At 73.9% G+C, this 56,672-nt stretch carries 50 protein-coding genes, 1 tRNA gene and 1 riboswitch (2 of these 52 only partly in view); of the genes, 36 read left to right on the forward strand and 15 right to left on the reverse strand.

Going from position 1 to position 56,672, the window contains the following annotated elements:
• Window positions 1-603: the 5' end (the start) of a tetratricopeptide repeat protein gene (locus tag ACZ60W_RS11930; RefSeq protein WP_469755205.1), read on the reverse strand. Its footprint begins 789 nt before the window's first position; 603 of the gene's 1,392 nt are visible here — the first part of the coding sequence; it begins with the start codon at window positions 601-603; its stop codon lies off the left edge, out of view.
• A gap of 99 nt (window positions 604-702) precedes the next feature.
• Here ACZ60W_RS11930 and ACZ60W_RS11935 point away from each other — a divergent pair, with 99 nt between their 5' ends.
• Window positions 703-2,070 (forward strand): FAD-binding oxidoreductase, encoded by a 1,368-nt coding sequence (locus ACZ60W_RS11935; protein ID WP_469755206.1) that lies wholly within the window; start codon window positions 703-705, stop codon window positions 2,068-2,070.
• A 67-nt stretch (window positions 2,071-2,137) separates the two neighbouring features.
• On the opposite strand, the gene ACZ60W_RS11940 is transcribed toward ACZ60W_RS11935, so the two are convergent.
• Window positions 2,138-2,629: an SsgA family sporulation/cell division regulator gene (locus ACZ60W_RS11940; RefSeq protein ID WP_469755207.1), complete on the reverse strand. Its 492-nt coding sequence runs from the start codon at window positions 2,627-2,629 to the stop codon at window positions 2,138-2,140.
• Window positions 2,630-2,928: 299 nt separating this feature from the next.
• Between ACZ60W_RS11940 and ACZ60W_RS11945 the strand changes: the two genes are divergently transcribed.
• Both ACZ60W_RS11945 and ACZ60W_RS11950 read left to right on the forward strand, forming a co-directional pair.
• Entirely contained in the window at window positions 2,929-4,467 is a 1,539-nt protein-coding gene (locus ACZ60W_RS11945; RefSeq protein WP_469755208.1) for an RDD family protein, read from the forward strand.
• A gap of 195 nt (window positions 4,468-4,662) precedes the next feature.
• Window positions 4,663-5,442: an RDD family protein gene (locus ACZ60W_RS11950; RefSeq protein ID WP_469755209.1), complete on the forward strand. Its 780-nt coding sequence runs from the start codon at window positions 4,663-4,665 to the stop codon at window positions 5,440-5,442.
• 31 nt (window positions 5,443-5,473) lie between these two features.
• On the opposite strand, the gene ACZ60W_RS11955 is transcribed toward ACZ60W_RS11950, so the two are convergent.
• A complete protein-coding gene (locus ACZ60W_RS11955) occupies window positions 5,474-5,749 on the reverse strand; it encodes a hypothetical protein (RefSeq protein ID WP_469755210.1) in 276 nt (91 codons plus the stop codon).
• Window positions 5,750-6,079: 330 nt separating this feature from the next.
• Here ACZ60W_RS11955 and ACZ60W_RS11960 point away from each other — a divergent pair, with 330 nt between their 5' ends.
• The gene (locus tag ACZ60W_RS11960) at window positions 6,080-8,488 is read left to right on the forward strand and encodes an immune inhibitor A domain-containing protein (RefSeq protein ID WP_469755211.1); all 2,409 of its coding nucleotides are present in this window, start codon (window positions 6,080-6,082) and stop codon (window positions 8,486-8,488) included.
• A 122-nt stretch (window positions 8,489-8,610) separates the two neighbouring features.
• The gene (locus ACZ60W_RS11965) at window positions 8,611-8,934 is read left to right on the forward strand and encodes a hypothetical protein (protein ID WP_366304940.1); all 324 of its coding nucleotides are present in this window, start codon (window positions 8,611-8,613) and stop codon (window positions 8,932-8,934) included.
• 10 nt (window positions 8,935-8,944) lie between these two features.
• Here ACZ60W_RS11965 and ACZ60W_RS11970 read toward each other — a convergent pair whose 3' ends face one another.
• On the reverse strand, window positions 8,945-9,544 hold the full coding sequence (locus ACZ60W_RS11970; RefSeq protein WP_469755212.1) for an isochorismatase family protein: 600 nt from the start codon (window positions 9,542-9,544) through the stop codon (window positions 8,945-8,947).
• Between the two features lie 118 nt (window positions 9,545-9,662).
• Window positions 9,663-10,991, reverse strand: a complete 1,329-nt coding sequence (locus tag ACZ60W_RS11975; RefSeq protein ID WP_469755213.1) for a nicotinate phosphoribosyltransferase — start codon at window positions 10,989-10,991, stop codon at window positions 9,663-9,665.
• Between the two features lie 112 nt (window positions 10,992-11,103).
• Here ACZ60W_RS11975 and clpS point away from each other — a divergent pair, with 112 nt between their 5' ends.
• The 4 genes from clpS to ACZ60W_RS11995 all read left to right on the forward strand — a co-directional run bounded on the left by clpS (window position 11,104) and on the right by ACZ60W_RS11995 (window position 14,253).
• A complete protein-coding gene (gene clpS, locus ACZ60W_RS11980) occupies window positions 11,104-11,409 on the forward strand; it encodes an ATP-dependent Clp protease adapter ClpS (RefSeq protein ID WP_469755214.1) in 306 nt (101 codons plus the stop codon).
• A complete protein-coding gene (locus ACZ60W_RS11985; protein WP_469755215.1) occupies window positions 11,409-11,993 on the forward strand; it encodes a DUF2017 domain-containing protein in 585 nt (194 codons plus the stop codon). The genes clpS and ACZ60W_RS11985 overlap by 1 nt, the downstream gene beginning before the upstream one ends.
• A gap of 321 nt (window positions 11,994-12,314) precedes the next feature.
• Window positions 12,315-13,751 (forward strand): amino acid permease, encoded by a 1,437-nt coding sequence (locus ACZ60W_RS11990; protein WP_469755216.1) that lies wholly within the window; start codon window positions 12,315-12,317, stop codon window positions 13,749-13,751.
• Between the two features lie 76 nt (window positions 13,752-13,827).
• On the forward strand, window positions 13,828-14,253 hold the full coding sequence (locus ACZ60W_RS11995; RefSeq protein ID WP_469755217.1) for a M67 family metallopeptidase: 426 nt from the start codon (window positions 13,828-13,830) through the stop codon (window positions 14,251-14,253).
• Here ACZ60W_RS11995 and ACZ60W_RS12000 read toward each other — a convergent pair.
• A complete protein-coding gene (locus ACZ60W_RS12000; RefSeq protein WP_469755218.1) occupies window positions 14,244-15,197 on the reverse strand; it encodes a GlxA family transcriptional regulator in 954 nt (317 codons plus the stop codon). The genes ACZ60W_RS11995 and ACZ60W_RS12000 overlap by 10 nt on opposite strands.
• A 72-nt stretch (window positions 15,198-15,269) precedes the next feature.
• Here ACZ60W_RS12000 and ACZ60W_RS12005 point away from each other — a divergent pair, with 72 nt between their 5' ends.
• The 7 genes from ACZ60W_RS12005 (at window position 15,270) to ACZ60W_RS12035 (ending at window position 20,391) form a co-directional block, all read left to right on the forward strand.
• The gene (locus tag ACZ60W_RS12005) at window positions 15,270-15,908 is read left to right on the forward strand and encodes an HD domain-containing protein (RefSeq protein ID WP_469755219.1); all 639 of its coding nucleotides are present in this window, start codon (window positions 15,270-15,272) and stop codon (window positions 15,906-15,908) included.
• A riboswitch (cobalamin riboswitch) is annotated at window positions 15,901-16,034 on the forward strand. (Overlaps the previous gene by 8 nt.)
• A 41-nt stretch (window positions 16,035-16,075) precedes the next feature.
• Window positions 16,076-17,047, forward strand: a complete 972-nt coding sequence (locus tag ACZ60W_RS12010; RefSeq protein WP_469755220.1) for an ABC transporter substrate-binding protein — start codon at window positions 16,076-16,078, stop codon at window positions 17,045-17,047.
• Window positions 17,044-18,123: a FecCD family ABC transporter permease gene (locus ACZ60W_RS12015; RefSeq protein ID WP_469755221.1), complete on the forward strand. Its 1,080-nt coding sequence runs from the start codon at window positions 17,044-17,046 to the stop codon at window positions 18,121-18,123. Before ACZ60W_RS12010 ends, ACZ60W_RS12015 begins: the two co-directional genes overlap by 4 nt.
• Entirely contained in the window at window positions 18,120-18,905 is a 786-nt protein-coding gene (locus ACZ60W_RS12020; RefSeq protein WP_469755222.1) for an ABC transporter ATP-binding protein, read from the forward strand. Before ACZ60W_RS12015 ends, ACZ60W_RS12020 begins: the two co-directional genes overlap by 4 nt.
• 44 nt (window positions 18,906-18,949) lie before the next feature.
• Window positions 18,950-19,066 carry a putative leader peptide gene (locus ACZ60W_RS12025; RefSeq protein WP_317852193.1) on the forward strand — a complete coding sequence of 39 codons (117 nt, stop codon included), beginning with the start codon at window positions 18,950-18,952 and terminating at the stop codon, window positions 19,064-19,066.
• Between the two features lie 90 nt (window positions 19,067-19,156).
• The gene (locus ACZ60W_RS12030) at window positions 19,157-19,435 is read left to right on the forward strand and encodes a MoaD/ThiS family protein (protein WP_366304964.1); all 279 of its coding nucleotides are present in this window, start codon (window positions 19,157-19,159) and stop codon (window positions 19,433-19,435) included.
• Window positions 19,436-19,440: 5 nt separating this feature from the next.
• Window positions 19,441-20,391, forward strand: coding sequence for a PLP-dependent cysteine synthase family protein (locus tag ACZ60W_RS12035; RefSeq protein WP_469755223.1), 951 nt, complete (start codon window positions 19,441-19,443; stop codon window positions 20,389-20,391).
• Between the two features lie 22 nt (window positions 20,392-20,413).
• Here the strand turns inward: ACZ60W_RS12035 and ACZ60W_RS12040 are convergent, their stop codons facing one another.
• Entirely contained in the window at window positions 20,414-20,914 is a 501-nt protein-coding gene (locus ACZ60W_RS12040; protein WP_469755224.1) for a type II toxin-antitoxin system PemK/MazF family toxin, read from the reverse strand.
• A gap of 204 nt (window positions 20,915-21,118) precedes the next feature.
• On the opposite strand from ACZ60W_RS12040, the gene ACZ60W_RS12045 reads away from it, so the two are divergent.
• Window positions 21,119-21,871, forward strand: a complete 753-nt coding sequence (locus ACZ60W_RS12045) for an MBL fold metallo-hydrolase (RefSeq protein ID WP_469755225.1) — start codon at window positions 21,119-21,121, stop codon at window positions 21,869-21,871.
• A 103-nt stretch (window positions 21,872-21,974) separates the two neighbouring features.
• Here the strand turns inward: ACZ60W_RS12045 and ACZ60W_RS12050 are convergent, their stop codons facing one another.
• Complete coding sequence (locus tag ACZ60W_RS12050) at window positions 21,975-23,240, reverse strand: PTS transporter subunit EIIC (RefSeq protein WP_469755226.1); 1,266 nt, start codon at window positions 23,238-23,240, stop codon at window positions 21,975-21,977.
• A gap of 286 nt (window positions 23,241-23,526) precedes the next feature.
• A complete protein-coding gene (locus ACZ60W_RS12055; protein ID WP_469755227.1) occupies window positions 23,527-24,825 on the reverse strand; it encodes a PTS transporter subunit EIIC in 1,299 nt (432 codons plus the stop codon).
• A gap of 235 nt (window positions 24,826-25,060) precedes the next feature.
• Here ACZ60W_RS12055 and ACZ60W_RS12060 point away from each other — a divergent pair, with 235 nt between their 5' ends.
• From ACZ60W_RS12060 to rdgB, 4 genes are all read left to right on the forward strand, one after another.
• Complete coding sequence (locus tag ACZ60W_RS12060) at window positions 25,061-25,294, forward strand: PTS sugar transporter subunit IIB (protein ID WP_469755228.1); 234 nt, start codon at window positions 25,061-25,063, stop codon at window positions 25,292-25,294.
• A gap of 85 nt (window positions 25,295-25,379) precedes the next feature.
• Window positions 25,380-26,111, forward strand: a complete 732-nt coding sequence (rph, locus tag ACZ60W_RS12065) for a ribonuclease PH (RefSeq protein WP_469755229.1) — start codon at window positions 25,380-25,382, stop codon at window positions 26,109-26,111.
• A 75-nt stretch (window positions 26,112-26,186) separates the two neighbouring features.
• On the forward strand, window positions 26,187-26,588 hold the full coding sequence (locus ACZ60W_RS12070) for a hypothetical protein (protein WP_469755230.1): 402 nt from the start codon (window positions 26,187-26,189) through the stop codon (window positions 26,586-26,588).
• Window positions 26,589-26,619: 31 nt separating this feature from the next.
• A complete protein-coding gene (rdgB, locus tag ACZ60W_RS12075) occupies window positions 26,620-27,222 on the forward strand; it encodes an RdgB/HAM1 family non-canonical purine NTP pyrophosphatase (protein ID WP_469755231.1) in 603 nt (200 codons plus the stop codon).
• Window positions 27,223-27,267: 45 nt separating this feature from the next.
• Here the strand turns inward: rdgB and ACZ60W_RS12080 are convergent.
• From ACZ60W_RS12080 to bcp, 3 genes are all read right to left on the reverse strand, one after another.
• A tRNA-Leu gene (locus ACZ60W_RS12080) sits at window positions 27,268-27,351 on the reverse strand.
• A 68-nt stretch (window positions 27,352-27,419) separates the two neighbouring features.
• Entirely contained in the window at window positions 27,420-28,916 is a 1,497-nt protein-coding gene (gene proP / locus ACZ60W_RS12085; protein ID WP_469755232.1) for a glycine betaine/L-proline transporter ProP, read from the reverse strand.
• Window positions 28,917-29,028: 112 nt separating this feature from the next.
• Entirely contained in the window at window positions 29,029-29,502 is a 474-nt protein-coding gene (bcp, locus tag ACZ60W_RS12090) for a thioredoxin-dependent thiol peroxidase (RefSeq protein ID WP_351782733.1), read from the reverse strand.
• Between the two features lie 126 nt (window positions 29,503-29,628).
• Between bcp and ACZ60W_RS12095 the strand changes: the two genes are divergently transcribed.
• The 12 genes from ACZ60W_RS12095 (at window position 29,629) to argF (ending at window position 51,151) form a co-directional block, all read left to right on the forward strand.
• Window positions 29,629-29,949 (forward strand): DUF3618 domain-containing protein, encoded by a 321-nt coding sequence (locus ACZ60W_RS12095; protein WP_469755233.1) that lies wholly within the window; start codon window positions 29,629-29,631, stop codon window positions 29,947-29,949.
• Window positions 29,950-29,995: 46 nt separating this feature from the next.
• On the forward strand, window positions 29,996-30,331 hold the full coding sequence (locus ACZ60W_RS12100) for a GroES family chaperonin (RefSeq protein WP_366304986.1): 336 nt from the start codon (window positions 29,996-29,998) through the stop codon (window positions 30,329-30,331).
• A gap of 241 nt (window positions 30,332-30,572) precedes the next feature.
• Window positions 30,573-32,981: a hypothetical protein gene (locus ACZ60W_RS12105; RefSeq protein ID WP_469755234.1), complete on the forward strand. Its 2,409-nt coding sequence runs from the start codon at window positions 30,573-30,575 to the stop codon at window positions 32,979-32,981.
• 494 nt (window positions 32,982-33,475) lie between these two features.
• Complete coding sequence (locus ACZ60W_RS12110; protein ID WP_469755235.1) at window positions 33,476-34,939, forward strand: hypothetical protein; 1,464 nt, start codon at window positions 33,476-33,478, stop codon at window positions 34,937-34,939.
• A 164-nt stretch (window positions 34,940-35,103) separates the two neighbouring features.
• On the forward strand, window positions 35,104-35,550 hold the full coding sequence (locus ACZ60W_RS12115; protein WP_469755236.1) for a Pycsar system effector family protein: 447 nt from the start codon (window positions 35,104-35,106) through the stop codon (window positions 35,548-35,550).
• 8 nt (window positions 35,551-35,558) lie between these two features.
• Window positions 35,559-38,027 carry a VWA domain-containing protein gene (locus ACZ60W_RS12120; protein WP_469755237.1) on the forward strand — a complete coding sequence of 823 codons (2,469 nt, stop codon included), beginning with the start codon at window positions 35,559-35,561 and terminating at the stop codon, window positions 38,025-38,027.
• A gap of 21 nt (window positions 38,028-38,048) precedes the next feature.
• A complete protein-coding gene (locus ACZ60W_RS12125; protein WP_469755238.1) occupies window positions 38,049-41,762 on the forward strand; it encodes a tubulin-like doman-containing protein in 3,714 nt (1,237 codons plus the stop codon).
• Window positions 41,759-44,362 (forward strand): hypothetical protein, encoded by a 2,604-nt coding sequence (locus ACZ60W_RS12130; RefSeq protein WP_469755239.1) that lies wholly within the window; start codon window positions 41,759-41,761, stop codon window positions 44,360-44,362. Before ACZ60W_RS12125 ends, ACZ60W_RS12130 begins: the two co-directional genes overlap by 4 nt.
• The gene (locus tag ACZ60W_RS12135) at window positions 44,359-46,605 is read left to right on the forward strand and encodes a hypothetical protein (RefSeq protein ID WP_469755240.1); all 2,247 of its coding nucleotides are present in this window, start codon (window positions 44,359-44,361) and stop codon (window positions 46,603-46,605) included. Before ACZ60W_RS12130 ends, ACZ60W_RS12135 begins: the two co-directional genes overlap by 4 nt.
• The gene (locus tag ACZ60W_RS12140) at window positions 46,602-48,734 is read left to right on the forward strand and encodes a hypothetical protein (RefSeq protein WP_469755241.1); all 2,133 of its coding nucleotides are present in this window, start codon (window positions 46,602-46,604) and stop codon (window positions 48,732-48,734) included. Before ACZ60W_RS12135 ends, ACZ60W_RS12140 begins: the two co-directional genes overlap by 4 nt.
• A gap of 56 nt (window positions 48,735-48,790) precedes the next feature.
• Complete coding sequence (locus tag ACZ60W_RS12145) at window positions 48,791-50,023, forward strand: arginine deiminase (protein ID WP_469755242.1); 1,233 nt, start codon at window positions 48,791-48,793, stop codon at window positions 50,021-50,023.
• Window positions 50,024-50,140: 117 nt separating this feature from the next.
• Entirely contained in the window at window positions 50,141-51,151 is a 1,011-nt protein-coding gene (argF, locus tag ACZ60W_RS12150; RefSeq protein WP_469755243.1) for an ornithine carbamoyltransferase, read from the forward strand.
• 109 nt (window positions 51,152-51,260) lie between these two features.
• Here argF and ACZ60W_RS12155 read toward each other — a convergent pair whose 3' ends face one another.
• On the reverse strand, window positions 51,261-51,782 hold the full coding sequence (locus ACZ60W_RS12155; RefSeq protein WP_469755244.1) for an ATP-binding protein: 522 nt from the start codon (window positions 51,780-51,782) through the stop codon (window positions 51,261-51,263).
• A 259-nt stretch (window positions 51,783-52,041) separates the two neighbouring features.
• Here ACZ60W_RS12155 and ACZ60W_RS12160 point away from each other — a divergent pair, with 259 nt between their 5' ends.
• The 3 genes from ACZ60W_RS12160 (at window position 52,042) to ACZ60W_RS12170 (ending at window position 55,752) form a co-directional block, all read left to right on the forward strand.
• Window positions 52,042-52,869: an enoyl-CoA hydratase family protein gene (locus tag ACZ60W_RS12160; RefSeq protein ID WP_469755245.1), complete on the forward strand. Its 828-nt coding sequence runs from the start codon at window positions 52,042-52,044 to the stop codon at window positions 52,867-52,869.
• Between the two features lie 2 nt (window positions 52,870-52,871).
• The gene (locus ACZ60W_RS12165) at window positions 52,872-55,184 is read left to right on the forward strand and encodes a bifunctional salicylyl-CoA 5-hydroxylase/oxidoreductase (RefSeq protein ID WP_469755246.1); all 2,313 of its coding nucleotides are present in this window, start codon (window positions 52,872-52,874) and stop codon (window positions 55,182-55,184) included.
• Between the two features lie 76 nt (window positions 55,185-55,260).
• Complete coding sequence (locus ACZ60W_RS12170) at window positions 55,261-55,752, forward strand: anthrone oxygenase family protein (protein ID WP_469755247.1); 492 nt, start codon at window positions 55,261-55,263, stop codon at window positions 55,750-55,752.
• Window positions 55,753-55,811: 59 nt separating this feature from the next.
• Here the strand turns inward: ACZ60W_RS12170 and ACZ60W_RS12175 are convergent, their stop codons facing one another.
• Complete coding sequence (locus tag ACZ60W_RS12175) at window positions 55,812-56,156, reverse strand: hypothetical protein (protein WP_469755248.1); 345 nt, start codon at window positions 56,154-56,156, stop codon at window positions 55,812-55,814.
• 116 nt (window positions 56,157-56,272) lie between these two features.
• Window positions 56,273-56,672, reverse strand: partial view of a PaaX family transcriptional regulator gene (locus tag ACZ60W_RS12180; RefSeq protein WP_469755249.1) — the end only. It continues 410 nt past the right edge of the window; the window shows 400 of its 810 coding nt (coding positions 411-810); its start codon lies beyond the right edge, outside the window; it ends in the stop codon at window positions 56,273-56,275.

A 56,672-nucleotide genomic window follows, 5' to 3' on the forward strand; every position in this document is an offset into this window, starting at 1 on the left:
GTCGCGGTGGACGTCCGCGGCCCGTCCCCGGACGGACGCGCCCGCGTGGAGCCCCTCCAGGGTCTCCAGGGCCGTGCGCGCGGCCTTGTAGTCGCCGAGGCCGTTGTAGGCGTCGATCAGCACCGGGTAGGCGGGCCAGCGCCGCGGGGCGGCCTTCCGGACCCGCTCGCCCCACTCCTTGGCGGTCCTCCAGTCGCCGCGCGCCCCCGCGAGCGCGGCGAGTCCCAGCTGGGCGTCGAGGTTGCCGCGGGCGGCGGGGCGTGCGGCGAGGGAACGCCGCAGGGCCTGTTCGGCGCGCGGGAAGTCGCGTGCGTCGCCGACCCGGCTGCCGCGTTCCGTGTACGCCGCGCCGAGCCGTGCCCAGGAGGCGTCGTCGTCGGGGTGGCCGCGCAGCCACTTCTCCCGGTCGGTGATCAGCGCGGCCAGGTCGGGCAGGGTGGCCGGCGCGCCCGCGTGGGCGGCGATGGCGGCCCGCTCGGCGGGTCCGGGCGGAGGCGGCGGCCCCTGGCCGACCAGCTCCGGCAGGTACAGCAGCGCCGTCGCCGCGAGCACCGCGCCCGCGCCGGCGGCGAGGACCGTCCTCGACACGTTCTGGGTCTTCATGGCGCTCACTGTGCGCCCGTACGGACCTGTTCGAAGAGCGCGCGAAGCGCCCGCCCCGGCGGGTTCACACCGATGGCCCCGGGTGCCAGGCTGGGACGTATGGACGATCTCCTGACGCGGCTGCGCGCCGGTCTCCCCGACGAGGCGCTGCTCACCGACCCGGACGTGACGGCCTCCTACGCCCGCGACATGGCGAGCTTCTGCGCGGCCGGGGCGCCCGCGGTGGTCGTGCTGCCGCGCACCGTCGAGCAGGTGCGGCACGTCATGCGCACCGCGACCGAACTCCGGGTGCCCGTCGTGCCGCAGGGCGCCCGCACCGGCCTGTCGGGGGGAGCCAACGCCTCCGACGGCTGCATCGTGCTCTCCCTGGTGAAGATGGACCGCATCCTGGAGATCAACCCGGTGGACCGGATCGCCGTGGTCGAACCGGGCGTCGTCAACGCGGTGTTGTCCCGGGCCGTCGCCGAGCACGGGCTGTACTACCCGCCGGACCCGTCGAGCTGGGAGACGTGCACCATCGGCGGGAACATCGGCACCGCCTCCGGCGGTCTCTGCTGCGTGAAGTACGGGGTGACGGCCGAGTACGTCCTGGGCCTCGACGTCGTCCTCGCCGACGGCCGGCTCCTGACCACCGGGCGCCGGACGGCCAAGGGAGTCGCGGGGTACGACCTGACCAGGCTGTTCGTCGGTTCGGAGGGAAGCCTCGGCATCGTGGTGGGGGCGGTCCTCGCGCTCCGGCCGCAGCCTCCGGAACAGCTGGCGCTGGCCGCCGAGTTCCCCTCCGCGGCCGCCGCCTGCGCGGCTGTCTGCGCGATCATGGAGCGCGGCCATACGCCGTCGCTGCTCGAACTGATGGACCGCACCACGGTCCAGGCCGTCAACAGGATGGCGCGCATGGGGCTGCCGGACACGACCGAGGCACTGCTCCTGTGCGCGTTCGACACCCCGGACCCGGCCGCCGATCTGGCCGCCGTGGCGGAGCTGTGCACGGCGGCGGGCGCCACCGAGGTCGTCCCGGCGGCGGACGGGGCGGAGTCCGCGCTCCTCCTCCAGGCGCGCCGGCTCTCGCTGACCGCGCTGGAGACGATCAAGTCCGCGACGATGATCGACGACGTGTGCGTGCCGCGGACCCGGCTGGCCGAGATGCTCGACGGCACGGCGGCCGTCGCGGAGAAGTACGGCCTGACCATCGGCGTGTGCGCGCACGCGGGCGACGGCAACACCCACCCGGTCGTCTGCTTCGACCACACCGACGAGGACGAGTCGCGGCGGGCGCGGGAGTCCTTCGACGAGATCATGGCGCTCGGGCTCGCCCTCGGCGGCACGATCACGGGCGAGCACGGCGTGGGCGTCCTGAAGAAGGAGTGGCTGGCGCGGGAGCTGGGGCCGGTCGGTCTGGAGCTCCAGCGCGGCATCAAGGCGACCTTCGACCCGCTGGGACTCCTCAACCCCGGAAAGCTCTTCTGAGTGCGGTGCGGGCGCCGGGGAGCCGTCCCCGGGCGTTCCGCGACCCGCCGGCCGAGCGGCGGGCGGGTCACCGGTCGCCGTCCTGGGACTCGTCCGACGGCCACGGGTCGCGCAGCCACAGCTCGTCGGCGATCACGGTGGCCGCCAGCAGTTCGGCCAGGCCCTCGTCGATGCCGAGCCGCTCGGACTCGGTGCCCGGCGGGACGGCGCGCAGGGTGCGCTCCAGCCAGGCCGACACCTGCGCGGAGGGGGCTTCGAGCAGGGCGTCGCCGTCGGGGGAGGAGAGCGCCATCAGGATGACGGCGCGCCCGTCGACCTTGGTGGGCCAGATGCGGACGTCGCCGTGGCCGCCTGCCCGGAAGACGCCCTCGACGAGCAGTTCGCGCGCGAAGGTCCAGTGGACCGGGTGGTCCGTGCCGACGTGGAAGGTGATGTGGACGGCGTAGGGGTCGTCGGTGCGGTAGCCGAGCCGGGCGGGCACGGGGACGGCGCGCTCGGGCGAGAGCACCAGCTTCAGCTCCAGCTCGCGCTCGACGGTGGTGTTGTCGGTGTTCTGCATGGTCGTGCTCCCTGTCGCGGTCGGGCCCCGGGCGGGCCGTCACAGGGAGAGAGCGGGGTGCGCGGGATTCATGACGCGACTTCGGGGAAGTTTTTTCGGGAATTTCCCTCCGGGCCGGATGTCCCGCCCCGAACATCACGGGGAGTGATCGATTCCGTTACGCGTCCCTCGAAGGCGGCCTTTCTCGCGGGCTCTTTCTTCCCTCGGCGACGTTCTTCGTTACTGTCCTCCTTGGGCGCGGCACGCCCGGCGTGCGGCCGTGCGGATCAAGGGCGTTGTGACTGAACGGAGTCGGGGCAGTGGCTACTCCTCCCGGAGGCGGCGAAGAGGTACCGCAGGCGGGCTACTACCCGGACCCGTCCATCCCCGGATACATCCGGTACTGGAACGGAGGGGCCTGGGTCCCCGGCACGAGCCGGCCCGCCCCCGCGGAGGGTGAGGTTCCGCCCCATCCGCCCGCCGGCGCCGTCCCGGCCGGCCCGATCCTCGCCTCCGGACCGACCCCCACCCCCGTGCCCGCGCAGGGCCGGCACTCCGCGGAACCGGCCCAGGCGCCGCACCCCGTGGCCCCCGCGCAGACCCCGCACCCGGCGACGCCCGCGCAGGCCCTGCACCCCGCGACGCCCGTGCGGGCCCTGCACCCCGAGCCCGTGCGGCCCGTGGAGCCCGCCGCCCCGCGCCCGGCGGAGCCCGTACCGCCGGTGACGTCCGTACCGGCCCAGCACACGCCCGCCGCGGACCGGCCGCAGCCCCGGGCCGCCGCTCCGGCGCCCGTCCCCACGGTGGAGGAGACGGGGCCCGTCTTCTTCGACGAGGAGCCCGCCGCCCCCGAGCCCGCCTCGGCCTGGCAGGCGGACACCGCGCGCCAGACCGGCTTCGGCGGCGACCGCGACCGGAAGGTCTCCTGGGGCGCGCCCCAGGCCGCCGACCCGCGCACACCGGCGGAGTGGCCGGTCGCGGGCGGCGCCGAACCCGCGGCCGATCCGCCGCCGTCCGCGCCGGCCAGGGCGGCGGACCCCCGGGCCACCGGCGGGGCCGCGCGCCTCGGCGGGATGCCGGTCACGCCGATCCCCACGCCCGCCCCGGCGCCCCGGCCGGAGCCCCGGCCGGAGCCGCCGCGCCGCCCTGAGCCGCAGCGCCGGCCTCCGGCGCAGCACCAGCCGTCGCCCCAGCCCGCCCCGGCACAGGCAGCGCCCGCCCCGGCACAGGCGGCGCCCGCCCCCGCCCCGGCGGCGGCCGCTCCGGCCCCCGCGCCCTCCTGGGCCCAGCAGTCCGCCGCGCAGGAGCAGCAGCCGGTCGTCCCGTGGAAGCCGCCGGTCGAGGACGTGTTCCAGCAGGCGGCCCGGGCCCAGGCGTCCGCGCGCCCCGCCGGTCTCGGCAGGCGCCTGCTCGCGCGCCTGGTCGACACGCTCGTGCTCGGCGCGCTGGCCGGTGCGGCCGCCTTCCCCTTCGTGAGCGCCGCCCTCGACCACATCGACGGGAAGATCGAGGCGGCCCGGCAGTCCGGCGTCACCGTCCAGGTCTGGCTGGTGGACTCGACGACCTCCGTCCAGTTCGGCATCGCGCTGGCCGCGCTGCTGGTCATCGGCGTCCTGTACGAGGCGCTGCCGACCGCCCGGTGGGGCCGCACCCTGGGCAAGAAGCTGTGCGGGATCGAGGTGCGCGACATCGAGGCGCACCAGCCGCCGACGTTCGGCAAGTCGCTGCGCCGCTGGCTCGTCTACAGCGTCCTGGGACTCCTGGTCCTCGGGGTCCTCAACGTGCTGTGGTGCCTCTTCGACCGTCCGTGGCGCCAGTGCTGGCACGACAAGGCGGCCGGCACCTTCGTCGCCCGCTAGGGCGTGTCCCGCCGGTCCCGCCGGTCCCGCGCGGTCTGGCGCCGCGGCTCTTCGGCCATGGCGGGCCTGGGGAGACCCCGGACACCGGACCCCGCTCCCTGATCCGGCCTGATCGACAAGACACCCCCCAGGGGCCGTCCCCCGAACGGGCGGCGATCTTTTGCGGGGTGCCCGCGCCCGGGATGCACTGCCCCCATGAGCACCGACCAGCCGCCGTCCGGCCAGCCGCCCGAGGAGGACCCGTTCCTCAAGAGGCCGCAGGAGCCCTCGCAGCCCTCTGGCGGCCAGCCGCCGCCCGGCGGGCCGCCCCCGTCCGGGCCGCCGGAAGGCCCTCCGCCGGAAGGCCCTCCGCCGGGTGGGCCGCCGCCCGGTGGTCCGCCGCCGGGCGGTCCCCCGCCGGGGAGCCCGTACGGGTCGCCGTACGGCGACATGCCGCCGCCCCCGCCGCCGTACGGGAGTCCCTACGGCGGCGGTTACGGCGGGGCCGATCCGCTGGCCGGGATGCCCCCGCTGGCCGAGTCGGGGCGCCGCATCCTCGCGCGGCTGGTCGACTGGCTGATCGTCGCGATCCCGCTGGCGATCATCGGCATCCCGTTCGACATCTACGAGCGGGCCACCCGGGACGGCAACGACTTCGGGGACACGGTCAACAGCTTCAACGGCGGCAGCCAGCTGGTCTTCCAGCTCATCACGATCGTCGCGTTCGTCGCGTACGACACGGTGATGGTGGCCAAGAACGGCCAGACGCTGGGCAAGAAGTGGCTGAAGCTGCGGGTCGCCATGCTCAACGACGGCGCGACGCCCCCGATGAGCCAGTCACTGCTGCGGGCCGTCGTCCTGTGGCTGCCCGCGCTGATCTGCTGCGCCTGCCTGTGGCCGCTGCTCCTGCTGATCCTGATCCTGGTCGACAAGCCCTACAAGCAGGGTCTGCACGACAAGGCGGCGAAGACGGTGGTGGTCTCCGTCCCGCGGTGACGGACGGATCCGTACGATCGCGGACGAGACGTCACGAACCGATCCGGGTCTCGGTCCCCGCGCCCACGCGCGCGGCCGGCACCCGGATCGTCTCGTTCCCGGACGGCGGGGGAGCGGCGGCGGTCTTGACGGCGCCCGCCCGCGCGGGCATCGTCACGGCCACGAGAACTCCGAGCAGCAGCCCGGCGGCGCAGATCACCGAGACGCCGAGGGTCGTCGTCGTGCGGGAGAGCAGCAGCAGGGCGACGGTCGTGAGCACGACGGTGGCCGAACCGTAGGCGAGCTGTGCGGCGTTCGGACGCTGCATGACGGGTACCGCCCTCTCGGGACATCGGTTCGACTCTACGACGGTGGATGCCCGAGCGGGGTGGGAAGTAAGCGTGACCTTACCCACGGTGTCGGTGCACGGGGGGCGCACGGGGTCACGAGTTGCCCAATTCTCGGCCGGGATGCGCCTGCCGAGTGTCCGGATACCGGAATTCGGCTCCCACATAGTGCACTTGGTCTGTGCAAGTCAAGATCTGTCTTTTCTCGTCTCCCTCCGGTCGAATGTCGTCACTTGTGACGCGCGACCCCGCCGGACGGACACCCCACCACTCGGTCCGAGGGCGGCGGACGCCGGGGAGGAACACATCAAGTGACCAACAGACGACGGGCGATCAGAGCGTCCGCAGTCGTCGTGGCGCTCGCGGCCACCGCCGCCACCGCCTCGACCTTCACCACCGCCTGGGCCGACAACCACGGAAGCGTGGAGCCGGCCGGCATCCAGACCGTCGACAAGACGACGGTCGACCACGACCTCGAAGGTCCCTTCAGCGAGCAGCAGGACCAGCAGCGCAAGGCTGCCCTGGAGCAGGTGCTCAACGGCGAGGCCAAGGTCGAGAAGCGCGGCGGCTCTCAGGTCGTCAAGCTCGGCAGCAAGAAGTACGTCGAGCTCGGCCGCGAGAAGACCGACAAGATCTTCACGATCCTCGTCGAGTTCGGCGACCAGGTGGACACCACCACCCTGGTCGACCGCAAGGACGACGACACGACCGACCTCAAGCCGAAGTACGGCGGCCAGCCCGGTCCTCTGCACAACGCGATAGCCAAGCCGGACCGCAAGAACGACAACTCCACGGCCTGGCAGGCGGACTACAACCAGAAGCACTTCCAGGACCTGTACTTCGGCACCGGCAAGGACGCCAAGGGACAGCCCAAGCAGTCGCTGAAGACCTACTACGAGAAGACGTCGTCCGGCCGGTACTCGGTCGACGGCACCGTCTCCGACTGGGTCAAGGTTCCGTACAACGAGGCCCGTTACGGCTCGAACTGGTGCGGCCAGACCAACTGCTCCAACGTCTGGGACACGGTCCGCGACGGCCTGAACGCCTGGGTCGCCGACCAGAAGGCCAAGGGCAAGACCGACGCCCAGATCAAGGCCGCGCTGGCTTCCTACGACCAGTGGGACCGGTACGACTTCGACGGCGACGGCAACTTCAACGAGCCCGACGGCTACATCGACCACTTCCAGATCGTCCACGCGGGCGAGGACGAGTCGGCCGGTGGCGGCGCCGAGGGCACGGACGCCCTGTGGGCCCACCGCTGGTACGCCTACGGCACCAACGCGGGCAAGACCGGCCCGGCCAACAACAAGGCCGGCGGCACCCCGATCGGTGACACCGGCATCTGGGTCGGCGACTACACGATGCAGCCGGAGAACGGCGGCCTCGGCGTCTTCGCGCACGAGTACGGCCACGACCTCGGTCTGCCGGACCACTACGACACCGCGGGCGGCGAGAACTCCACCGGGTTCTGGACCCTCATGTCCTCCGGCTCCTGGCTGGGCCAGGGCAAGGACGCCATCGGCGACCTGCCCGGCGACATGACCGCGTGGGACAAGCTCCAGCTCGGCTGGCTGAACTACGCCAAGGTCGGCGACTGGCAGCGCGGCACCAAGACCACCCACAAGCTGGGCGTCTCGGAGTACAACACGAAGAACCCGCAGGCGCTCCTCGTCGAGCTGCCGAAGAAGGGCGTCACCACCGACATCGTCGCTCCCGCCGAGGGCGCGACGCAGTGGTGGAGCAACATGGGTGACGACCTCAAGAACACCCTCACCCGTGACGTCGACCTGACGGGCAAGACGTCGGCCTCCCTGGAGCTCCAGGGCTGGTACGACATCGAGGCCGAGTACGACTACCTCTACACCGAGGTGTCGACGGACGGCGGCGCCAACTGGACCGCCGTGGACGGCACCGCCGACGGCGTGGCGCTCCCGCGCGACGCGGCCGGCTCCCCGGCCCTGACGGACGTCTCCGGCGCCCACAAGAAGCTCGTCTACGACCTGAACGCGTACGCGGGCAAGAAGTTCCAGCTCCGCTTCCGCTACCAGACGGACGGCGGCGCGGGCGGCAAGGGCTTCACCGCCGACGCCATCACCCTGACCGCCGACGGTGCCGCCGTCTTCTCGGACAACGCCGAGAACGGTGACAACGGCTGGGTCGCCAAGGGCTTCTCGCGGGTCGGCAAGGGCTTCACGAAGGAGTACGAGCAGTACTACATCGCGGAGAACCGCCAGTACGTCTCGTACGACGCCACCCTCAAGGTCGGCCCCTACAACTTCGGTTGGACGGGTGACAAGGCCGGCTGGGTCGAGCACTACGCGTACCAGAACGGCCTGCTGATCTGGAAGTGGGACCTGTCCCAGAAGGACAACAACACCTCCCAGCACCCGGGCAAGGGTCTGATCCTCCCGATCGACTCGCACCCGACGCCGCTGAAGTGGTCGGACGGCACCCTGATGCGCAACCGCGTCCAGGCGTACGACTCGCCGTTCACGATCGCCCGCACGGAGGGCTTCCAGCTGCACAAGGCCGGCGTCGCCACCTGGGTCCCGTCCCAGGCCGGCAACCCGACCTTCGACGACCGCAAGGGCGTCTACTGGTTCGCCGAGACCCCGCGCGCCGGTGTCCAGGTAACTGACACCAACACCAAGATCCAGGTCGTCAAGGAGCCGAAGGATGGCCAGACGATCACGGTTCAGGTGGGTCCGTCCACGAAGTAACCGGTAAAACCGCAGGTCAAAGCATGATCGGCCGTCGCCCTCTAGCGGGCGGCGGCCGATCGTGTTTAGGTGCCTCTGACGCTTTTCTTATTGACATCTGATCCACGGGGGAGTGGTTCCGCATGCCCAACGGAGGGTTCTGCAAGCTGCCGGGCGGCAGCGTGGTCGTCGCGATAGGGCTGCCCAGCCCGGCCCGCGACGGTGCCACGGTCCGCTTCCTGGTGCACGCCGCCAACCGAGCCCGCGCCCTGACCCGGCTGCGGAACCTCGGCCTGCGCGCCGTCTACCTCCGCGGGAACAGCGAGCCGCCGACCCCGGACGAGATCACGGCCGTCCTGCACCACCCCGACGGCCTGCTCTGGAGATCCACCCCGGGCGCCGCCCAGGAGCTCTGGCACCCCGTGCGCTCCCTCCCGAGGGAGCCCGCCGCGGAGCCCGCAGCCTAGGCCGTCCGCGCTACGCGACCACCGGCTTGCCGGTGAGCTCCACGCCCGCCGCCCGGAGCTCCTCCAGGGCCCGGTCGGTGGTCGCGGCCGCCACGCCCGCCGTGAGGTCGAGCAGCACATGGGTGCGGAAGCCCTCGCGGGCCGCGTCCAGGGCCGTCGCCCGGACGCAGTGGTCGGTGGCGATCCCGACCACGTCGACCTCGGTGACGTCGCGGGCGCGCAGCCACTCCGCGAGCGTCTCGCCGTTCTCGTCGCGCCCCTCGAAGCCGCTGTACGCGGCGGAGTAGGCGCCCTTGTCGAAGACGGCGTCGATCGCCCCGCTGGCGACGGCCGGAGCGAAGTTCGGGTGGAAGCCGACCCCCTCCGTGCCGGCCACGCAGTGCACCGGCCAGGAGGACACGTAGTCCGGGTCCTCGCCGGCCGGGGCGAAGTGCGCCCCCGGGTCGACGTGGTGGTCGCGGGTGGCGACGACGTGCCGGTAGGAGGTGCCCGCCGTCTGGCCGACCAGGTCGGTGATGGCCGCGGCGACGTCCGCCCCGCCCGTCACCGCGAGGCTGCCGCCCTCGCAGAAGTCGTTCTGAACGTCCACAACGATCAATGCGCGGTGCATGGCGGGTGTCCTTAGGGCGTCGGAGGGGGTGGGTCCCGAGCCTAGAGACTTCCCCCTCCCGGCGGGAGGGGGCGTCCCCGGGGACTCGCGGGCCCGCTGGTCGGAGGGCCGGGTCCGGTCAGACGTACTCGGTCGGGAGGACCGGCTCGCCCCGGGAGAGCTGCATCGCCGACATCGGGAGCCCGGCGCGGGCCGCGATGTGCCGGGCCCGGGCGGCCTCCAGCGGCTCCCGGGCCACCACGTCGCCGCCCTTCACCAGCTCCACCAGGAGCTGGTGGCCGGCGAGCTCCGGCGGGACCGGTCCGGTGCCCACGACCTCGGCCTCGGCGACCCCGGTCGCGTCGGGCCGGCGGGCCGCCCACTTGCGGCCGCCGACGGACGCCTTGCCGCCCAGCGACTTCTTGGCCACCGGGACGAGCGGCGCCCGGGTGTCGGCCGAGTCGGCCCGCGCCACCAGCTTGTAGACCATCGAGCAGGTCGGGTGGCCGCTGCCGGTGACCAGCTGCGTCCCCACCCCGTACGCGTCGACCGGGGCCGCCGCGAGCGAGGCGATGGCGTACTCGTCGAGGTCCGAGGTGACCACGATCCGGGTGTCCCGGGCGCCCAGCTCGTCGAGCTGCGCCCGCACCCGGTGGGCGACGAGCAGCAGGTCGCCGGAGTCGATCCGGACCGCTCCCAGCTCGGGTCCGGCCACCTCGACGGCGGTCCGGACGGCCTCGGCGACGTCGTAGGTGTCGACGAGCAGGGTGGTGCCGCGTCCCAGCGAGTCGACCTGGGCCCGGAAGGCGTCCCGCTCGCTGTCGTGGAGCAGGGTGAAGGCGTGGGCGGAGGTGCCGACGGTCGGGATGCCGTAGCGGAACCCGGCCGCGAGGTCCGAGGTGGAGTCGAAGCCGCCGACGTAGGCGGCGCGGGAGGCGGCGACGGCCGCGAGTTCGTGGGTGCGCCGGGCGCCCATCTCGATCAGGCGCCGCCCGCCGGCGGCGGCCGACATGCGGGAGGCCGCGGCGGCGATGGCCGAGTCGTGGTTGAGGATGGAGAGGATCACCGTCTCCAGGAGCACGCACTCGGCGAAGGAGCCCTCGACGCGCAGCACGGGCGAGCCGGGGAAGTACACCTCGCCCTCGGGGTACCCCCAGATGTCGCCGGAGAAGCGGTAGCCGGCCAGCCAGGCGAGGGTCGGCTCGTCGACGATGCCGTGCTCGCGCAGGAAGCCCAGCACGGCGGGGTCGAAGCGGAAGTTCTCGACGGCGTCCAGGACGCGTCCGACTCCCGCGAGGACTCCGTAGCGCCGCCCCTCGGGCAGCCGCCGGGTGAAGACCTCGAAGACGGAGCGCCGGTCGGCGGTGCCGGCCCGCAGGGCCGCCTGGAGCATGGTCAGCTCGTACTGATCGGTGAAGAGCGCGGTCGACGGCACGTCCACCGGCAGCCCAAGGTCCGCAGCGTTCATGTCAGCGATGCTAGCGCAGAAATCGTCAGAGTGACGATTTCTATCGCCGTCCGTGTGCCGCGGGCGCGCCCCGTTTGTGCGACGGGCCCCCAGGGGTGACAACATGGGGTGAGTGAGCGTCGCGCCTATTGAGATCGAACGTACGGAATCCGCCGAGGAGGTCTCCGCGGTCACCGAACCCGACGTGCCGTGGGTGACCCTCGTGCACAACGATCCGGTCAACCTGATGAGCTACGTGGAGTACGTCTTCCAGTCGTACTTCGGCTACTCCAAGGACAAGGCGCACAAACTGATGCTCGACGTGCACCACAAGGGCCGCGCGGTGGTCTCCAGCGGCACCCGTGAGGAGATGGAACGCGACGTGCAGGCGATGCACGGCTACGGCCTCTGGGCGACCCTCACCCAGGACCGCTTCTGATGGCCGGCCACTTCGAGGCGCTGCCCGGCGGCGGCGCGGCCGTCGCGCTCGACGAGGTCGAGATCTCCATCCTCCGCTCCCTCGCCGTGCAGCTCATGGAGCTGATCGGGCCGGGTGACGAGCCCGCGGCCGACGAGGACCCGCTGGCCGCGCTCTTCTCCGAGGGCCCGAGCGAGCCGCCGTCCGACCCGGCCCTGCGGCGCCTCTTCCCCGACGCGTACGGGGACGACAGCGAGGAGCTGCGGGCGGCCGCCTCCGACTTCCGCCGCTACACCGAGAACGACCTGCGCACCCGCAAGCGCGAGGACGCCCTCGCGGTGGTCCGCGCCCTGGACGGCCTCTCGGCCGAGGCGGCGGGCGAGGGCGGGGCGGTCCTGAAGCTGACCGCGGACGAGTCCCGGGCCTGGCTCGGCGCGCTCAACGACCTCCGGCTGACCATCGGGACCCGTCTGGAGGTCACGGACGACGAGGAGAGCGAGCAGCTGTACCGGCTGCCGGACTCCGACCCGCGCAAGCCGATGGTGATGGCCTACCTCTGGCTGGGGGCCCTGCAGGAGTCGCTCGTCGGCACCCTCCTGCCGTAGCCGGTCCTCCCGGCGGCGGGGTGTTCGCTCAGCGGACGCTCAAATCCGGATAACGAATGCGTTATCAGACCGTCCACCCCGCACTCTTGTGTCCCTTTCCTTCCCTTTTCCCTGTGGCGTGCGCCACACGGATCTCCGTCGATCGCCCCGCGCCCCGTGATAAATCTTCACGACCGCTCGGGGACGCCACCCCTGTTCCCGAGGGCGCTCGTACCGGCTGACCGCCGGTGGCACTCCATCCACATCCGGGGGGATCAGGAACTGGTCCGCGGCAGACGCACTCGCAGTCGCGCGGATCGGCATGGAGAAAGGCGCACCACCATGACCTCTGTGCAGGTCGACAAGCAGCACGACGGCGACGAGGCCGCGGAATCCGCACCCGGTGAGGGCTATCACCGGGCACTCGGCGCCCGCCAGATCCAGATGATCGCCATCGGCGGCGCCATCGGGACCGGCCTCTTCCTCGGCGCCGGCAAGGGCATCTCCATCGCGGGACCGAGCCTGATCCTCGCCTACGCCCTCGCGGGCGTCGTCATCTTCTTCATCATGCGGGCGCTCGGCGAGCTCCTCATGTACCGCCCGGTCTCGGGCTCCTTCTCCGAGTACGCCCGTGAGTTCATCGGCCCCTTCGCGGGCTTCGCGACCGGCTGGACGTACTGGCTCTTCTGGGTCGTCACCGGCATCACCGAGGTCACCGCCGCGGCCACCTACATGACGTACTGGTGGGACATCCCGCAGTGGCTGTCCGCCCTCGTCTTCACCGTGATCCTCTACGGCGCCAACCTGATCTCCGTGAAGCTCTTCGGTGAGCTGGAGTTCTGGTTCTCCATGGTCAAGGTCACCGCGATCGTCGGCATGATCCTGATCTGCGCCGGCATCCTGACCCTCGGCTTCTCCGACGCCGGCGACACCGCCTCCGTCACCCACCTGTGGGACCTCGGCGGCTTCTTCGCCGGCGAGGACGGCATCTTCTCGACGCTGATGACCCTCCAGATGGTCATGTTCGCCTTCCTCGCCGTCGAGCTGGTCGGCGTCACCGCGGGCGAGTCGAAGGACCCGAAGACGGTCCTGCCGAAGGCCATCAACACCGTGCCGTGGCGCATCGCCGTCTTCTACGTCGGCGCGCTGATCATGATCCTCTCGGTCGTCCCGTGGACCGAGTTCAAGCCGGGCGTCTCCCCGTTCGTCGCCGCCTTCGAGAAGATGGGCCTCGGCATCGGCGCCGCCATCGTCAACTTCGTCGTCCTGACGGCCGCCCTGTCCTCCTGCAACTCGGGCATGTACTCCACCGGCCGGATGCTGCGCGACCTGGCGCTCAACGGCCAGGGCCCGAAGGTCTTCACCCGGCTGACCGCGTCCGGCACCCCGCTCGTCGGCACCACGGTCTCCGCCGCGCTGATGACGGTCGGCGTCTGGATCAACTACCAGTGGCCCGGCGAGGCGTTCAACTACGTCGTCTCCTTCGCCACCATCTCCGGCATGTGGGCCTGGATCGTCATCCTGGTCTGCCAGATCCGCTACCGCCGCAAGGCCGACCGCGGCGAGCTGCCCCAGTCCTCCTTCAAGGCGCCCGGCGGCATCTGGTTCAGCGTCTTCTCGCTGGCCTTCATCGGCATGGTCATCGTCACGATGGCCATGGACGAGGGCAACCGCGTCGCGCTGTACGGCGCCCCGGTCTGGGGCCTGCTCCTCGCCGTCTCCTACCTGGTCCTCAAGGCCCGCAACCCCCAAGGCGCGGCCTTCGCCAAGCGGTCCTGATCCAGGACCGTCCGGCATGCGGGCCGTCCCGTACCACTCCTCGGTACGGGGCGGCCCGTCTGCTTATCCTGTCGGCATGCTGACCATCACCCGGGCCCTGTACGACCAGATCGTGGACCACTCCCGCGAGGACCACCCCGACGAGGCCTGCGGCGTGGTCGCGGGCCCGGCCGGCAGCGGCCGCCCCGAACGGTTCATCCCGATGCTGAACGCCGCCCGCTCGCCCACGTTCTACGAGTTCGACTCCGCGGACCTGCTCAAGCTCTACCGCGACATGGACGACCGGGACGAGGAGCCCGTGATCGTCTACCACTCGCACACCGCCACCGAGGCCTACCCGTCCCGTACGGACATCTCGTACGCGAACGAGCCGCAGGCCCACTACGTCCTCGTCTCCACCGCCGACGCCGACGGCGCCGGCCCCTTCCAGTTCCGCTCCTTCACCATCGTCGAGGGCGTCGTGACCGAGGAAGAGGTCCGGATCGTCGAGTCCTACGCGTAGGGGACCTCCGCCGCCGTCGTGCGGAACCTCGCCAGATAGGCGGAGGGCGTCACCCCGAAGTGCCGGGCGAACGCCCTCCGCAACGTCTCGTCGCTGCCCAGCCCGCTGCGCGCCGCCGCGCCCGTCACGCTCGCCCCGCCCTCCAGGAGCATCCGGGCCGCCTCCACCCGCACCCGCTCCACGTACCCCGCCGGCGTCGCCCCCGTCTGCTCCCGGAACAGCCGGGCCAGATGCCGGGCGCTCACCCCGGCCCGCCGCGCGAGCACCGGGGCGCTGTGGTCCGCCGCCGGATCGGCGGCCACCGCGTCCAGCAGCGGACGGACCACCGGATGCGCCGTCGGGGGAGTCCGCGAGGCCGCCGAGAACTGCGACTGCCCGCCCGGCCGCTGCAGGAACACCACCAGGTCCCGGGCGACCGCGCGGGCCGCCTCCGGTCCCCGGTCCTCCTCCACCAGCGCCAGACACAGGTCGATCCCGGCCGTCACGCCCGCCGAGCTCCACACCCCTCCGTCCCGCACGTGGATCGCGTCCGGGTCCACCTCGGCCGCGGGGTACCGGCGGGCCAGCTCCGCCGCGTGCTCCCAGTGCGTCGTCGCCCGCCGCCCGTCCAGCAGCCCCGCCGCCCCCAGCGCGAACGCCCCCGTGCAGACCGAGGCCACCCGCCCCGAGCGGGCCGCCAGACCCGCCACGACCGGGGCCACCGCCACGCACCGCTCCACGTCCACCGCCCCGGGCACGATCAGGGTGTCCGCGCCGGTCACCGCCCCCACCGCGAGGTCGGCGCCGATCCGCAGCCCGGCCGAGGTCCGCACGTCCCGCCCGTCGGGCGAGCACACCACCACCTCGTAGCCCGACCCCGCCGTGGCGAAGACCTCCAGGGGCGCGGAGACGTCCAGGAGCCGGACGCCGTCGAACGCGGCCACCACCACCGTGTGCACCGTCATGTGTCCGATTCTGTGGGATGCCCGTCCGTACGGCCATGGCGGGGGTGCGGCCCCGCCGACGAGGCTGGTCCCATGAACGCACTCGCGCTGATCCCCGACAGCAGGCTCGCCGCCGCCGCCACCGAGCTCGTCCGCGACACCACGAGCGACCTCGTCTACGACCACTCCCGCCGCGTCTACCTCTTCGGCGCCCTCCAGGGCCGCGCCCGAGGTCTCGCCTTCGACCCCGAACTCCTCTACGTCGGCGCGATGTTCCACGACCTCGGCCTCGGCCGGGAGCACCGCGGCAGCGGCCGCCGCTTCGAGGTCGACGGCGCCGAGGAGGCCGCCTCCTTCCTCCGCGCGCAGGGCGCCGACGAGGACGCCGTCCGTCGCGTCTGGACCGCGATCGCCCTCCACACCACCCCCGGCGTCCCGGAGTTCATGGAGCCCGAGGTCGCCCTGGTCACGGCCGGCGTCGAGTACGACGTCCTCGGCATCGGCTACGACGACCCCGCCGTCGTCGGCCCCGAGGACCGGGCCGCGGTCGTCGCCGCCCACCCGCGCCCCGACTTCAAGCGACGGATCCTGGAGGCGTTCGCCGAGGGCGTCGCCCCCAAGCCGGACACCGCCTTCGGCAACGTCAAGGCCGACGTCCTGCGCCACTACGTGCCCGGCTTCGTCCCCGGCGACTTCGTGACCACCATCCGCGAGTCGTCCTGGCCGGAGTGAGAGACTGGCCGGGACCCAAGGGCGGCAGGACCCAGGAAGCCGGTGCGAATCCGGCACGGTCCCGCCACTGTGACCGTCTCCGAAAGGAGGCGGAAGCCAGGAACTGACCTGCCGCCTCCCACCGCCGATCGGGGACGTGGAAATCCCCGGAGGAGGCCGTTTCCGCCATGTCCTGGCGTCGCCCGCTGCTGTCCGCAGCCGCCCTGATCCCGCTGCTCGCCGCCTGCTCGGCCGCCCCCGAGGCAGCCGCCCCGCCCGCGAAGCCCGCCGCCGGATTCCCGTACACCGTCACCAACTGCGGTGTGGAACACACCTACCAGGCGCCGCCCCGGCGCGCGGTCACCATGAACCAGCACGTCACCGAGATCATGCTCGCCCTCGGCCTGGAGAAGTCGCTCGTCGGCACCGCCTACCTCGACGACGCCGTCCTCCCGGCGTACCGCGCGGCGTACGACACCGTCCCCGTCCTCGCGAAGGAGTACCCCTCCAAGGAGGCCCTCCTCGCCGCGAACCCCGACTTCGTCTACGGCGGTTACTCCTCCGCCTTCGACGCCAAGGACGGCCGGAGCCGCGACGACCTCGCCCGCTCCGGCATCGCCACCCGCCTCAACACCGAGTACTGCCCCACCGGTTCGCCCTCCCTCGACGACCTCTACCGCGAAGTGCGCGAGACCGGGCGCACGTTCGGCGTGGCCGGCCGGGCCGAGAACTGGATCCGCTCGGCCCGCGCCACCGTCGCCGCCACCGCGCAACGGCTCCACGGCACCCGGCCCGTCTCCGTCTTCGTCTACGACAGCGGCGACAAGACCGCGTTCACCGCCGGCGGCAAGGGCATCGGCAACGAGCTCATCACCCGCGCCGGCGGCCGCAACGTCTTCGCCGACCTCGACAAGGCCTTCGGCGACGCCACCTGGGAGCAGGTCGTCGACCGCCGCCCGGACGTCATCGTCATCTACGACTACGGCACCACCACCGTCGAGCAGAAGAAGCGAAGGCTCCTCGACGACCCCGCGCTCCGGGACGTCCCGGCGATCAGGAACCGGCGGTTCGCCGTGATGCCGCTCTCCGACACCGTCCTCGGCGTCCGCGTCCCCGCCGCCGTCGACAAGCTCGCCGCCCAGCTCCACCCCGCCCGGTGAGCACCGCGCTCCGCCCGGCCCGGACCCCGGCCCGCGCGGCGGCCCCGGGCCCGGGTCCCGCCCGCCCCGCGCGGTACGCCCTCGTCGTCGCGGGACTCGTCCTCGCGCTGGCCGCCGCCGCGCTCGCCTCCCTCGCCCTCGGCTCCGTCCGCGTCCCGCCCGGCCAGGTCCTCGACGCCCTCACCGGGCGGGCGGCCCCGTCGCCGTACCGCACGATCGTGCTCGACGTACGGCTGCCCCGGGTCCTGCTCGGCATCGTCGTCGGCGCCGGGCTCGCCGTCGTCGGCGCCGTCCTCCAGGCCCTCGTCCGCAACCGGCTCGCCGACCCCTTCCTCCTCGGCATCTCCTCCGGAGCCTCCGCCGGCGCCGTCCTGGTCCTCGTCGCCGGCATCGGGGGAGGGGTGACCACCACCCTCGCCCTGCCCGCCGGCGCCTTCGGCGGCGCCCTCCTCGCGCTCGTCCTCGTCTACGGACTCGCGCGCCGGGGCGGCACCATGACCGGCGCCCGGCTCGTCCTCGCCGGGGTCGCCGTGTCCTACGTCCTGTCCGCCCTCGCCACCCTGATCCTCGTCGTCGCCGGGCGCCCCGAGCAGTTCCAGGAGGCGCTGTACTGGTCCCTCGGCGGCCTCGGCAGCGCCCGCTGGGACACCCTCGCCCTGCCCGCGGCCGTCCTCGCCGCGGGCGTCGGCGTCCTCCTCACCCTCGCCCGCCCCCTCGACCTGCTGCTCACCGGCGAGGAGGGCGCCACCGTCCTCGGACTCGACACGGCCCGGTTCCGCGCCGCCGTCTTCGTCCTCGCCTCCCTCGTCACCGCCGTCATGGTCGCCGCCAGCGGAGCCGTCGGCTTCGTCGGCCTGATGGCCCCGCACGCCGCCCGCCTCGCCGTCGGCGCCCCGCACCGCCGTCTCCTGCCGGTCGCCGCGCTCGGCGGCGCGCTCGCCCTCGTCCTCGCCGACCTCGGCGCCCGGACCGTCGCCGCGCCCCAGGACATCCCCGTCGGCGTGCTCACCGCCCTCACCGGCGGCCCGTTCTTCCTCTGGCTGATGCGCCGCCGCCCGGAAGGGGCACCCCTGTGACCGAACTCCGCCTGCACGGAATCTCGTACGGCCGGCGCCTGCGCTCCGTCGACCTCACCGTCGGCCCCGGCGAGACCGTCGGCCTCATCGGCCCCAACGGCAGCGGCAAGACCACCCTCCTGCGCTGCGTCTACGGCACCCTCGTCCCCACCGCGGGCCACGCCGCCCTCGACGGCGACGACCTCCACGCCCTCGGGCCCAAGGCCCGCGCCCGCCGGGTCGCCACCGTGCCCCAGGACGGCGCCGCCGAGTTCGAGCTCACCGTCCGCGAACTCGTCGCCCTCGGCCGCTCCCCGCACAAGCGGTTCTGGGAGGGCGACACCGGGGCCGACCGGGACCTGGCGGCCGCCGCCCTCGCCCGCGTCGGCCTCGCGGAGCTCGCCGACCGCCCGTACCCGACCCTCTCCGGCGGCGAGCGCCAGCGCGCGCTCGTCGCCCGGGCCCTCGTCCAGGACCCGGCCCTCCTCGTCCTCGACGAACCCACCAACCACCTGGACATTCGCCACCAGCTCGACGTCCTGGCCCTCGTCCGCACCCTGGGCACCACCAACCTGCTCGCGCTCCACGACCTGAACCTCGCGGGGGCGTACTGCGACCGCCTCTACGTCCTCGAACGGGGCCGGCTGGTCACCGGAGGCACCCCCGACGAGGTCCTCACCCCCGAGCTGCTGGACGCCGTCTACGGGGTGGAAGCCGAGGTCATCCCCCATCCGAGGACCGGCCGCCCGACCGTCGTCTACCAGCACGGTCCGGCAGGCGGTCAGGAATCATCCACCATGTGAGATCACATTCCGGAACCCGGACCGGGAATCGATACGATGAGCCCATGGTTTCCCACGACGTGAGCGAAGAGACTCCGGGCACACCCCTGCTCGTTGCGCGCCTGCACGTCGACCTGTGCCGCCTCGCCAGCGCGATGTGTACGTCCCGCGCTGCGCTCTGAGCGACCGGCCGAGCGCACACCCCGTACGACCCCTCCGCGCGGGCCCCCAGCAGCGCGCCCACCACGTCACTTCCGACAGGAGCCCACGTCATGGCCATCGAGGTCCGCATCCCGACCATCCTCCGCACCTACACCGACGGCGAGAAGGCCGTCGAGGGCAGCGGTGACACCCTCGCCGCGCTCTTCGCCGACCTGGAGTCCCGCCACACCGGGATCGAGGCCCGCATCGTCGACGGCGGCAAGCTCCGCCGCTTCGTCAACGTCTACCTGAACGACGAGGACGTCCGCTTCCTCGACGGCATCGACACCAAGCTCTCGGACGGCGACAGCGTCACGATCCTGCCGGCCGTCGCCGGCGGCATGGTCTGATCCACATGCGCTACGACTCCTCGCTGGCCGCGGTCGGCAACACGCCGCTGGTCCGCCTCCCCCGGCTCTCCCCCTCGGAGGACGTCCGTATCTGGGCGAAGCTGGAGGACCGCAACCCGACCGGCTCGGTCAAGGACCGCCCCGCGCTCCACATGATCGAGCAGGCCGAGAAGGACGGCCGGCTCACGCCCGGCTGCACCATCCTGGAGCCGACCAGCGGCAACACCGGCATCTCCCTCGCCATGGCCGCCAAGCTCAAGGGCTACCGCATCGTCTGCGTCATGCCCGAGAACACCAGCGAGGAGCGGCGCCAGCTGCTCGCCATGTGGGGGGCGGAGATCGTCTCGTCCCCCGCGGCGGGCGGCTCCAACACGGCGGTCCGCGTCGCCAAGGAGCTCTCGGCCGAGAACCCGTCGTGGGTGATGCTCTACCAGTACGGCAACCCGGACAACGCGGGCGCCCACTACGCCACGACCGGGCCGGAGATCCTCGCCGACCTGCCCTCCATCACCCACTTCGTCGCCGGCCTCGGCACGACGGGCACGCTGATGGGCGTCGGCCGGTACCTGCGCGAGCACAAGCCCGACGTCAGGATCGTCGCCGCCGAGCCGCGCTACGACGACCTCGTCTACGGCCTGCGCAACCTCGACGAGGGCTTCGTGCCGGAGCTGTACGACGCCTCCGTCCTCACCACCCGCTTCTCCGTGGGCTCCGCGGACGCCGTCACCCGCACCCGCGAACTCCTCCAGCAGGAGGGGATCTTCGCGGGCGTCTCCACCGGCGCGGCCCTGCACGCGGCCATCGGCGTCGGCAACAAGGCCGTCAAGGCCGGCGAGAGTGCCGACATCGCGTTCGTCGTCGCCGACGGCGGCTGGAAGTACCTGTCGACCGGCCTCTACACGGCCGCCACGACGGAAGAGGCGATCGAGACGGTCCAGGGCCAGCTCTGGGCCTGAGCCCCGCGGCCCCGGACACCCCCTAGCGCGCCAGATGGCGGACCTGGTCCCAGACGACCGGGTCCGCCGTTCCCACCCTCCGGCGGAACCCGCCCACCGGCACGTCCCGCAGCTCGTCCGTCTCCAGGAAGCTGGGCCGCCCCTGGGCGTCCCCCACCGACCCCGGCGGCAGCGCGATCACGCCCGGCCGCTCGTCGTGGTACTTGCTGGTGATCTTCGCGACCCGCGCGTTGCCGCCCCGCACCACCAGCACCAGACACGGCCGGTCCTTCGACCCGGGGCCGTCCTCGTAGGGCACGTCGGCCCACCAGATCTCGCCCGCCCGCGGACCGCGCTCCGGGCCCCGCCCGCGCGGCGCGGGCCGGCCCGGCGGCCGGGTCCGCCCCGGGGCCCGGGACGGGGCCCTTTCCGAGGGCCGTGCCGGGGGACGCCTCCGGCCCGAGCGCCGCCACCCGTCGGCGAGCGCCACGACCAGGGCTGCCACCACGACCGCGCCCAGCGCGGGCCACCACGACGTGTCCATACCTCAAGACCGTACCGGCGTGCGGTTCCCTCCGCCGCAACGGCCCGCCATCCATCCGAACCGGTGACAGAGCCCGTGAGTTCGCCCACAACGGGCCACCACGAAGGAGCGACAGGCCCGAGTGCGCCTTACGCTCGACAGATCGCACAGCCTCCCCCTCCTCTCAGCGCGCTTTCCGTACCCGTCCACGGAGGTTCACGCTCCATGAAGCTCACCGTCGTCGGTTGCTCCGGGTCGTTCCCGTCCGCGGATTCGGCCTGTTCGAGCTACCTCGTCGAGGCCGACGGCTTCCGGTTGCTCCTCGACATGGGCAACGGCGCCCTGGGCGAGCTGCAACGACACATCGGTCTGTACGACCTCGACGCGATCTTCCTCAGCCACCTGCACGCGGACCACTGCATCGACATGTGCGGGTACTTCGTCGCCCGCTACTACCGCCACGAGGGCGGACGCTGCGACGCGATCCCCGTCTACGCGCCGGAGGGCGCCGAGCAGCGGCTCACCACGGCGTACGCGGACACCCCGTCGCCCACGTCGATGAGCGAGGTCTTCGACTTCCGCACCCTGGCGTCGGGCAGCTTCGAGATCGGTCCCTTCTCGGTCCGCACGGAGAAGGTCTGCCACCCCGTCGAGGCGTACGGCATCCGGGTCGAGCACGGCGGCCGGTCGCTCACCTACTCCGGCGACACCGGCGTCTGCGACGCCCTCCACGACCTGGCCGACGGGTCCGACCTCTTCCTCTGCGAGGCGTCCTTCACCCACGGCAAGGAGGACATCCCCGCCCTCCACCTCAACGGCCGCGAGGCCGGAGCCCAGGCGACCCGCGCCGGCGTCGGCCGCCTCGTCCTCACCCACATCCCGCCGTGGACCGACGGCGAGCGCAACCTCCAGGACGCCCGCGAGGTGTACGCCGGCCCCTCGGAGCTGGCCCGTCCGGGCGCGGTCTACGAGATCTGACCCGCCGTACGCCCCCTCCCACGCGCCCCCGTCCGCGCGCGGACGACGGGAAAGGCCCCGGAACCGTTCGGTTCCGGGGCCTTCCTTCGTGCGGGGGAGGGGCTCACGCCTTGGTGAGGTCCTCGATCTCCTCCTCGGGCTCGCGGCCCGGGGTGGGGAGGTTGAACTTGGTGATCGCGAAGCGGAAGACCACGTAGTAGATCGCCGCGAAGACGAGACCGATCGGGATGATCAGCCACGGCTTGGTCGCGAGGTTCCAGTTGAGCAGGTAGTCGATGCCGCCGGCGGAGAAGGTGAAGCCCGCGTGGACGCCGAAGGCCCAGGTGACGGCCATCGAGACGGCGGTCAGGACCGCGTGGATCGCGTACAGCAGCGGCGCGATGAACATGAAGGTGAACTCGATCGGCTCCGTGATGCCGGTGACGAAGGAGGTCAGCGCGAGGGAGACCATCATGCCCATCACGGCCTTGCGGCGCTCGGGGCGAGCGGCGTGGGCGATGGCGATCGCGGCGGCCGGGAGGCCGAACATCATGATCGGGAAGAAGCCCGACATGAAGATTCCGGCGCTCGGGTCACCGGCGAAGAAGCGGTTCAGGTCACCGTGGACGACCTCGCCGGCCGCGTTGGTGAAGTCGCCGATCTGGAACCAGGAGACGGTGTTCACGAACTGGTGCATGCCGACCGGGATCAGCGCGCGGTTGATGAGGCCGAAGAGGCCGGCGCCACCGGCGCCGAGGCCGGTCATCCACTCGCCGAAGCTGGAGATGCCCTCGCCGATCGGCTCCCAGACCAGGCCGAAGACGACGCCGACGGCGGTGCCGACGAAGGCCATGATGATCGGGACGAGACGGCGGCCGTTGAAGAAGCCGAGCCAGTCGACCAGCTTGGTGCGGTGGAACTTCTGCCACAGGACGGCCGACAGCAGACCCATCAGGATGCCGCCGAGGACACCGGGGTTGTTGAACGTCGCGGCGACGTCGACACCCTTGTTGGCGGTCGTGTTGACGACGGCCTCGGTGATCGGGAAGGCCTTCAGCACGTTGCTGTAGACCAGGAAGCCGACGAGCGCGGCCAGGGCGGTGGAGCCGTCCGCCTTCTTGGCGAAGCCGATGGCGACGCCGATGCAGAAGAGCAGGGGCAGGTTGTCGAAGACCGCGCCGCCGGCGGTGGCGAAGACGGAGGCGACCTTGTCCCAGCCGAGGCCGTCGGCGCCGAAGACGTCGGGCTGGCCGAGACGGAGCAAGATACCCGCGGCCGGCAGTACGGCGATCGGCAGCTGCAGGCTGCGACCGACCTTCTGCAGGCCCTGGAACAGGCCGGATCCGCGCTTCTTCGCGGGAGCGGCGGCCTGGGCGGTGGCCGTACTCATCAACTTCCTCCAAGAAGGCAAGGCGCCGCCGGGGACGTGAACACGGGGGGAGGCGACGTCTCGTGGAACGCGGTGTTCTGGACCGCGTGGTCTACACCAATGAGTGGTGTAGACCAGTTTTAGCACGTGAGACTTAGATAAGGAACCTGCGAATTTTGTGGGCTCGGCCATACCCCGAAATGCACGACATAAGGCCCCCGGACGGTGAGGTCCGAGGGCCTTCTGTGGGTCTTACGAGGGGGGCGAAAGCCCTGAATCGGGCGCGTTCCGGGCCGTGACCGAGGGGCTACTTGACGTTGTCGCGCTCCATCTCCTCCGCGACCTCCTCGGGTTCGCGGCCCGGTGTGGGGATGTCGAACCGGGTGATCGCGAACCGGAAGATCACGTAGTACACGACCGCGAAGGCGAGGCCGATCGGGATGATCAGCCACGGTTTGGTCGCGAGGTTCCAGTTGATCACGTAGTCGATCAGGCCGGCCGAGAAGCTGAAGCCGTCCTTCACGCCGAGCGCCCACGAGACCGCCATCGAGACGCCGGTCAGCACCGCGTGGATGGCGTACAGCACCGGGGCCACGAAGAGGAACGAGTACTCCAGCGGCTCGGTGATGCCGGTGACGAACGAGGTCAGCGCGACCGAGAGCATCAGGCCGCCGACCTCCTTGCGGCGGTGCGGCCTGGCGGAGTGGGTGATCGCGAGCGCCGCGGCAGGCAGCGCGAACATCATGATCGGGAAGAAGCCCGTCAGGAACTGCCCGGCGTTCGGGTCGCCCGCCAGGAACATCGGGATGTCGCCGTGGACCACCGTGCCGTCCGGCTTCTCGTACGTGCCGAACTGGAACCAGATGGGCACGTTCAGGAACTGGTGCAGGCCGATGACGAGCAGCGCGCGGTTCGCCAGGCCGAAGATGCCCGAGCCCCACGAGCCGAGGCCGACCAGCCAGTCGCTGAAGTTCTCCAGCGCGTCGCCGATCGGCGGCCAGACCCACAGGCAGAGCGAGGCGAACGCGATCGCCACGAAGGTCATGATGATCGGGACCAGGCGCCGGCCGTTGAAGAAGCCCAGCCAGTCGACCAGCTTCGTGCGGTGGTAGCGCTGCCACAGGTAGGCCGTGAGCAGGCCCATGACGATGCCGCCGAAGACGCCGGGGTTCTGGTACGTGTAGGCGGCGTAGACGTCGTCGGGCGACAGGCAGCCGCCGCCGATGTCCGCCGTGCCGGCGGGGCAGTCCTTCGGGAACTGGCGCAGCACCGTGTAGTAGACGAGGAAGCCGACCACGGCCGCCAGTGCGGTCGAGCCGTCCGACTTCTTCGCCATGCCGATGGCGACGCCGATGCAGAACAGCAGCGGCAGGCCGAGGTTGCCGTCGAGGAGGGCGCCGCCGGCGCCGGCCATCACGGCGGCGACGTTGTCCCAGCCGAGGCCGTCGGCGCCGAACACGTCCGGCTGGCCGAGCCGGTTGATGATGCCGGCCGCGGGCAGGACGGCGATGGGGAGCTGGAGGCTGCGCCCCATCTTCTGGAGACCCTGGAAGAGCCCGCCCCACACGGACTTCTTCGGTCGCGCCGCGGCGCTGTCGGTACTCATCGGCGTCCTCCCTGCCCGGAACAAGCCGGGTCCGCGTCTCGTTGCACACTGGTGTAGACCAGTTGCGGTAGGCTCCGGGAGCCCACTGAGGACAGGCCGCCGGTGATCGTCATCATTCGGCAGAACGGCGGCACTCGCTCGCGAAGTTGGGCCAACCGTGGGTTACCGTGACAAAGCGGACCGCAGGTGCGCCGAGACTCGCGTTCGCGCGAACGGAACGGACAGGGAGAAACACATGGCCACCAAGGCTGAGAAGATCATCGCCGGGCTGGGCGGCATCGACAACATCGAAGAGGTCGAAGGCTGCATCACCCGCCTGCGCACCGAGGTCGTCGACGCCGGCCTCGTCGACGAGGCCGCCCTCAAGGCCGCCGGCGCCCACGGCGTCGTCAAGATGGGCACCGCCATCCAGGTCGTCATCGGCACCGACGCGGACCCGATCGCCGCGGAGATCGAAGACCTGATGTGAGCGTGAGCGCACCGCTCACTTCCTGACGAGGGGCCCGTTCCGGCAGGGGAACGGGCCCTTCGTCATGTCCGGATACGCTCCTCCCATGTCTCGCATCGACGGCCGTACCCCCGAACAGCTCCGCCCCGTCACCATCGAACGCGGATGGAGCAAGCACGCCGAGGGCTCCGTCCTCGTCTCCTTCGGCGACACCAAGGTCTTCTGCACCGCCTCCGTCACCGAGGGCGTGCCCCGCTGGCGCAAGGGCAGCGGCGAGGGCTGGGTCACCGGGGAGTACTCCATGCTCCCCAGGGCCACCAACACCCGCGGCGACCGCGAGTCCGTCCGCGGCAAGATCGGCGGCCGCACCCACGAGATCTCCCGCCTCATCGGCCGCTCCCTGCGCGCCGTCATCGACTACAAGGCCCTGGGCGAGAACACGATCGTCCTCGACTGCGACGTCCTCCAGGCCGACGGCGGCACCCGCACCGCCGCCATCACCGGGGCCTACGTGGCCCTCGCCGACGCCGTCACCTGGGCCCAGGGCAAGAAGCTCGTCAAGGCCGGGCGGCAGCCCCTCACCGGTACCGTCGCCGCCGTCTCCGTCGGCATCGTCGACGGCGTCCCCCTCCTGGACCTCTGCTACGAGGAGGACGTCCGCGCCGACACCGACATGAACGTCGTCTGCACCGGCGACGGCCGCTTCGTCGAGGTCCAGGGAACCGCCGAGGCCGAGCCCTTCGACCGCGCGGAGCTCGACGCTCTCCTCGACCTCGCCTCCGGCGGCTGCGCCGACCTCGCCGCGATCCAGCGCAAGGCGCTCGAAGGAACCCTCTGACGCCTCCCCGCGTCCTGACGGTCGACGGGCGCGCGGACCGTACCCGGTACGATCCGTGCGCCCACCAGGACTGTCATGTACAGGGGAGGACCCGCCTTGAAGCGCCGAATCGCACTCACCGTGGCCACGGCCGCCGCGCTCACCACCGTCCTGAGCGGCTGCGGAGCCCTCGACACCGCCATGGACTGCGTCAAGACCGCCGACGCGATAGCCACCTCGGTGTCCAACCTCCAGCAGGCCGTCTCCAACGCCTCGAACGACGTGACCCAGATCGAGGAGTCCCTCAACTCGATCTCCACCGAGCTCGGCAACCTCAAGAACACCACGGACAACGCCGACCTCTCCAAGGCCGTCGACGACCTCACCAAGGGCGTCGACACCGTCCGCACCGCCGTCAAGAACGGCGACACCACCCCGGACATCCAGCCGATCACCGACGCGGCCGGCGAAGTGGCCAAGGTGTGCACCCCGGGCTGATCCCCGCCGCCCGGCCCCGATAATCGAGGACATGACCCGTCTGATCCTCGCCACCCGCAACGCGGGCAAGATCACCGAACTCCACGCGATCCTCGCCGACGCGGGCCTCGACCTCGAACTCGTCGGCGCGGACGCGTACCCCGAGATCCCCGACGTCAAGGAAACCGGCGTCACCTTCGCGGAGAATGCCCTCCTCAAGGCGCACGCCCTCGCCCGGGCCACCGGCCTGCCCGCCGTCGCCGACGACTCCGGCCTCTGCGTCGACGTCCTCGGCGGCGCCCCCGGCATCTTCTCCGCCCGCTGGTCCGGCACCCACGGCGACGACCGCGCCAACCTGGACCTGCTCCTGGCCCAGCTCTCCGACATCGACGACGCCCACCGCGCGGCCCACTTCGCCTGCGCCGCCGCCCTGGCCCTCCCCGACGGCACGGAACGCGTCGTCGAGGGCCGCATGAACGGCTCCCTGCGCCACGCCCCGGCCGGCACCAACGGCTTCGGCTACGACCCGATCCTCCAGCCGGAGGGCCACGAGATCACCTGCGCCGAACTGACCCCGGCCGAGAAGAACGCGATCAGCCACCGCGGCAAGGCCTTCCGGGCCCTGGTGCCCGTGGTGCGCGAACTGCTGGGCTGACACGACGGAAGGGCCGCCCCGTGCGGGGCGGCCCTTCTCGCGTCGTGCGGCCGGTGGGACTCGAACCCACACGGGCTTTCGCCCACTGGGACCTAAACCCAGCTCGGCTGCCAGTTACGACACGGCCGCGTGCACGGCCATCGTAGCGGGCACGCCCCGTCGGGCGGCGGGCCGCGTCCCGCCTTCCCGCGCGGGGCTCAGAACCTCGGTTCGGGCGCCTGGGCCATCACCAGTTCGGCCGCCTCCTCGGGGGTCTCCACCGACGGCGGCGACCCCTCCAGCGGCTGCCGCGCCGTCTCCTTCATGCACGCCACCGCGACCACGCCGACGAGCGCCGCGCCCATCGCGTAGTACGCCGGCATCAGGGCGCTGCCGGTGGCGCCGATCAGCGCGGTGACGACGAGCGGGGTCGTCCCGCCGAACAGGGACGCCGACACGTTGTAGCCCACGGACAGCGAGCCGTACCGCACGTCCGTCGGGAAGAGCGCCGGGAGCGCCGCCGACATCGTGCCGAGCATGCAGACCAGCGACAGGCCGAGCATCAGCATGCCCGCCACGATCGCCGCGACGTCGCCCTGACGGATCAGCAGGAAGGCGGGCAGCGACAGCAGGAGGAAGCCCAGCATCCCCGTCATCAGGACCGGCTTGCGGCCGAACCGGTCGCTGAGCCGGCCGACCCGCGTGATGACCAGCATCAGCAGCACCATCACGAGCAGCAGGACCAGCAGCCCGTGCGTCTCGCTGTAGCCGAGCTCGTCGGAGAGGTACGTCGGCATGTACGACAGCAGCATGTAGTCGGTGATGTTGTACGCGCCCACGAGGGCGATGCAGAGGATCAGCGTCGGCCACTGCCGGCGGAGGATCTTCGCCAGGTCGTCCCTGGTGGAGGTCTCCACCGCGTCCGCCGCCTCCGAGGCGCGCGCCGACTCGCTCTCCAGCTTCCGGAAGGCGGGCGTCTCGTCCAGCCGCAGCCGCAGGTAGAGGCCGGCCAGCCCCAGCGGGCCCGCCACCAGGAACGGCACGCGCCAGCCCCACGCCTCCATGGTGTCGGGGCCCAGCCACGCGCCGAGCGCCGTCACCAGACCGGCCGCGCCGACGTACCCGGCCAGCGTGCCGAACTCCAGGAAGCTGCCGAAGTAGCCCCGGCGCCGGTCGGGGGCGTACTCGGCGATGAAGGTCGAGGCGCCGCCGTACTCGCCGCCGGTCGAGAAGCCCTGGACCATCCGGAAGAAGACCAGCAGGGCGGGGGCCCAGAAGCCGATCGAGGCGTACGAGGGGATCAGGCCGATCGCGAAGGTGCCGACGGCCATCAGGATCATCGTCAGCGCGAGGACCTTCTTGCGGCCGAGCCGGTCACCCATCGGGCCGAACACCATGCCGCCGATCGGGCGGATCAGGAAGGCGACCGCGAACGTCGCGAACGACGACAGCAGCTGGACCGTGTCGTTCCCGGACGGGAAGAAGACATGGCCGAGGGTGACGGCGAGGTAGGCGTAGATGCCGAAGTCGAACCACTCCATGGCATTGCCCAGCGAGGCCGCCCGGACGGCCCTCTTGACCGCCGCCTCGTCCGTCACCGTGATGTCCGTCCGGCGCAGCCGGGGCCGCCTGCGCCGGACGGCTGCCTTGAACAGGCGCGGATGGCGCCTCAGGGCTTCTGGATCCGTCGCGGGATCGCGGTCTGTGGCCGACATGACCGTACGTCCTCTCTGGGGAAGGAGCTCCAGGGGACACGTCTGCGCGATCATGGCGTTCGCAAACGGGAAAGACCGGGGATGGGACGTGCGTCACCCTCCCCGGTCGGTCTCAGCCCTCGATGGCGAGGTCCCTGATGATCTTGGCCACGTGGCCGGTGGCCTTGACGTTGTAGAAGGCGTGCTCGACCTTGCCGTCCTCGTCGACGACGACGGTGGAGCGGATGACGCCGGTCACCGTCTTGCCGTACAGCTTCTTCTCACCGAAGGCGCCGTACGCCTCCAGGGTCGTCTTCTCGGGGTCGCCGACCAGGGTGACCTTCAGGTTCTCCTTCTCGCGGAACTTCGCGAGCTTCTCCGGCTTGTCGGGGGAGACGCCGATGACGTCGTAGCCGGCGGCGGCCAGGACGTCGAGGTTGTCGGTGAAGTCGCAGGCCTGCTTGGTGCAGCCGGGGGTGAGGGCGGCGGGGTAGAAGTAGACGATGACCTTGCGGCCCTTGTGGTCCGCGAGGGAGACCTCGTTGCCGTCCGCGTCGGGAAGGGTGAAGGCGGGGGCGGTGTCGCCGGGCTGCAGTCGCTCGCTCATGGCTGGCTCTCCTCGGAGGTGTTCGCGTACGCGTTCAGAGCCTAATGGGGGTCGGGCGCGGCCCCGGGGCGGCGGAACTGACAGACTGACGGCAAACGACCGGATCACGACTACGGAGGCAGCGCGGTGTCGGACGCCAGGACCCCTGCGCAGATCGAGGCGGACATCGTCCGCCGGCGCGAGCAGCTCGCCGTCACTCTCGACGAGATCGGCATTCGGATGCACCCGAAGACGATCATCGGGGACGCCAAGGCCAAGGTCGCCTCGACGGTCGACCAGACCGCGGGACGCGCCTTCGTCGCGGTCAACCGGGTCGTCTCGGACGTGAAGGCACGTTTCACCCACGAGGACGGCGCCCCGCGCCTGGAGCGCGTCGTTCCGGTCGCGCTGGTGGCCGTGGCGGTCGTGGGACTGCTCGCGGCGTCCTCGCGCAAGGGCAGGGGATGACTCCTCCCGGCTACGGGCGCCCCGCCCGGGCGGGTAGGTTCGAGCCGTGAGCGAGAACACGCACGACAAGCTGCCCATCCGGATGCTGCACGACCGGGTCCTGGTCCGCACCGACTCCCCCGAGGGCGAGCGGCGGTCCGGCGGCGGCATCCTCATCCCGGCGACCGCCGCGGTGGGCCGCCGGCTGTCCTGGGCCGAGGTGGTCGCGGTCGGCCAGAACGTCCGCACCGTCGAGATCGGCGACCGGGTCCTCTACGACCCCGAGGACCGCGCCGAGGTCGAGGTGCGCGGCGTGGCCTACGTGCTGATGCGGGAGCGCGACCTGCACGCGGTGGCCGCGGACCGGTTCCAGGGCTCCTCGGACACCGGGCTCTACCTGTAGGGCGCCCCGCGCGCCCGCCCCGGGGGGGGGGGGGGGGGGGGGGGGGGGGGGGGGGGGGGGGTTTGGGGGGGGGGGGAAGAAGGGGGGGGGGGGGGGGGGGGGGGGGCCCCCCCCCAACGCCCCGTACCGGAGGCGGCAACCGCACGTACCACGTCGGCGGGGACCTGCTCGACGTCCACGGCAACACCGTCCACGGCGACTTCACCGGCATCCGCAGGACCGCCCGGGCGGGGGAGCCGGAGTGAGCGACCTGGACGACGGCGCCCCGGGGAACGCCCCCCAGGACGCCGGCCGCGCCGACGACCCGGGCGGCGGGCACGGCCGCGCCGGCGACCGGCACGGCGGACACGGCCGGGGCGGGGACCGGAACGACCGCAACGACAGGAACGACCGCAACGGCGGCCGCGGCGGCGACCGGAACGACCGCGGGGACGGCGCCGGGGACCAGCAGCGCGAACCCAGCGTGTTCGCCGCCGCCGACCGGGGCCTCCTCGGCGCCGAGAGCGGCACCGGCGGCGCCGCCACCGCGCGCCGCGCCGTCCGCACCCTGGCCGGGACCGCGGCCGACCGGCACACCGTCATCCACGGCGACGGAGTCGTCTACGAGGGCCCCCAGGTCCTCGCCCTCTACGGCCCCGACCGCTCGCCCCACGTGGTCCAGGGACCCGTCCCGCCCGAGACGCTCGACCACCTCGCCCGCGTGTACTGCGAGCCCGTCGGCTACCAGCTCATGAAGGACCGGCTCCGCGCCCACCGGGTCCTCGTGCTCTGCGGCGAACCGAGCAGCGGCCGCCGCGCCACCGCGCTCGCCCTCCTCGACGAACTCACCCGCGGGAAGGTCTTCCGCCTCGACCCCCGCCACGGCGTCGACGAGATCACCGGGGAGTACGTCCAGGAGGGCGGCGGCCACCTCCTGGAGCTGCTCACCGAGGACATCAGGACCGAGAGCGAGCCCCGGCCCTCCCGCACGGACCCCGGCGACCGCCCGGCCACCGCCCGGCGCCCCGCCACCCGCCTCTCCGAGCTGCACCTCGACCGCTTCGGCGACCTGCTGCGCGGCCGCGAGGCGTACGGCGTCGTCCTCGTCGAGAACGGCGAGCTCGCCGACCGGCTCCTGCGCGGCCGGTACGGGGTCTACTGCGCCCCGCCGCCCGCCGACGAGGTCCTCCACCGCCACCTCCGGCTCCGGCTGAGCGGCGAGGCCCTCGCCTCCGCCCGGGAGCGCGCCGGCCGCCCCGACGTCGTCGAGGCCCTCGGCCTGGAGGCGCTGCGGCCGCGCGAGGCCGCCCGGCTCGCCGACCACCTCGGCCGGCACTGGCACGGCGAACTCACCGACGAGCAGCTCCTCGCCGACTGCGCCACCTTCGTCACGGCCCAGGCCCGGGCGTGGTTCGCCGGAGCCGACCGGCCCGGGACGCTCCCCGAGGCCCTCCCGGTCCTGAACGCCGGGGCCTTCCGCATCGCCGTCGCCGTCTTCGACGGCTCCGCCTACAGCCTCGCCGCCGAGGCCGCGGAGCTCCTCGCCTGGGAACTCGCCGTCACTCTCGACCCCGAACACGCCCCCGGACGACGGCTGTTCGGCACGCACGCCGAACACCGCCCGGTGCTCGCCCGCGCGGTCCTCGAGGACGGCGAACTCGACCTCGGCCCCGCCAAGGTGCCCGTGCGCGCCGTCCGCTTCCAGGGCGGAGGACTCGCCGGAGCCGTCCTCGGCGAGGTCTGGCACGGCTACCACAACGTCCGCGGCCCCGTCGCGCGCTGGCTGCGCGCCCTGTGCGACGACCCGCGCTCCGAGGTGTGGGTGCGGGCCTCCATCGCCGCCGGCGTGCTCTGCTCCTGGGACTGGATCCACGGCTTCCGCGAGCTGATCGCGCCCCTCGCCGCGACGGACGGACCCGTCGCCCGGATGGCCGCCGCCACCGCGCTCGCCGAGTCCGCCCGCGACCCCCGCGTCCGTCCGGCCGTCGCCGACGTCCTCAAGGAGTGGGCGGCGTCGGACGAGGACACGCTCGTCGAGACCGCCCTGCTCGCCCACGGCTACGTGCTCGCCGCCGGGGACGTGCCCGGCTCGCTGGACGCCCTCGCCAGGGTCGTCAGGGCCCGCGAGGCGGGGGACACCGACGTCCTCGTCCACGCCGCCTTCAGCGCCGCCCGGCTGCTCGCCTCCGGCGAGCCCGATCCCGTGCTGCGCCGGCTGCGCGCCTGGCTCGACGACGGCCGCACGAGCCTCGCCAACCTGGTCCTCCTCACCGTCATCCGCGCGCTCGGCACCCGCACCACGCATCTGTGGGGCCTGCGGGACGTGCCCGAGCTGGAACCGCACGCGGCCCGGCCGCTCTTGGTCGCCCTGCTCGCCACCCGTCCCGACCTGGCGCCCGACCTGGCCCGGCTGCTGCGCCACACGCTCGCCACGGCGCGCTCGGGCGAGGTGGCGCTGGAGGCGTTCGGCGGGCTGCTCCGGCGGGCGGCCAAGGACCCGGACGCCCTCGGGCACGTCTGCGGCCTGCTGCCGCTCCTCGCGGTGGACCGCCGCGACCGCGACCGGCTGCGGGGGCTGCTCAACGAGCTGGTCCGGGACCGCGACCGGCCCCTGGACCGGCGCGCGGCCCGGCGGATGTGGGACGCCGTCACGGAAGGAGCGCACCGATGACCGGGCCCGAGCAGGACCGGAGCGGCCGGCCGGACGACCGGACGCGGTGGGACGAACACGACCTCGACGGCCGCCGCCCGGACCGCCGGGGACCGGACCGTCCCGGGGGACAGGGCCCGGACGGGCGCGTACGGCAGCGGTACGAGGAGCCGGGCGAGCGGGCCCGCGACGAGCGCGCCCGGCAGCGGGACGCCGGACGGAACCCCCGTCCCGACCCCGTCCGGGGCGGCCGGGACGACCTCCGGCAGGGCGGCGGGACCGCCGGAGGACGGCAGGAGCGTGGCCGTGACGAGGAGCGCCGACGGGGAGAAGGACAGGGACAGCGCCAAGAGCCAGGACAGGCACAGGCACAGGGACAGGGACGGGCGTCCGGCCAGGGACGTGACCAGGGCCGGGGCCAGGACCGTGGACAGCGTCCCGCACCGGGACGTGGACAGGGGAGGGGCCAGGTGCAGGGGCAGGGGTCGACACCGGGTCGGGGCGAGGAGCGGGGCATGGGCCAGGGGCGTGAGCGGGAGCCGTGGAACGCGGACGCCGGCCGGCCGCGCGGACCGCTGCTGAGGGAGTACGCGCCTCCCTACCGCCGCCGCAGCGGACGCGTCGCCGCCGTGCTGCTCTACCGCAACGGCGGCCACCGCGTGGTGTGGCCCGACCGCAAGGAGGACGTCAACAAGCCGCTGATCGGCACCCCGTACACCGTCTTCGAGGTCCAGCTCGGCCGCAACGTCACGGAGTTCGTGCTCCAGCTGCCCGCGGCCGGCGACGGCGTGTTCTTCGAGGCCGTCGCCAGGATCCAGTGGATGGTCACCGACCCCCACCTCGTCGTCCAGGAGCAGGTCGAGGACGTCGCCGAGCTGCTGCACGACGAGCTGCTCGACGGCCTGCGCCGGATCTCCCGCCGCTTCCGCATCACCGACGCGCAGCGCGCCGACGAGGCCGTCCGGGAGGCGCTGAGCACCGGGCGCCTCAGCTTCGGCCGGGACATCGGCCTGCGCACCCGCGTCCACGTCTTCATCGACCTGGAGGAGTCGGTCAAGGCCGAGGTCCACCGGCGGGACCGGCTGGACGTGACCATGGAGGCCGACGCGCGCGAGGCCGAGGCGGAGCGCCGCAGGGACGCGGCGGAGCGGTCGATGATCGCCGACCGCGCCCGGGAGATCGAGGCACTCTTCCGCCGCGGCGACCTCGCCCAGATCGCCCACCACATGGCGGTCCACCCCGACAAGCAGTGGGAGATCCGCAACCAGCTCCAGCAGGAGCGGCGCCAGGGCCAGGAGGACTACCTCGCCGTCTTCACCCAGCTCCTGGAGACCGGCGTCCTGGAACGCCACGACATCGGCGAGCAGATGTACCAGGTGCTCATGTACCTGCGGTCCCAGACCGGCAACATCGTCGGCGGCATCACCGACCGGGTCCTCAACCCCTCCGGCGGCACCGGACAGCGCTCCCCGCGCGCCCTCGAGGACGGGACCCCCGAGCCGGGCCGGCCGGACTGGGACGACGACCCCCACGCCGGCGACGAGGGCGACCGCGCCCGCGGGGACCGCCGGACCCACGGGGGCGGGAGCCCGAACGGGACCGGCCGGGGGTACGGGGAGCCGGAGCGCCGGGAACGGCCCGAGGGGCGCGAGGGGCGGGGGGAGGGCCGGACGCGGCCCGAGGACCGCGGCCGGTGGGACGCACCGGAGGCCGGGGGCGGCCGGGACACCCCGCCCGCGCCCCGGGTCTACGAGCCGACCCGCGTCGAGTCCGCCGTCGACCGGGAGCGCGAGCGGGAGCGGGAGAGGGCGCGGGAGCGGGCCGACGCCGGCGACCACGAGGACCGGTACGAGCGCTACGACCGGTACGACCGCGACGATCCGTACGACCGTGAGGGGACCGGGCGTCCGGGCCGGGAGTCCCGGACCCGCCGTCCCGCCCGCCCCAGCTCCGACTTCGACGACTGGGACGACGCGTGACGGCCCCCGACCGCGCCCCCGACCGTGCCCCGGCCCCAGCCCCTGAGCGGGTCCCCGGCGGCGCCCCTGAGCGGGTCCCCGGCGGCGCCCCTGACCGTGTCCCCGGCGGCGCCCCTGAGCGGGTCCCCGCGCCGGCGCCCGCCCCGCCCGAGGAGCTCCGCTTCATGGCCGAGCGGCTGCTCGCCACCGTCCGCGAGGACATCGGGCGGGCCGACACGAAGGCCGCGATCCTGCTCTCCGGCGCGCTCGCCTTCCTCGCGGTCGTCTTCTCCGGGGAGCGCGCCCCGCTGCCCACGGCCGGTGCCGCACTCGTGTTCCTGCTGGTCGCGGGCGTGCTGTGGACGGCCGGGGTCGTGATGCTCGTGTCGGTGGTGCTGCCCCGCACCCGGATAGGGGCCGACCGCACCCTGCTGCGCGAGCTGACGGCCGGGCCGTCGGAGCCGGTGCTGCGCGAGCGGCTCACCGCCTCGGGCGCGGACGCGACCGGCTGGCTCCTCGAACAGGCCAGCGTGCACGGGCTCGTGCTCGCGGCGAAGTACCGGTGGCTGCGCCTGGGCGTGTGCGCGCTCGCGCTCGGCGCCCTCCTGGCCCTCTTCAGCGAACTGTGGTGAGACAGAGAATGCAGTGGAACAACAGGGGGAGCGCCCTGCTCCTCGCCGGAGCGCTCCTCGCGCTCTCCGGCCCGTTCGCGACCGGCGCGGCGGGCGCCCCCGTGCTGCCGGGAGGCCCCGTGCTGCCGGGAGGCGCCGTGGCGGCGACGGCCGCGGATCCGGCCGACGGCCCCGACCCGATCGACTTCGCCGTGGTCGTCGACCAGTCGAAGAGCCTCGCGGACAAGGACCTGGCCCGGGAGACCGAAGCGGCGGCGCTGCTGAGCCAGGGCGAGATATCCGAGCGCTCCCGCGCCACCGTCATCGGCTTCGGCAGTTCCGAGAAAGCCGGCCAGTCGCCCGTACGGGAGGTCTGCCCCCTCCTCGTCGCCGACGCCGCGGGCCGGGAGGCGCTCAGCGAGTGCGTGCAGAAGCTGGGCCGCCGCGACGAGGCCCGGATGGGGCCGGGCACCGACTTCCCCGCGGCGATCCGCCAGGCCGTCACCCGTCTCACGGGGGCTGCCCCGGCCGGGGCGAAGGCACCGGCCGTCCCCAAGGTCGTCTTCCTGCTCACCGACGGCCGGCTCGACGTCGCCGACAGCCCCGAGTACGGCACCGACCGCGACAGCCGCCAGGCCAACGGCGAGCGTCGGCTCACCGAGGAGCTCGCCCGCGCGCGGGCCGCCGGCGTCCAGATCTGGCCGCTCGGCTTCGGCAGCGCCATCGACCGCTCCGCGCTCACCGCGATGGCCGGGGGCGGCTACCGCGGCGCCTGTTCCGACGTCCCCGGCTCCGCCCCGCGGATGCGGGTCGTCGGCACCTCCGCCGAGATCGACAAGGCGCTCCAGGAGACGTTCGCCGCCGCCCGCTGCGCCCGGATCGCCCACGGGACCGTCGGCAGGCCCCCCGCCGACCTGACCGTCACCATCCCGCCGATCGCCACCGACGGCTCCCTCACCATCTCCAAGCACGACCCGAAGGTGCGGGTGACCTACTTCGACCCGGCGGGCCGCGAGGTCCCCGCCCGCGGCGAGTTCGACGGTTCGGTCTTCGAGGTGAGCGGGCAGGACGGGCCGGTCGAGGCGCTGCGCGTGAAGAACCCGCTGCCCGGCCGCTGGCGGGTGCACATCGAGGCGCCGGAGGGCCACCGCGACCGCGAGGTCGCCGTCCGGGCCATCTGGCAGGGCCGCCTCCGCTCCGACGTCACCCTCGACCCGGCCTCGCCCCGCGCCGGCGAGGAGATCACCGTGCAGGCGCGGATGCAGACCCGCCGCGGGGTCGTCATCTCCGACCCGCGGCAGCTGGACGGGCTCGTCGTCACCGCCGAGATGAGCGGCGCGGGCTTCGCGCCCGTCACCCTCCGGCTCGCCGACGACGGCCGGGCGCCCGACCGCAAGGCCGGCGACGTCCGCTTCACCGGGCGGCTGACCGTGCCCGCGGGAGCCACCGGCGAGCTGAAGTTCGTGACCCGGATGGCGGCCCCCGGCATCACCTCCGACCTGCGCCCGCTGTACGCCCGGACCGCCGAGGGGCCGCGGACGGTGGTCGCCGGTCTCGCCGTCGACCGGGTCGCCGTGCACCCCGGGGGGACCGTCCGCGGCACCCTCGACGTCACCAACGAGGACTCCGCGCCGCACACCCTGCGGCTCGCCCTGAAGGACGTCACACCGGGCGCCGAACTCGCCCTCGCCCCGACGACCGTCACCGCCCCGCCGGGCAGGAGCACCCGGGTCGCCTTCACGGTCGCGGTCGGCGGCTCCACCCCGCTCGGCGAACTGGGCGGGCAGGTCACGGTCGTGGACACCGACGGCGACCTGGTCCTGGACTCCGACTACCTCGACGCCCGGGTGGTCGCCCCGCCCACGTGGTGGCAGCGCTGGTGGAAGGCGGTGGCCGGCGGCGCCGCCGTGCTGGTCCTCGCCGCGGCCTTCGCCGGCATCCGGCTCGCCGCCCGGCGCCGCCGCCGCGACCTCACCGGCGTCACCCTCGAACTGGGCCGCGACGGTCGGTCGCTGTACGCGCTGACCGTCCGGCGCGGCCAGAGCCCCGGCGGGGTCTTCGCCTTCACCGTCGACGAGCCGTACGGCGAGCCGGCCACGCTCCGCCGGATCCGCGGCGGCACCGCGGCCGCCTCGCACGTCCTGCGCCGCACCGGCGCCGGCGACCTGCTGTTCCGCCCCCGGGGCGGCCCGCAGGTCTCCGTCAGGACGGGCGAGCCGATCGCCCTGGGCGACCACGAACTCGTCGTGCGCGGCGGGCGTGCGGAGCCGGCCGCGACCCGTGAGTTCCCGTGGTCCCGCCGGACGCGTCCGCCCCGCGGGCCGGGCGGGGGACCGGGCACCGGCGGCGGCCGGCGGCGCGGCGGGGCCACGGGCGCGGGCGCCCGGAGCGGCGGCGCGGGAGCGGGCGCCGGACACGCCGGCCCGGGCTCCGGGTCCGGTCCCGGCTCCGGCTCCGGTGAGGCCGGGGGCCCCGGCGCGTACGACGACAACTTCTGAACGGGTCACCGAGGAGACGAGATGAAGATCTACCAGCCCATGCTCTTCGTGGGACTCGGCGGCACCGGCGGACGCATCGGCAGCGAACTCGAACGCGGCCTGCGCCGGGAGCTGTGCGGACCCGACGGCACCGACCTGGTCGACGGCGGCCGCCGGCTGCCCTTCCAGCTGCCCGACTGCCTCCAGTTCGTCTACGCCGACTTCAGCGAGGGCGAGCTGCTGAGCCAGCCGCAGTTCCGGGCGAAGGGTGCCGAGGGCGCCGCCTTCGCCCGCACCTCCCGCATGGTCCGCGACCTGCTCCCCACCGACTTCGACTCCTCGCCCGAGGTCACCCGCACCCTGCGGGTCTCGGTCCACGAGGAGACCCGGCTGTGGCTGCCGCCGCAGGCCCGCCAGCCGCGCGTGGCCCCGCTCAACAGCGGCGCCGGGCAGCTCCCGACGGTCGGCCGGGCCGCGTTCTTCGCGTCCGTGCGGTCGGGCCTCGAACCCGTCCTGCGCCAGCTCCGCGAAGCGATCGGCGCCATCGGACAGGCCGCCGGCGACCTCAAGCGCGTCGGCGGCGGCCGCATCCGGGGCTGCGACGTCTTCGTCGCCTTCTCCGTCGCCGGCGGCACCGGAGCCGGCATCTTCTACGACTTCATCCACCTCATCGGGCACGAGTTCCGCAACGCCAAGGTGCCCGGCGTGAAGATCTACCCGCTGGTCGTCATGCCCTCCGCCTTCCCGCCGGAGGCGGGCGGCGGACGCGAGGCCGAACTCAACGCCGCCCGCGCCCTCGTGGACCTGTCGCGGCTGGTCGACGACCAGAACGTGCCCGACGCCCTCGACACCGTCGGCGACGTCGAGGAGCACGGCCGGCTCAGCGTCACCTACCCGGGCGACGGGGTCGTCGCGCTCCGCCCCGCCACGATGCAGACCGCCTTCCTCTTCTCCAAGCCGGCCGTCATCGGCCCCGAGGACCTCCGCCGCTCCATCACCGCCATGGTGATGTCGCTGATCGGCACCGAACTCGGCGAGGACAACGGGGCGGTGACCCGCGCCGACGACGACTACCAGTCCTTCGCCGCCAGCTTCATCAACAAGAGCGTGGAGCGCGCGACGCCGGCCCGCACCGGCATCGGCTACCGCGGCATGTCCACCAGCCTCGCCGCCTCCCTCACCGTCCCCGTCGACGACCTCGCCGAGATCGTCGCCGCCCGGCTCCTCGCGCAGGCCGTCCGCGGCATGTCCGAGCGCGCCCGCCGGCCCGCCCGGGACGGACAGGAGCTCGTCCGCGACCTCTTCACCCGCTCCGGCGTCGGCCGGCTCTGGAGCCGCGAGGCGCCCGACGTCCCGCTGCCCGAACAACTCCCCCGGGGCAGCCGGGACATCACCCAGGAACTGCGCCAGCGCCTGCAGGACATGGAGGAGTCGCTGCACCGCCTCGACCTCCACCTCTCCCGCGAGATCCCGCGCCTCACCGAGGACTTCCGGCCCGGCGCCGGTGCCCGCGAACTCCTCGGCACCGTCGGCCCGTTCCAGCTGGAGGCCGTCCTCGCCGGCCTCCCTGGCCACCCCGACCGGGTCGCCAGGGAGGGCTTCATCGGCATGCTCGACAACCGGCGCAACGAACCCGAACGGCCCCCGCACGTCCAGACCTCGGCCCCCGCCATCCCCCGGATCAAGCGCGGCGTCGGCGGCGTCGTGCCCGCCCGCTGGACCGACCCCGACGTGCAGGAGGCGCTCGCCGCCCAGGAGGCCTGGTACCAATGGCGGGCCCGCGTCCTGTGGCACCGCGGCTGGCAGGCCGGGGAGGCCCAGTGGCGGCCGTCCCTCCACCGTGTCACCAACGAGGTCGCCGAGCTCGCCAAGGTGCTCCGCGCCCACGAGCAGGACGAGGGCAAGTCCTTCGCCGACCGCCGTCGCGAGCTCTACCGCGACGACCGGGCCGGCATCGCCTACCTGCTGCCCCCGCAGAACACCCTGCGCGCCTTCTACGACGACGTCGTCGACCGGCTCGCCCAGAGCGAGGGCCTCCCCGAGACCACCGACGCCGCCACCCTCCTCGACCGGCTCGTCGGGGCCGACGACTGGCGGCGCGCCCTCGACGCGGTCCGCCGCTCCTCGGGCGCCGCCGTCAAGGAGATCAAGCAGGTCGTCGAGCGGCGGGTCAAGCGCCTCTTCGGCGAGGCCAACGAGGACGTCTTCGCCCGCCCCCTGCTGCCCTCGATGGAGCTCCTGCTGCGTGCCGCCTCGGGCGACGAGAGCGCCGAGGCGAAGGTCGACCCGCGCTGGCTCGACCAGTTCCGCTCCCGGCTCGCCGGGCTGCTCCCGGTCGGCTTCGTCCCGGACGGCAGCGGCCCGATGAAGATCCTCATCGTGCACCCCGCCAGCGAGTCCGACGGGCGCGCGGCGGGCTTCCTCTCCCAGGAGCTCAACCTCCCCTCCCGGGTGTCGCCCGAGTGCCGTGCCGTGGACACCGACTCCATCACCGTCGTCCTCTTCCGCAGCGGCATGAACCTCACCGACATCTCCGAGGTCCGCGGCGTCCTCAGCCTCTGGTCCGAGGCCCGGGACTCCGGCGGCGAGGAGGACTTCCTGCACTGGCGCCAGCGGCTCGGCTACCAGGACGACTGGCTGGTCTCCACCGAGCAGGACCGCCAGCGCATCCTCCACCGGCTGCTCTGCACCCTGTGGAACGGCCACATCGCCACCGAGGGACCGGAGACCTCCCCGCACCTCGTCCGCATCCGGCTCCAGGAGGGCGAGTCCGCGACCATGTCGCTGCGCCTGGAGGGCTTCGACGGTTCGCTGTCCAGCTGGGCCGGGCTGCTCCGTGCGTACGAGCGCTGGGCGCTGCTCGACGAGGGCCAGATCATCGAGCAGTTCTGCGAGCGGCTCATGCGGGCCCTGCCCAAGGGCCTCGCGCACGTGCCGCAGCCCCCGTCGGCGCTCTTCACCCGCTTCGTCGAGGACATCGCCCCGCGCCAGCTCGTCCTGATCGACCGGCTCGCCGCCGAGTACGGCGAGGCGGACGGCGAGTGGCTCGCCCCGCTGCGCCACTTCTGGTCGGTCACCTACCCCGGCGCCCTCGACATGCGCTTCCCCAGCGCCTCCCGCGCGACCCGCTCCACCCTGCGCGCCCTCTACGAGCGCCACGCCCCGCGCCAGGCCCCCGGCCGGCCGGCCCGCCCGAGGCCCGAACCCCGCCCCCGCCGCGACGACGAGGAACGGTACGGAGAGGAGCGGTACGACGAGGAGCGGTACGGAGAGACGAACCGCAACGGCGGCGGCGAGGGCCGGTACGGCGACCGGGACCGCTCCGACGGCCGCCACGCGAGCCGCGGCCGCCGCGAGGACGGGGGCGGGTGGTACGACGACCCCGGGCCCCGGCCCGGCGCCGGCCGGCGGAACGGCGCCGGCCGGCAGAACGGCTACGACCACGACCCCCGTTCCGCGTACGGGACCAGGCGCCGCACCGACTCCGGAACGCGCCCGGCCGGCCGGTCGCTCTACGAGGACGACTGGGAGCGGGAGCCCGAACCGGACTTCGGGCCGGACGACGGGTACGACGCGGGACCGGACGGCCGGGAGGACGACGCCGGCCCGGACGACAGGTCCGGCGCGGCCCCCGACTGGGACCGGCCCTTCACCGACGGCACGGACGACGACTGCGACGACGACTGCGACGACGACTCCTTCGACGACTTCGGCGCGGCCCCGCGCCGCCGCGACCGGGCCGGTGAGGCCGAGTGAGCTCCCCGGTCCTCCCCGAACGGCCCCTGCCCGGCCACGCCGTCTGCCTCGACCTGCGGACGGCCGGTCCGGCCGGCCCCGGGGCGCACGACGGCGGCGCCGGGGCCGACGACGCCCTGCGCGCGGCCCTCGACGCCCCGCAGCCCGGCGGCGAGCGCCGCTTCCTCGTGGTCGACGAGGCCGACCGGCTCGTCGGTCACCAGCTGCTCTACGAGCGGCTGTCGTCCTACGGCCCCGCCCACATCGTCTGCCTCGCCGTCGGCGCGCGGGGCGAGCGGACCCTGCGCCGCTCCCTCACCCTGCGTCCGCCGGCCGCCGGGGTGCTGTGGGTCTTCGACGCGACGGAGGACGGCGTCCCCGGGGACGCCGTACTACGGCCGTTGGTGGACGTCCTGTCCACCCCCGAGGTCTTCGACGCGGTGCTCCGCGCACTCGGCGAGGTCGTGCACGGCGTCGCCGTGCCGGCCGTGCGCGTGCTGGAGCACGACCTGACCGACGAGGCGCGCGCCCGCGCCTGGCGCCAGGCGGTGGAGGGACTGGCCGGCCCGGACGTCCCCGCCGTCGGCGTCGTCGCCGACCAGGTGCCGGGGCCGCTCGCGCTGCTTCTCGACGACGGCGTGCCGCGCTCGCTCTCCGGCCACGCCTGGCTCCCCGCCCACGGCCGGGCGGGAGCGCGGCTGGCCGCCTGCGAGGAGGCCCTCGGCCTCGCCGTCGACGGCTACGAACGGGTGCGCGGGCCGGCCGGGCTCCTCACCCGGGCGGGAGCCTCCGCCGACCTGCCGGGGGACATCGAGCGGGTGGTGGAGGAGCTCGCCGGGTTCCGGGCCGCCGTCGCGGACGCGTTCGGCGCGGCGGGCGGCACCCGGCTGACCGCCGAGCACCGGGGCCTCCTGCGGGACCGGGGCGTCGAACTCCCCGAGATGCCGCGGGAGATCTCGCGGACCGGCATCGTCCCGGCGCTCCGCGACCACACCCACGACCTGATCGGCAAGGGGCTGCCGCTGCGCTCCGTCGCGGCCCGGCTCGCGGCGCTCTCCGCCCGTACGGCCCCGGTCGGCAGCGCCGCCCGGCTCGCCCGGCTCGACGCGATCTGCGGGCCCGAGCGCCTGCGCCGACTGGGCCGCCGGCACCCCTTCACGGCGGGCGGCGGTCGGCCGGCGGCCTTCGCCGTGACGGGTCTGGCGGCCCTGCTCGCCGGTGTCTGGCCGGTCCTCGGCTGGGTCCTGGGCCCCGCGGTCGGGGTCCTCGCCGCCGGCCTCGCCCATCTGATGCTGCGGCGCAGGCCCAACCGCTCGCCCGACGGCCGGATCGACGGCGGCGGTGCCACGGGCGCCGCGCCGCGCCTCCTCGGCGGCCTGCTCGGCGGTGCCGCCGGGGCGGTCGTCGGCGGGTTCCTGGACCCGCCGGTCTGGGCGTCGGCCGCCGCCCTCACGGTCGCCGTGGCCGCCGTGGTCCTCCTCGCGCTGCGCGACTGGAGCCGGGCGGTGGACGACTGGTGGGCCCGGGCGGACCCGGAGGAGGCCGGCCGGATCCTCGGGGACGTCCACGCCCTCGTCGTCACGACCGCCGTCCACGACTGGCTGTTCGCGGAGGTGCGCCACCACTGCTCGGCCGGCGCGGGCGCGGTCGCCCGGCTGCTGCGGGCCCTCGCGCGGACCGCCGACGCGCACGGACAGCCGTACGCGCCCGGGGAGGACGCCGGCACCCCGCGCACCGCGCCGCCGGCACCGGACCCCGCAGCGGCGTCGTGGAGCTGGGAGGACTGGGGGGACGGCGACGAGGACGACTCCTGGTCCGACCTCGACGCGGAACCCCCGGCCGCCCCGGCGGGGACCCGGCAGCCGCCCCGCCCGGACGCCGGGTCCGCGGACCCCTTCGCCGCCGCCGACCCGTTCGGTCCGGACGACCGGGCCGCTCCGTCCGGTCCGGGCGACGCCTTCGGACGGCCCGGCGGGCCGGGGGCCCCGCGGGGGTCCGGGCCGGCGCCCGGCTGGCTGGAGCGGCGGTACGGGGACGGGGGCCCCGCGCTCGTCGACACCCTCGTCGGCGACCTCGTCGCGGGCACCGTCCTGATCCTCGACGGCTGCTGGGCGGGGATCGAGCGCGACCCCGGCGCCGGCACCCCGGGCGTCCACGAGAGGCGGCTCGGGGACCTGCTCGCCGAGACCCGTCTGCGTCTGGAGCGCGACGTGGCCGCCTCGCCGCCGCCCGCGCAGGACGGGCTCCGGGACCGGGCGGCGCCGACCGGGCTCGCCGCCTTCACCGACCGTTCCGACCGGCCCGACGCCGCCCGTCTCACCGGCGTCGCCCCCGACGCGGTGGCCCGGCTGCTGCTGTCCGAGGACGAACCCGGCCGCACCGTCGCCCTCTGCGGCCCCGAACACCTGAGGCTGCTCTCCCACGACCCGCTCGCCGCCCGCCAGGTCCGCTTCGTGCCGGAGGCGATGCGGCGCGGCGCGGCGGGCGACGACGTCTGGCGCGGCACCGCGGAGGACGTGGTGTGGACCGGTGCGGGCCGGCACGCCGGCATCCTCCGCCTCGTACCGCTGCGCGCGGACGTCGTGAACACCGTCCGCGCCGAGGAGGCGGGAGAACCGTGACCGACCCGAACCAACCGAACCGACCGCACCACGGGGACGGGCCGGACCGCCCGGCCGACCCGTTCCCGCCGATCGACCCCGACCACCCCGACCACCTGAGCGAGCCGACCACGCCGACCCATCCGTACTACCAGGAGCTGGAGTTCCGCACCCCCGAGGAGGTTCCGGTCCGGTTCGAGGTCCGGTACGGCGAGGACCGCCGGCAGCCCGGCCGCCCCGGCGTGCTGGCGCGCCGCGCGACGCTCGGCGCCGGATGGGCGGTCCTCCAGTACCGGCTGACCGCGTCCGCGCAGGACGACCCCCGGGCCCACGGACTCCTCGAACGCGAGGTGGCCGCCGCCATCGCCGTCGAACGACGGTACGGGCAGCGGAAGTTCGGGGCCGTCTTCCCCCGGATCGTCGGTCACGACCTGACCGCCGCCGAGCCCTTCGTGCTCTACCGGCCGCCCACCGGCCGGCCACTGACGGAGTGGGCGGGCCGTCTCGGTGCCGAGGACCAGGAGAGGATCACCGGCCAACTCGCCATGGCGGGGCGGCTCCTGGCCGACCTCGACCTCGTGCACCGGGCCGTCTCGCCCGACACCGTCCGGTGGGACGGCTCCCGCGTGCGGCTGTGCGAGCCCTACGCCGCCCAGCGCGCGGGGGAGGACCGCGAACCCTTCGGCGCCGCCCCCTGGGCCTCGCCCGAGCAGCGCGCCGGACGCGGCGCCGCCGACCCCCGCGACGACCTGTGGTCCGTCGCCCAGGTCGCGTACTACCTGCTCTCCGGCCGCCCCGACCGCGGCGACGGCCCCCCGGCCGACCTCGCCGACTACCGTCGGCTCGCCGCCCTCGGACAGAGCGGCCTCTACTCCCCGCACGCCGCCGAACGGCCGCACGCCGCCGACCTCATGCGACTGCTCCACGTCCCCGACCCGCTCGCCACCGGTACCGGGGCGGCCGACCCGCTCGGGCGGTGGCGGGCCGAGTACGACCTCCAGGTCGCCCGCAAGCGCGCCCTGCTCGACGGTCCCGGCCCGGACGCGGCCGCGCCGCCCGGCGGCGACCGGGAGCCCGCCGCGGCACGTGCGCCACGCACCTCGTTCCTCGACCGCATCTTCGGCGGCGGACCGGACGCGGCCCGCCCCGGCCCCGTGCCGGAGCCGCCGCCCGGGGCGGCGCCCGTGCCGCCCCCGCGGGGCCGGATGTGCCCGCACTGCCTGCTGCCCGTCGCGTACGACGAACGGCTGCTCGTCACCATCGACGCCAAGGGCAACCGGATCCCGCTGGACCTCAGCGCCGAGCGCCGTCCCGGCCATGTCGCCGACGCGCTCCGCAAGGCGTACCACCTGTGTCCGCACACCGTCGACGGCGACGAGGAGCACGAACTCCCCGTGCCCTACCTCACCACCGGCGAGCCCCTCTCCGTCGCCCTCGTCGGCAGCTCCTCCGTCGGCAAGACCCACCTCCTCGCCGCCATGCTGGGCGAGGTCGAGCTGGGCGGCCTCGAACCGTACGGACTGAAGTGCCGGCCGCTCAACCCCGACGCGCACCGCACCTATCTGCGGGAACGGGTGCAGAGCCTCCAGCAGGGACGGCAGCTGGGCCGCACCGGGCAGCAGACCTTCGCCCGGTTCGCCGACGGCCTGCTCGTCTCGGCCGGCGGCGCCACCCCCCGGCCGGTCGTCTTCTTCGACCTCGCCGGGGAGGACCTCGCCCAGGACGGCGAGGTCGGCCGCTTCCTGATGGGCGTCGACGCCTTCGTCTTCGTCCTCGACCCGCTGCGCGCCCTGCGGCTGTCCTCCCTCGACCCGGTCCGCGAACAGAGCGGACTGCGCCGCCGCGACCTCGGCGACGAGGCGTTCACCACCGTCCTCAACCGCATCCCCCGGCAGCGCGGCGGCCTCGTCGCCGCACCCGCCGCGCTCGCGGTCAACAAGAGCGACCTGGTGCGCTTCGAACCGGCCGTCGACCGCTGGCTCGCCCGCTCCCTGCCCGGCCGCCACGACCCGGCGGCGCTGCGGGAGGAGAGCCGCGACGCGTACGCCTTCCTCGCCCACCACGCCAGCGCCGCCTGGCTCAAGCCGTTCGACGACTGCGCCGACTGCACCCTGCACTTCGTCGCCGCGACCGGCGGGCAGGCGCGCGGCGACCGCTTTCCGCACGGGGCCCGGCCGCGCCGCGTCCTCGCACCGCTGCTGTCACTCTTCGCCCTGTGCGGGCTGCTGCCCGGGGCGGGGCCCAGGGAGGGGATCGTCCGATGACACGGACGGAGAACGAGGCCGACCAGATCGTCTTCCGCTGGGACAGCGAGAACCTCTCCGGCAGCACCGGCTTCGGCCCGGTCGCCTGGTCCGGGCCGCGCGAGGAGGTCGACAGCCTCTTCCGGATCTCCGGCCCCGTCCTGCGGGCCACCGGGGACGAGACCCGGCCCGCCCTGATCCGGCTCCGGCGGAGCGCCGGCGTGATGCTGATCCGGCGCGCCCCCTTCACCGACGCGGCCGGCGGCACCTCCGTCGTCTGCCACGCCCTCGTCGGCTCGGCCGACCTCCTCACCCCCGCCACCTGTCTGGGCCTCCACGCTTGGGACTGGGAGGGTGCGGCCGCCGTCGACGCCGCCGGGGTCCGCGGCCGGCTGCGGCCGGTCCCCGAGGAGGCCCTGGGGGCGGCGGCCGTCGGCCGGGGTCTCGGCGGGCTCGAACGGCGCCTCCCCGACGTCGCCGGCGAACTCGTCGGCGTCGTCGCCGAGTTCCTCCGCCACCCCACCGAACGGTTCACCGTCCTCGACGAACGGGGCGACACCGCCTGCCCGGTGCTCTGGGGGCTGCACGGCATGTTCGGCGGCTCCACCAAGCGCCGGTGGACCTTCGCCACCCACGACACCGTCGAACTCGCCGAGCTCCGGTTCGTGTTCGTCGGCCGCTGGTCGGGCGCGGCGAGCCGCAACACCGAGCGCCGCCGCGTCGACCCCGGCGACCGGTACGGCGACCGGGCCGAGGCCGTCGCGACCGGCCTCGTCCACCACCATCTGCGGGCGGTCGCCGAGGGCCAGGAGTACGCCGTCGCCGGCACGCTCCACGCCGTCGCGTCCGCCCGCCGCGGGACCCTCCTCGACACCGCCGACCGCGCCCTCGACGTCCTCGACCGCCGGAGCGGCGACCCCGGCCCCCGGACGCCCCCGTCCGCCGCCGCCTCCCGCACCGCGCCCGCCCCGGACCCCACCCGCGACCACCGCCCGCCGCACCGCGACGACCCCGGACCGATGCCGCCCCGCGCGGAGAACCCGTACGTCCCGCCGTCCCCTCTCGTACGCGAGCGCGGCCGAGACGAGAATCCGCACGTCCCGCCGTCCCCTCCCGTACCCGACCGGGCCCCGGCGGCGCCCGACCGTCCGCCCACCCGTCCGGCGGACGGCCCACCGGCCGAGCCCGACCGCCCGCCGACGGAGCCCGACCGCTCGTCGGCGCCACCGGGCCGTTCTCCCGCGCCGTCCGGCCCGCCTCCGTCGCCCCCGGACCGGCCGAGCGCGCCCGTCGCCCCCGCGCCCGGCCCCCTCGCCCCGGCCCCGGCCGCCGCCCCAGCCCCCGCCGCCACGGCGCCGGTCCCCGGGCCCGCGCCCGGGGACGCGTGCCCCCGCCCCGGCCTGGCCGCCGTGCCGGCGGAGTGGACCGGCCCCCGGAAGGACCGGGGGAGGCCGTGGGCGCGGGCCATGGGCAAGGGGAAGGAGAGGGAGGCGGAGACGGGGCTCGTGCACAAGCTGCCGACGGCGCGGGGAGGGGAGGAGGCGCGGGAGCTGGTGGAGCGGGCCGGGAGCCGGGAGCTGCTCGACGTGCTGCCCCGCCCGCTGGAGCACCCCGTGCTGACCGCCCTGCTCCAGGAGATCGGCCGGCGGCTGCCGGCCTGGGAGTACCCGATGCGCCGCGAGCTGTGCGCCGTGGTGCTCGCCCGGGAGCTGTGGGCCGTGGCGCCGCCCGGCGCGGGGGCGCACGGCCGGGAGCCGTCGGAGGAGCAGCGCGCGGCGAACGCTGCCGAGCTGTACCGCTGGGCGGTCCGGCCGCTGCTCGGCGGCGGCGACGCCCGGCTCGGGGCGGTCGCCGCGCTGCTGTCGCGGCTGCGGACGAGCGCCGAGCCGTCGGCCCGCGAGGCGTTCTGGCTGATCGTCGAGGGAGACCGGCCGGGGCTGCCGGAGGCGGTGTGGCTGACGCTCCTGAAGGAGGCGTACGGCCTGCCCCGCACGCCTCCCCGGCCGGGGCCGCCGGTCTCGCCGGGCGCCGCGCCCGCGGACGACCAGGGCAGCGGGTACACCCGCCGCTTCCTCACCCGGGCCGCGCTGCTGCTCGGCGGTCTGGTGGTCGCGATCGTGCTGATCGGCGTGTGGGGGGCGCTGACATGACCCCGGCCCGGTCCGAAAGGCAGGCCCCGGCCGCCCGGCTCCGTCAGGATGGGCGCATGGGATTCCATGTCGACTCCGAGACCGGGCGGCTGCGCCGCGTCATCCTGCACCGGCCCGATCTGGAGCTGAAGCGACTCACCCCGTCCAACAAGGACGCGCTCCTCTTCGACGACGTGCTGTGGGTGCGGCGGGCCCGGCAGGAGCACGACGGGTTCGCCGACGTGCTGCGCGACCGGGGGGTCGCGGTGCACCTCTTCGGGGACCTGCTGCGCGAGACCCTGGAGGTTCCCGCGGCCCGGTCGATGGTCCTGGAGCGGGTCTTCGACGAGAAGGAGTACGGGCCGCTCGCCACCGACCACCTCCGCGCGGCGTTCGACTCGCTCGACGCCACGGCGCTGGGGGAGGTGCTGGTCGGCGGCATGACGAAGCGGGAGTTCCTGGCGGCGCACCGGGAGCCGACCTCGGTCCGCTTCCACGCCCTGGACCTGGACGACTTCCTCCTGGGCCCGCTGCCGAACCACCTCTTCACCCGGGACACCTCGGCCTGGATCTACGACGGGGTCTCGATCAACGCGATGCGGTGGCCGGCCCGGCAGCGCGAGACGGTGCACTTCGAGGCGATCTACCGCCACCACCCGCTCTTCACCGGTCCGGAGGCGGGCGCCTTCCACCACTGGTCGGAGGGGCAGGCGGACTACCCGTCGACGATCGAGGGCGGGGACGTCCTCGTCATCGGCAACGGCGCCGTCCTGATCGGCATGAGCGAGCGCACCACGCCGCAGGCGGTGGAGATGCTGGCCCGGGGGCTGTTCGCGGCGGGTTCGGCGCGGACGATCGTGGCCCTGGACATGCCGAAGCGGCGGGCGTTCATGCATCTGGACACGGTCGTCACGCAGGTCGACCAGGACACCTTCACCCAGTACGCGGGGCTCGGCATGCTCCGCTCGTACACGATCGAGCCGGGCGACGCCGGGCAGCCCCTGCGGGTGACGGACCATCCGCCGGAGCGGATGCACGCCGCCATCGCGGCGGCGCTGGGGCTCGCGGAGATCCGGGTCCTCACGGCGACCCAGGACGTGCACGCGGCCGAGCGCGAGCAGTGGGACGACGGGTGCAACGTGCTGGCGGTGGAGCCGGGCGTGGTCGTCGCGTACGAGCGGAACGTCACGACCAACACGCACCTGCGCAAGCAGGGCATCGAGGTGATCGAGATTCCGGGGAGCGAGCTCGGCCGGGGGAGGGGCGGTCCGCGCTGCATGAGCTGTCCGGTGGAGCGGGACGCGGTCTGAGCACGGAGGGGCAAGGGGGGGCTGTATATAAATGTTAACCCTCGTATAGACTTCCAGGGTCCCCGGCCGCCGTCCCCGGCTGCCGTCCCCTCGACCCGTACCCCAGGAGCGCGACCCATGGCCACTGACCTCATCGGCCGCCACTTCCTCAAGGAGCTGGACTTCTCCGCCGAGGAGTTCCGCGCCCTGGTCATGCTCTCCGCCGAGCTGAAGGCCGCCAAGAAGGCGGGGACCGAGGTCCAGCGGCTGCGCGGCCGGAACATCGCCCTGATCTTCGAGAAGACCTCGACACGCACCCGCTGCGCCTTCGAGGTCGCCGCGGCCGACCAGGGCGCGTCCACCACCTACCTGGACCCCTCCGGCTCCCAGATCGGCCACAAGGAGTCCGTCAAGGACACCGCCCGGGTCCTCGGCCGGATGTTCGACGGGATCGAGTACCGGGGCGACAGCCAGGCCGCGGTCGAGGAGCTCGCCGCCCACGCCGGTGTCCCCGTCTTCAACGGGCTCACCGACGACTGGCACCCCACCCAGATGCTCGCCGACGTGCTCACCATGACCGAGCACACCGACAAGCCGCTCGACGGGGTCGCCTTCGCCTACCTCGGCGACGCCCGCTTCAACATGGGCAACTCCTACCTGATCACCGGCGCCCTGCTCGGCATGGACGTCCGGATCGTCGCCCCGAAGTCGTACTGGCCCGCCGAGGCCGTCGTCGCCGCCGCGCGCGAGCTCGCCGGGGCCGGCGGCGCCACGATCACCCTCACCGAGGACGTGGCCGAGGGCGTCCGGGGCGCCGACTTCGTCGCCACCGACGTCTGGGTCTCCATGGGCGAGCCCAAGGAGGTCTGGGACGAGCGGATCGCCGCCCTGTCCCCGTACGCCGTGACCATGGACGTGCTGCGCGCCACCGGCAACCCCGCCGTCAAGTTCCTGCACTGCCTGCCGGCCTTCCACGACCTGGGCACCGCCGTCGCCAAGGACATCCACGCCCGGCACGGCCTGACCGAGCTGGAGGTCTCCGACGAGGTCTTCGAGTCGGCGCACTCCGTCGTCTTCGACGAGGCCGAGAACCGGATGCACACCATCAAGGCCGTCCTCGTCGCCACGATGGCGGGCGCGGGCGCGTAGGGCCCGCCCTTCGTACCGGCCCGGGATCGAGGGGTGGCCTGCCGGACGTTCCCGGCGCGCCGCCCCCGTCGTGCGTCAGGTCTCCCGGCGCGCCGCCCTCCGTCTCGCGTCAGCTCTCCCGGCGCGGGGCCGGTATCGACGGGAGGGTGAACCACACGGCCTTGCCGTGCTCGGTGGGCCGGTGTCCGCAGTCGCTGCTGAGGGCGCGGATCAGCAGGAGGCCGCGGCCGTGCTCCTGCCAGGGGTCGACCCCGGTCTCCGGGTCGGGGCAGACGAGCCGGCCGGGCGGGGCGGGCTCGGAGTCGTGGACCTCGACCTGGCAGCCGCCGGGCCCCGCGAGCAGCTCCACGACCAGCTCGATGGGCCCGAGGCCTGCCGTGTGCTCGACGGCGTTGGCGACCAGTTCGGCGGTGAGCAGCTCGGCCGTGTCGCGGTCCGGGCGGCCGGGGGTGCCGGGGCCGAGGTCGTGGAGCGCCGTGCGGATCAGGGCGCGGGCGAGCGGGACGGCCGCGGTCGTGTGCGGCAGCAGGACGCGCCAGGTGGTGGGGGCGGATCCGGGCGCACCGGTCCCGGTGCCGGGGCGGCGGGCGTCTGCGGGTGCCGGATCGGCGGGGCCGGTGGGGTCGGGCATGGGGGGCGGGCTCCCTTCGCCGGGTGGGCGGATGTGGGGCTGGGGCAGGAGGTGCGGATCGCCAGGAAACGTCCTGGTACGAAACGTTAGAACGCGGGAGATCCCGTTCCCAGGGCACCCCTCCCTCGCTTCCGGGGACTTCCGTCACCAGGGTTCAGGGACCTTGTCGGGGCCGGGCTCCCGCTTCCTCTATCGCGTACTCGTGACGACAGTCACAGTATGGTGATACCCTCCGAACGGAGGAAGGAGGCCGTTCCGGATGAGCCCCTTTACCGGCTCCGCGACCCGCACCCCCCGCTGGCGGCACCTGCGCCTGGAGATCGACCGGGGCGTCGCGACCGTCACCCTCGCCCGACCCGAGAAGCTCAACGCCCTCACCTTCGGCGCCTACGCCGACCTGCGCGACCTGCTCGCCGAACTCTCCCGGGAGCGGACCGTCCGCGCCCTCGTCCTCGGCGGCGAGGGCCGGGGCTTCTGCTCGGGCGGCGACGTGGACGAGATCATCGGCGCCACCCTCGCCCTCGACACCGCGGCCCTCCTCGACTTCAACCGCATGACCGGCCAGGTCGTCCGCGCCCTGCGCGAGTGCCCGTTCCCCGTCGTCGCCGCCCTGCACGGCGTCGCGGCCGGGGCCGGAGCCGTCCTCGCCCTCGCCGCCGACTTCCGTGTCGCCGACCCCACCACCCGCTTCTCCTTCCTCTTCACCCGGGTGGGCCTCTCCGGCGGCGACATGGGCGCCGCCTACCTGCTGCCCCGGGTCGTCGGCCTCGGCCACGCCACCCGGATCCTCATGCTCGGCGAAGCCGTCCACGCCGCCGAGGCCGAGCGCATCGGCCTGCTCGGCGAACTCACCGAGGAGGGCGCCGCCGACGACCGCGCCGCCGACCTCGCCCGCCGCCTCGCCGACGGACCCGCCCTCGCCCTCGCCCAGACGAAGGCCCTGCTCACCGCCGAACTCGACATGCCGCTCGCCGCCTCCGTCGAACTCGACGCGGCCACCCAGGCGCTCCTCATGCACGGAGAGGACTACGCCGAGTTCCACGCCGCCTTCACCGCGAAACGCCCCCCGAAGTGGCAGGGCCGCTAGCCATGGCGCGCCCACCGGCCACCGGCCCGACCGCCCCCCGCGTCGCCGTCGTCGGGGGCGGCCCCGGCGGGCTGTACGCCGCCGCGCTGCTCAAGCGGCTCGACCCCCGGCGGGAGGTCACCGTCTGGGAGCGGAACGCACCCTCCGACACCTTCGGCTTCGGAGTCGTCCTCTCCGACGAGACCCTCGGCGGCATCCGCGACGCCGACCCCGTCGTGTACGAGGCGCTCCGCCGCGAACTGGTCCGCTGGGACGACATCGACGTCGTCCACCGGGGCCACCGCACCACCTCCACCGGCCACGGCTTCGCCGCCCTCGGCCGCAGCCGGCTCCTGGAACTCCTGCACGCCCGCTGCGCCGAACTCGGCGTACGGCTCCGCTTCCGCGCCGAGGCGCCGCCCGCCGACGCCCTCGCCGCCCGCCACGACCTGGTCATCGCCGCCGACGGCGTCCACAGCCGCACCCGCGAGGCCCACGCCGCCCACTTCCGGCCCCGCGTCACCCCCCACCGCTGCCGCTACATCTGGCTCGCCGCCGACTTCCCCTTCGACGCCTTCCGCTTCGAGATCGCCGAGACCGAGCACGGCGTGATGCAGCTCCACGCCTACCCCTACGCCCGCCGGGAAGCCGCCGGCCGGGACCACCCCGACGGCAGCTCCACCGTCATCGTCGAGATGCGCGAGGAGGTCTGGCGCGCCGCGGGCTTCGACGAACTCGACGAGGCCGAGTCCACCGCCCGCTGCGCCAAGATCTTCGCCGAGGCGCTCGGCGGCCGGGAACTGCGCTCCCACCGCTCCGCCTGGACGGCCTTCCGCACCGTCGTCACCGCACGCTGGTCGTACGGCAACACCGTCCTCATCGGCGACGCCGCCCACACCGCCCACTTCTCGATCGGCTCCGGCACCAAACTGGCCGTCGAGGACGCCCTCGCCCTCGCCGGCCGGCTCACCGCGCACCCCACCCTGCCCGAAGCCCTCGCCGCCTACGAGGCCGAGCGCAGGCCCGTCGTGGAATCCACCCAGCGCGCCGCCGCCGCCAGCCTCCGCTGGTTCGAGGAGCTCGCCGACCACGTCGACCGGCCGCCCCGCCGCTTCGCCTTCGACCTGCTCACCCGCAGCCGCCGCGTCACCCACGCCAACCTGCGGCTGCGCGACCCCGCCTTCACCGACACGGTCGAACGGGACTTCGGCTGCCCGCCCGGCACCCCGCCCATGTTCACCCCGCTCCGGCTGCGCGGACTCACCCTGCGCAACCGCGTCGTCGTCTCGCCCATGGACCTGTACGTCGCCGAGGACGGCGTCCCCGGCGACTTCCACCTCGTCCACCTGGGTGCCAGGGCCCTCGGCGGCGCCGGACTCGTCATGACCGAGATGGTCTGCGTCAGCCCCCGGGGCCGCATCACCCCGGGATGCTCCGGGCTCTGGAACGACGAGCAGGCCCGCGCCTGGGGCCGGATCACCGCCTTCGTCCACGCCCAGGCGCCCGGCACGGCGCTCGGCGTGCAGCTCGGCCACTCCGGCCGCAAGGGCTCCACCCGCCGCATGTGGGAGGGGATCGACCAGCCTCTGCCCGACGGCAACTGGCCGCTCGTCGCCGCCTCCCCCCTCCCGTACCGCCCCGGCGTCAACCAGACGCCCCGCGCCCTGGACCGCGCCGGACTCACCGCCGTGCGCGAGGAGTTCACCGCCGCCGCCCGCCGCGCCGCCCGCTGCGACTTCGACCTCCTCGAACTCCACTGCGCCCACGGCTACCTGCTCTCCGGCTTCCTCTCCCCGCTCACCAACCACCGCACCGACGGCTACGGCGGCTCCCCCGAGGCGAGGCTCCGCTTCCCGCTCGAAGTCTTCGACGCGGTCCGGGAGGCATGGCCCGACGACCGGCCGATGACCGTCCGCATCTCGGCCACCGACTGGGCCGAGGGCGGCAACACCGCCGAGGACGCCGTCACCATCGCCCGCGCCTTCGCAGACCACGGCGCCGACGCCGTCGACGTCTCCACCGGCCAGGTCGTCCCCGACGAGACACCGGCCTACGGCCGCTCCTACCAGACCCCCTACGCCGACCGCATCCGCGCCGCCGTCGGCGTCCCCGTCGTCGCCGTCGGCGCGATCTCCTCCTGGGACGACGTCAACTCCCTCCTGCTCGCCGGCCGCGCCGACCTCTGCGCCCTCGCCCGCCCCCACCTCTACGACCCGCACTGGACCCTCCACGCCGCCGCCGAGCAGGGTTACGAGGGCCCGGCCGCCCCCTGGCCCGCGCCCTACCGCGCCGGCAGCCGCAGGCCCCCGACGGGCCGCAAGGACCCCGCCGGCTGACCGCCCTGGACGCCCGCGTATGCGGGTGCGACGCCGGAGCATGGGCTCCGCCGCCCCCGCGTCCTTGAATGGGGACATGACACAGAACACGGGAGAGAAGGGCGCCGGGGCGGTCCTCGGCGCGGCGACGGCGGCCACCGGCATCCTGGCGGGGGTGTGGTTCGCCTACGTCTGCTCGGTGATGCCGGCCCTGGCCAGGAGCGACGACCGCGTCTACGTCGAGGTGATGCGGAACGTCAACGACGTCATCCAGAACCCGCTCTTCTTCGCCCCGTTCCTCGGGGCACCGCTCCTGGCCGCCGTCGCCGCCTGGCAGCACCGCGCCGGCCGCGCGCGGACCTGGACCCTCGCCGCCCTCGTCCTCGCCGTGGCGGTCTTCCTGGTCACCGCCGCCGTGAGCGTCCCCCTCAACGACGCCCTCGCCGCCGCCCACGACCCCACCGCGGCCCGCGCCGCCTTCGAAGGGCCCTGGGTCGCCTGGAACGCGGTCCGCGCCGTCCTCACCACCGCCGGCCTCCTCTGCCTGCTCCGGGCCGGAGCGGTACGCCGCGGGAGCGGCACCCCCTAGGGGGTGCCGTCGAAATCCCCTCGTTGCCCGCGGGGCAGAGGGGATTTTGACGACAGGCCCTAGACCCGCACGCGGGCCGCGCGGGGCAGGCGTCCCTCGTACGCGCAGGAGGCCACCGCGCCGAAGCCGGCACCCCAGAGGGCCTCCAGGATGTCCGCCATCGTGGCGATCACGTCGTCCTCCGAGGCCCCGGGCCGCGAGGTGCAGGCGAGCACTGTGGACCACGGGAGGGCGCCGGCGGCGTCCTCCTCGTCGTCGTGCACGGAGCGGACGGAGAGCGCCGCGAAGCAGACCGCGTCCGCACCGGTCCGCACGCCTCCCGGAATCCCGGAGAGGGTGCTCAGCAGCCGCGACGACGATCCCGTGGTGACGTAGACGTTGCAGCAGAGATCCATCGCTTCCACTCCTCCTCGGGCACCACGGGGAACACCTGAAGAACGCGTCAACCCAACCGCCGCACATATGACTTTGGCAAGGGTGCTGCCGAGAAGGGTCCCGAATCCGTCAGGTAGGGCCGGCGTCAGACCCCGGCGACGTACCGGGCGCCCCGGTCGCGCAGCAGCTCGTGGAGCGCGGCGAAGACCTCGGCCGAGCGCCGGCCCGGCCAGTCGTCGGGGAGGAGCTCCGCCGGCAGCACCGGGTCGGCGTAGGGCAGCCGCCGCCAGGAGTCGAGGGCGAGCAGGTAGGCCCGGTAGGCGTCCTCGGCGCCGCCGGGGGCGGTCCGCCAGGCCCGCAGCACCGGTTCGTGGACCGCCAGGAACTCCTCGTGCAGACGGGCGATGGACGGCAGGTCCCACCAGCGGGCCACCGCCTCGGCCGTCGCCGCGTAACCGAGGTGGTCGCCCCGGAAGAGGTCCACGTAGGGGGAGAGACCCAGCCGTTCCAAAGTGTTGCGGGTCTCCTCGTACAGCCGCGCGGGC

Source organism: Streptomyces sp. NPDC104202 (assembly GCF_055584185.1).

Coding starts and splice junctions, on each gene's coding strand:
- ACZ60W_RS12120 (WP_469755237.1), top strand. CDS start 35,559: ATGCAGTGGAACAACAGGGGGAGCGCCCTGCTCCTCGCCGGAGCGCTC.
- ACZ60W_RS12125 (WP_469755238.1), top strand. CDS start 38,049: ATGAAGATCTACCAGCCCATGCTCTTCGTGGGACTCGGCGGCACCGGC.
- ACZ60W_RS11935 (WP_469755206.1), top strand. CDS start 703: ATGGACGATCTCCTGACGCGGCTGCGCGCCGGTCTCCCCGACGAGGCG.
- ACZ60W_RS12025 (WP_317852193.1), top strand. CDS start 18,950: ATGGTTTCCCACGACGTGAGCGAAGAGACTCCGGGCACACCCCTGCTC.
- ACZ60W_RS12000 (WP_469755218.1), bottom strand. CDS start 15,197: ATGACGGTGCACACGGTGGTGGTGGCCGCGTTCGACGGCGTCCGGCTC.
- ACZ60W_RS11950 (WP_469755209.1), top strand. CDS start 4,663: ATGAGCACCGACCAGCCGCCGTCCGGCCAGCCGCCCGAGGAGGACCCG.
- ACZ60W_RS12035 (WP_469755223.1), top strand. CDS start 19,441: ATGCGCTACGACTCCTCGCTGGCCGCGGTCGGCAACACGCCGCTGGTC.
- ACZ60W_RS12060 (WP_469755228.1), top strand. CDS start 25,061: ATGGCCACCAAGGCTGAGAAGATCATCGCCGGGCTGGGCGGCATCGAC.
- ACZ60W_RS12010 (WP_469755220.1), top strand. CDS start 16,076: ATGTCCTGGCGTCGCCCGCTGCTGTCCGCAGCCGCCCTGATCCCGCTG.
- ACZ60W_RS11975 (WP_469755213.1), bottom strand. CDS start 10,991: ATGAACGCTGCGGACCTTGGGCTGCCGGTGGACGTGCCGTCGACCGCG.
- ACZ60W_RS12160 (WP_469755245.1), top strand. CDS start 52,042: ATGAGCCCCTTTACCGGCTCCGCGACCCGCACCCCCCGCTGGCGGCAC.
- ACZ60W_RS11965 (WP_366304940.1), top strand. CDS start 8,611: ATGCCCAACGGAGGGTTCTGCAAGCTGCCGGGCGGCAGCGTGGTCGTC.
- ACZ60W_RS12040 (WP_469755224.1), bottom strand. CDS start 20,914: ATGGACACGTCGTGGTGGCCCGCGCTGGGCGCGGTCGTGGTGGCAGCC.
- ACZ60W_RS12005 (WP_469755219.1), top strand. CDS start 15,270: ATGAACGCACTCGCGCTGATCCCCGACAGCAGGCTCGCCGCCGCCGCC.
- ACZ60W_RS12140 (WP_469755241.1), top strand. CDS start 46,602: ATGACACGGACGGAGAACGAGGCCGACCAGATCGTCTTCCGCTGGGAC.
- argF (WP_469755243.1), top strand. CDS start 50,141: ATGGCCACTGACCTCATCGGCCGCCACTTCCTCAAGGAGCTGGACTTC.
- ACZ60W_RS12170 (WP_469755247.1), top strand. CDS start 55,261: ATGACACAGAACACGGGAGAGAAGGGCGCCGGGGCGGTCCTCGGCGCG.
- bcp (WP_351782733.1), bottom strand. CDS start 29,502: ATGAGCGAGCGACTGCAGCCCGGCGACACCGCCCCCGCCTTCACCCTT.
- rdgB (WP_469755231.1), top strand. CDS start 26,620: ATGACCCGTCTGATCCTCGCCACCCGCAACGCGGGCAAGATCACCGAA.
- ACZ60W_RS12115 (WP_469755236.1), top strand. CDS start 35,104: ATGGCCGAGCGGCTGCTCGCCACCGTCCGCGAGGACATCGGGCGGGCC.
- ACZ60W_RS12110 (WP_469755235.1), top strand. CDS start 33,476: ATGGGCCAGGGGCGTGAGCGGGAGCCGTGGAACGCGGACGCCGGCCGG.
- ACZ60W_RS12165 (WP_469755246.1), top strand. CDS start 52,872: ATGGCGCGCCCACCGGCCACCGGCCCGACCGCCCCCCGCGTCGCCGTC.
- proP (WP_469755232.1), bottom strand. CDS start 28,916: ATGTCGGCCACAGACCGCGATCCCGCGACGGATCCAGAAGCCCTGAGG.
- ACZ60W_RS11955 (WP_469755210.1), bottom strand. CDS start 5,749: ATGCAGCGTCCGAACGCCGCACAGCTCGCCTACGGTTCGGCCACCGTC.
- ACZ60W_RS12070 (WP_469755230.1), top strand. CDS start 26,187: ATGTACAGGGGAGGACCCGCCTTGAAGCGCCGAATCGCACTCACCGTG.
- ACZ60W_RS12045 (WP_469755225.1), top strand. CDS start 21,119: ATGAAGCTCACCGTCGTCGGTTGCTCCGGGTCGTTCCCGTCCGCGGAT.
- ACZ60W_RS11985 (WP_469755215.1), top strand. CDS start 11,409: ATGGCCGGCCACTTCGAGGCGCTGCCCGGCGGCGGCGCGGCCGTCGCG.
- ACZ60W_RS11990 (WP_469755216.1), top strand. CDS start 12,315: ATGACCTCTGTGCAGGTCGACAAGCAGCACGACGGCGACGAGGCCGCG.
- ACZ60W_RS12145 (WP_469755242.1), top strand. CDS start 48,791: ATGGGATTCCATGTCGACTCCGAGACCGGGCGGCTGCGCCGCGTCATC.
- rph (WP_469755229.1), top strand. CDS start 25,380: ATGTCTCGCATCGACGGCCGTACCCCCGAACAGCTCCGCCCCGTCACC.
- ACZ60W_RS12050 (WP_469755226.1), bottom strand. CDS start 23,240: ATGAGTACGGCCACCGCCCAGGCCGCCGCTCCCGCGAAGAAGCGCGGA.
- ACZ60W_RS11940 (WP_469755207.1), bottom strand. CDS start 2,629: ATGCAGAACACCGACAACACCACCGTCGAGCGCGAGCTGGAGCTGAAG.
- ACZ60W_RS12055 (WP_469755227.1), bottom strand. CDS start 24,825: ATGAGTACCGACAGCGCCGCGGCGCGACCGAAGAAGTCCGTGTGGGGC.
- ACZ60W_RS11995 (WP_469755217.1), top strand. CDS start 13,828: ATGCTGACCATCACCCGGGCCCTGTACGACCAGATCGTGGACCACTCC.
- ACZ60W_RS11970 (WP_469755212.1), bottom strand. CDS start 9,544: ATGCACCGCGCATTGATCGTTGTGGACGTTCAGAACGACTTCTGCGAG.
- ACZ60W_RS12030 (WP_366304964.1), top strand. CDS start 19,157: ATGGCCATCGAGGTCCGCATCCCGACCATCCTCCGCACCTACACCGAC.
- ACZ60W_RS12155 (WP_469755244.1), bottom strand. CDS start 51,782: ATGCCCGACCCCACCGGCCCCGCCGATCCGGCACCCGCAGACGCCCGC.